A 55,965-nucleotide genomic window follows, 5' to 3' on the forward strand; every position below is an offset into this window, starting at 1 on the left:
ATATTGAACGTATTGGCTATGAAGCAGAGCAGTTAGAAGCCCTCATATCTGAGCTATTAACCCTATCTCGTGTCACCATCAGCAACACTGAAAATAAAGTCCATCTTGAACTGGCTGAATCGCTTAGCCATATTCTTGATGATGCAGAGTTTGAAGCCGAGCAGCAGCAAAAACGCTTAGATATTGAGATCCCTGAAACAATCAGTCTCGACCATTACCCAAAATCCTTATCTCGGGCGATAGAAAACGTGCTGAGAAATGCGATTCGCTATGCCGAATCTGTGATTTCTATTACGGCAGAACAGGTACAAGATCGAGTGGTGATCACCATTGATGATGATGGACAAGGGATTGATGAAGCCGACTTAGAAGAAATCTTTAAGCCGTTTTACCGACCTGATGATGCTCGCGATCGTGAGTCAGGTGGCTGGGGATTAGGTCTGGCCATTACCCAAGCAGCCATTAAGCTCAACCAAGGTAACATTGAGGCAAAAAATATCTCTCCCCATGGCCTAAGTGTTGTCATTAGCCTGCCTAAAACCATGCAGTAACCTAAGGCTACCTTTCTAACTCTCAGATAAGCGTTAGCAGGAGCCATATGCAGAATGTCAGGGAAAACATCATCATCTTGATGATTTCTTTCCCTGGTTATGATGTTTTGAGTATAATTCTCGATTCATTCAATCAAGGTATTTAACATGTTCCATATTGCGCTTTATGAACCAGAAATTGCTCCAAACACGGGTAATATAATTCGTCTGTGTGCCAACAACGGGGCAAAACTTCACTTGATTGAGCCGTTAGGTTTTGATTTAGAAGAGAAAAAGCTTCGTAGAGCTGGCTTAGATTATGCTGATTTAACCAATATCACTCGCCACAAGAATTTTGAAGCCTTCCTTGAGGCGATGCAAGGCAAGCGCATAATGGCGTGCACGACTAAAGGCAGCCGCCCACATAGTGAGCTTGAATTTGCCGCTGATGACGTATTGTTATTTGGTCCTGAGACCCGTGGATTACCTATGGATATCATTGAATCTATTCCCACCAGCCAACGCTTACGCATTCCGATGGCTGCGAGTAATCGCAGTTTAAATCTATCCAACTCTGTGGCGATTATTAGTTATGAGGCTTGGCGTCAGCTTGATTACGCTGGAGCTGAATAGCTAATTTAACTTGTAGCGCTGGCTAATTGGGCTGAACAGTTGTCAGCTCAATCGCGCGGATCAATTGATATTGCTGGCTATCATCATCAAGATAATGCGCACTTTGACGCCACAACCAACTGTCATTATTACCATTATCAATTGGAGCGCTAGTCGTCGATGATAAGGGCTCAAAGCTTAAACGAATCAATGCAGGCCGCTGATTAAGTTGCCCTTTTCCTAAAAAAGTAAAACTATCCCCACGCTGATATAAACTAAAAACTTGCTCTCTATCTGCACCAACACCGTCAGTGTACGTCAGGAGTACATCACCACTATGTGCACGAAACCACCAAACTTCACTATTGGGGTTACTGTCGCCACGGCTCACCGTCAGCATTAGATTCCGTTTATCAGATGAGCAAATTGCAGCAGTTGTCACTTGTTTTGGTCTGGAGCCCGATTTAGCCGCCGAGCCAACCCAGTCACCATCAAGTCGTGGACAAAACTGGCTCAAATCCACTTTCGCAGCGCTCACGCTGGCAGCGGGCAGCATCCCTATAAATCCTAACAAGAGGGCTAAGCTACAGCTTATTTTTGAGATTCCAATATTATAAGACATGGACTAAAAGGCCTTGAAGTAAGCTTAATCAGTGATTAGCTAGCACATTATTTTATTCCATCACGATTTTCAAATAACTAAACTATTTTTGCAAATAACGGCAGTTATTGAACCGACAAATTTGACCAATAAAAAATGCCTTTCTCAAATAAGAAAGGCATTTACGATCAAAAGTAGACGAGATGAATGTTATTGACCGAAGCCCACGTCCGTCATATTAATCTGCGTGACTTCACCATATTCTTTAGCAATATCAGCAACTTTAGCAGCATTACCAATCAACACAAACTGCAAATTCTCTTGAGGGAAATAGGTACTTATTAAACGCTGAGTATCTTCAAGGGTTAAGCCATCGACTTTGGCTTGAAACTCATTGATGAAAGAATCATCAAATTTATAGATATACATATCTGCCATTAGCTCAGCTAACTGACCACCTGTTTCAAATTTAGGCGGGTATTGGCCTTTTACGTAGGCTTTAGCTGAATCTAAGGTTTGCTGATCTATCCCTTGTTCCCATAAACGCGCATAGGTTTTTAACGCTAAGTCCATGGCCTCTTTAGTCGTACTGGTTTTGGTAAAAGTGCTGACTTGGAAAACCCCAGAATCAGAAAAAGGATTAAAGCCAGAACGAGCGCCATAAGTTAATCCAGCGTTGACCCTTAACTCATCGTTTAACCATGAAGTAAAACGGCCACCTAAAATGGTGTTGACTACCGTTAGCCCTACATAATCAGGGTTATCACGGCGAATACCTAAACCACCAAAAACAAATGTTGTTTCAATCGCATCAGGTTTATCAACTAACAATACTCGGCTAGCATTAAGTGACGGTAATCCCTGTGATAAATCAGGTTGGACGGCTTTTTCAGTTCCCTGCCAGCGACCAAAAGCTTGAGTTAACTTTGCCTTCATTTGGGCTGGGTCAAAGTCACCGACAACATTAATGGCCATGTTACTTGGCTGATAATAGCTTTTATGGAAAGCACGTAATTGTGCAATATTAATCTCAGCTAACGAAACGCTGTTACCCGTTGTTGGGTTAGCGTAAGGGTGCTGTCCAAATACCATTTTAGTGTAGTAACGACCAATAACCGCGCGGGGGCTTTCTTTTGCTTGCGATAATCCCACTATTTCACGCTGTCTTAATTTTTCAAATTCAGCGCTATCAAAGTCTGGTGACATCAACACATCTTGCATTATCGCAAGTACGGTATCGAGATCCTTACTCATAAAGTCAGCATCAATTTGCGAGCTTTCACGCCCTGAAGCTGTCTTTAAACTTGCACCAAGAAAATCAATGGTTTGCTCAATTTCCGCCTTCGATTTGCCACCAGCACCTAATAATAAACTCTTAGCAGTCATATATGACACGCCCGAGGTAGTGTCATTAACAGCACCAGCTCTGACAACCGCATTGATGTTAATAATCGGCACTTCAGACTGCACCATAAAGTTCACTTTTAGGCCATTATCTAAGGTCATTGATTCGTATTGCGGCATGCTAAAGCTGCCAGTATCAACCGTTTTACTGGTGCCTGTAGTACTTGCACACCCTGTTAAGGCTAGTGAGCATGCCAGCGCCATGGCTGTAAGCGTACGTTTTGATGTAAATCCTGCTAATGACATCATAGGTCAGCTCCTTCTGTTGCAGCTAACACGCCCACGGTGCGATTGGCCTTACGTAAATAGGTTTGCGCCACACGTTGAATGTCTTCTATTGTGACTTTGTTATATGCCTCTGGGGCACTGAATAGTTTGTCATAACTGCCAAAATACAGCTCGTAACGGCCTAAGGTATTGGCACGACCATTAATGGTTTGCATCGTACGATAGAAATTCATCAGTTTGATATTTTTAACTTTTTCAAGCTCTTGTTGAGTCACCCCTTCAGTGCTAATACGATTAATTTCCGCAATCATGTTGGCTTCAAGTTGCTCCGCATCGACTCCCGCATTTGCCACACCAAGAAAATAAAACAGGTTAGGATCAAATGATAATGGCAGATAAGACACCACGTTTGATGCAACCTGTTTGTCAACTAGCCCTTGATATAAACGAGAGCTATTACCTTCACTAAAAATGGTATTTAGCAAATCAAGTGCATAATAATCTTCATGTTTTGTTGAGGGTACATGATACGCCAACATTACGTTTGGCGTACTCACTGACGCTTTTTCCACAAACACGCGACGCTCGCCTTTTTGAAGTGGCTCTACAGTGCGCACAGCTTGAGGTGGCGTTTGCGCAGGAATGACGCCAAAGTATTGTTTGGCCAGCTTTTTGACTTCAGCAACCTTCACATCCCCAGCAATCACCACGACGGCATTATTGGGTGCATAATAAGTTTTATGGTATTGCTGTAAATCTTCTAAACTCCAAGCTGCGATATCTGACTCATGACCAATCACTGACCAGCTATAAGGATGCGCTCTAAATGCCACACCTTTAACTTCCTCTTGAATGGTGCGCCAGTTAGAGTTCTCTAGGCCAGTGGTTCGCTCAGATTGCACTACGCCACGTTCACTTTCGACCATTTCAGGGTCTATATCTAAGTTGGCGATACGATCGGCTTCTAAGTCGAAAATGGTCTCTAATGCATTGGCAGGAAACCAATCGGTATACACGGTTATATCTTCAGTGGTGTAGGCATTGTTAGCACCACCAGCAGCTTCCATCGTTCGGTCAAACATTTTCGGACCATACTTTTTTGAACCGTTAAACATCATGTGCTCAAAGAAGTGTGAAATACCGGTAATCCCTGGCACTTCATTACGTGAACCGACTTTCCAAAATAGATACATATTGGCATTGGGTATGCTGCTGTCTTCTAGCACCATAATTTTCATGCCATTATCTAACGTAAAAGTATTTACATCTTCTTGAGTGGTAGCTTGCGCTACGCTAACCCAAGCGCTGAGTAATACCAATAACGCGGTCATTCTGCGTTTCATGTTGGTTTCCTTTTAATCATCCGTCACAGCGACGATATCTTTCATGGTCTTTGTTAACTGACACAAGATTGTTACTTGTCAGGTAATTCGTTTTATTACTTAGCGCTTAAGGCCGTTAACGCCAATTGTGTCATGGTTTGCACACCAACTTTTAATGCAGACTCATCCACATAAAACGCCGGTGAATGGTTGCTGGCCACTGTTGCAGGATCTTTGCCTGCTGGGGTGACCCCCAGAAAATAAAACAAACCTGGGGTTTCTAATGCGTAATAAGAAAAGTCTTCAGCGCCAGTAATCAACCCTGGCTCAATTAAGTTATCCTCGCCTACAACACTGCGAATGACAGGGCGCATTTTAGCGACTAATTCAGGGTTATTTACTGTCACAGGATAACCTGCATCAATTTCTGTTGTGGCAGTTGCCCCAAGGGTTTTAGCTGATAATTCTGCAATTTCGGCAAGCTTAACTTTAATATCTGCTCGCATATCTTGATCGAACGTACGTATCGTTCCGATAAGCTCTACCTCATCAGGAATAATGTTTGAGCGAATACCACCATTAATGGCGCCAAAACTCACTACAGCAGGTGCTTTAGTCACATCAACTTGGCGGCTAATTATGGTCTGTACGCTGTTAATAATTTGCGCCGATGCCACAATAGGATCAACTCCGCCCCAAGGACGAGAACCGTGGGTTTGACGACCTTTAACGGTAATAGTGAATGAATCTTCTGATGCCATCGCAGGGCCTGAACGAAGGCCAATAACCCCCGTTGGTAAACTTGAAGTCACATGCATGCCAAACACTTGCTCAGGTTTACGTTTGGCAAATAAACCTTCTTTGAGCATGAGTTCAGCGCCGCCTTCTTCGCCTGCAGGCGCTCCCTCTTCTGCCGGTTGAAAGATAAACATCACGTCACCAGCAAGGCTATCTTTAGCATTAACAAGGTTTTCGGCCACGCCCATTAACATCGCCACATGGGTATCATGACCACATGCATGCATCACGCCTACAGTTTGACCACGATAAGTATCTGTGGCTTTTGAGGCAAAAGGTAAGTCCACCACTTCAGTGACAGGCAATGCGTCCATATCAGCACGAATACCAATTAATGGCCCAGGTTTTGCCCCTTTTAAAATCGCTACAACGCCTGTGTGAGCCACACCAGTTTGTACTTCTAAACCTAATGATTCTAGATGTTGAGTAATCACTTTACTGGTTCTAAATTCTCGATTAGATAGCTCAGGATGCTGATGTAAATCCCGGCGCCACTCAATGACTTTTTGTTCAACATTCGCAGTCAATTTAGCTGCATCAGGGGTATTGGCAAAAACGGCAGGAGCAAACGTGCCTGACAGTGTCGCAACACATAAGGCTAAAGTAGAGAGGCGCATATTATCATCCATGGTTATTATCATTTTTTGTAGCATTCCAATCTACAAGGTCTGACTCGAGTTGTTAAATATTTTGTTAAAGGAGAACCTAAGAAATTGTTTCGATTTGTTTACTTAGTGAACTTCTGTACGATTGACCTGTGCGAATCGTTACCCTTTCGCCAGTGGTTGCAACACAAGGACATTAGCTAATGGATATCAAATTTAATCAATTCACTGCATTGAGTCACTCTCTGACACTGGATATTGCCGATTGGCATATTCACAACCAGTCGTGGGGAGTGTTTAGTGCTCATGGTGATATTGGATCCATACTAGGCGATCTGCTTTGCCAGCAATCCGCTGCATTATTTGATAACAAACTGACTAACCAACCCAAAGATATTGAGGTGTTGTCAGGTGACATGAGTATATCGGCGCATCGCATTGCCCAAGTTTCATTAACCGAGCAGCAAAGGTTATTAGCCTTAGAGCTTGAAAGTGACGACACAGATTTTCAAGATATTGTCGACACAGGCACTAAAGTCATCGAACTGATAAAACAAGCACTGCCCGTAGCGGGTAGCAGACAAACCAATAATCCCGAGCCCATTGATGCACTACTGACAAAGCTAGATCTACATTCACTACAAGAGCAAGGGTTTCGAGAATTATCGACAGGGGAAACACGACGAGTCATGCTGGCAATTGCCATCGCCAGTCAGCCAGACTTTTTAGTGCTTGATAATCCATTTTCAGGGTTAGATATTCAACATCGAGATGCATTATCTGACTATTTAAGCCAATTACCAATCCCGATGTTACTGGTATTTTCAAGAGAAGAAGATCAACCCAAGTGGATAGATAACATTGCTATTTTCAGCCACGGAAAGTTAGACAGAAAGATGAACAAGCACGATTGGGAGCAGCACCCAGTCATCGCCCAAATAACCTCACAAACTCAGGTACAAAGCGAATTAATGTTGGCGACAATGCAACGACATCGCCACCAGAGTCATTTTAACAATCCGGTTTTTGAACTTAAAAATGGCAAAGTTGCCTATAGCGATAAAACGATTTTTACCGATGTGAATTGGCGAATTGATAACGGCCAACACTGGCAAATTAAAGGCCCAAATGGTTGCGGTAAGAGCACCTTGTTAGGGTTAATATTTGGCGACCACCCTCAATGCTATAGCAATGATATTCATATTTTTGGCAAAAAAAGAGGCACCGGTGAAACCATATGGGAAATTAAACAGCATATTGGCATGGTATCTTCAGCACTCCACTTACAATATCGGGTAAATTGCAGCGCGACAGATGTGATTTTATCAGGTTTTTATGACTCGATAGGCTTATATCAGCAAGCCAGTGCTGACCAGAAAGCTGTCGCAAAAGATTGGCTCATCATGCTGCACATGGTTGAGTACGCCAATACACCGATAAAGCAATTAGACTATAGCCAACAACGATTATTACTGATTGCTCGAGCACTCGTTAAACAGCCTACGCTACTGATTTTAGATGAGCCTTATCAAGGCTTAGATTACTTGGGAATACGTTTAGTTAAAAAGACCCTTGAGTTGATCGCCAAAGAGAACCTGAGCCAGTTATTGTTTGTATCCCATTATCATGAAGACAGTATCGATAGTATTGACCACTATTTAACATTTGTGGCCAAAGAAAATGGTGAAGGTTACCGAGCAGTGATTAGTGAGTAATCTGCTAACAGCGCTAACTGCTGGAGGCTATTTCTCTTCAATTTTTCGTTCTTTCGCGGCAGCTTCTTTTGCTTCTCGCAGGTATTTGTCGGCACGAGATTCACGCTCATTAAATTGTGCTTGAGACTTTTTTATCTGCTCTTTTTCCCACTCACCAGACTCTTGACGAGCTAAGACTTCTTGCTCACGATTTTGGGTATCACTTGCTGCTTTACGAGCTTTTTCTAACTGTTCTTGCTCAGTCTTTTTGGAGTCAATTCGCCCTTGATCCGCTTTTTGAGATAATGTCAGCCTAGGCTTTTCACTTGCGCTCACGTGCCATGAACTGATCGCACTCAAGATTGCCATTACCGTGACAGCAATGAAATATGTGTTACCCAATCGCGTTTGATTCAACATGCGGTATATCTTCCTTGTTATTGTTCTTGATCATAACGAGCACGCACAGCTGGCGGCATGGCATCTAGCTTATGTTGCACCATCGCATCAAAGGCTGCAAACATTGGCGCTATATCCAATGTCGGATTAATGGCTTGCAGCATATATGCTGTCGCTTCAAGCGTCGACAAGCTATCACTTCGTTTCGCTTTACGAATGCGATATTGTGACACGCCTTCAAACTCAATATGCAATGCCGGCAAATCAAGTAACCAAGGATTAAGCTGCAGCATTTTGAAGGCTTTTCGCCAAGTGCCATCAATCAATAAAATAATACAATCTTCAGGTGAATTTGACTCTGAAGCACGTTGGCTTGTTTCGCTTGGATAGACTAAATATACAGGCTTGCTGGCTTGTTGCAGATACACTTGCAGCTCAGCAAAGTCTTCTGCTGTTTCCCCTACCACAACTTGAGTCTCTGGTAAGGTTAAGCACAATAACTTAACCGTATTTTTAGCATGCTCAACCTCTGAAGGGTGCTGCAGCACAATCACTTCGGTTTTGACCTGAATAGGAGAAATGCTAGCGCAAATACACGTTGCTGATGGGTAACCACAGCCATTACAGATGATTCTAATAACGCACCTCGAAACATACTTAACACTTAAGCAGTACTGCTTAGTTAGGGGTTATTTTAGCGTTATTCGAGCTATATATGCCAGAAACAACAATGCCGCTAATAATTCATCAGCGGCATTGAGCAACATCTATAAAATAACGAAAAAATTTAATGCTCTGGCTGTACTTGCTCCATATGCAAATGGCTTAAACTTTTTATCGACATGATTAATAGCAATACTAACGATAAACCACCCATTAAGAAGGCTACGGCATAAGGAGCGCTGATGTCAGTCATCTGAATTAAGCCCGCTAACACAGATGCACCACTCATTTGAATACAGCCTAACATGGCTGCTGCAGTACCCGCTCTTTCACCGAAAGCAGATAAAGCCATTGACGTTGCAGGGCCAAGTAATACTGCAAAACCAATGCATAACAACATCATTGGCAACATGAAGGCAAACCCTGCTGCAAGACCGGTTTCAGGTCCAGCTAACTGCATGACGACTTCAATAACAGCAGCTAACAACATCATTGCAAGTGCAGCAATAACTGCTGGGCGATTGCCAATATGCTTAACCAACACTGGCGCGGCAAAACACGCAGCAATATTTACCGCAGCATTTAAGCCAAATAAGCCACTAAACTCAAGTTCACTTACCCCTAACTCGCCAATCAGCCACATAGGTGAATACGATACGTACGTGACAATAGAAGCCATAGCCACCATACAAGTACTCGCATAAAACATAAAATGCGGATCGCTTAGCACTGGCTTATAACGTGCCCAACGATATAAAGGGCCACTGGTATCGGTGTTTTCTGGACGAGTTTCTGGGAATTTAATGAGGACAATAGCGAGTACGATAATGGCGTACAGTGCCATAAAGATAAATGTAGATCGCCAACCAAATTGCAGCGCGAGTAAGCCACCTAGTGTTGGTGCCAAAGCAGGAATAACACAAATAGCGCCATTCAAATAACTGTACATTTTGACGCTTTCTTTGCTGCTATAGCAATCACGTACCGCACTGAATACTACAATTGAGGTTGAACAAGCTGCTAACCCTTGTAAAACTCGAGCTAATTGTAGCACTTCAAACTCTTGTGCCATTGCGCCAATAAGACTGCTAACGCCATAAAGGACGATACCAAATAATGCTATAGGACGGCGCCCAAAACGATCTGCTAAAGGACCAATCAGAATTTGACCTAAGCCCATCGCAAACAAAAACAGCACTAATGTCGACTGAACTTGGCTACCACTCACACCATACTCTATCGCCATCGTTGGCATAGAAGGCAAGTAGATATCGATGGCTAATGGGCTTAGTAGCACCATAAACATCAAGGTGGGTAGCAGGTTACGTCTCATTTGTTCTAGTCTCTTTCTTAATTTCGGGTATTGATTTAGGCGCGCATTTTAGACTACTCATGGTATGAATAGAAATGGTATGATTTCCTAAGTAAATTTCCCTAAAGGAATATCAAATGAATATTGATAATCTGGCTAAAATTGATCTCAACCTATTGGTCATTCTTCAAGTCTTACTTGAAGAACAAAGCGTCACGCGCGCCGCCAGCCGCTTGCACTTAAGCCAGTCAGCATTGAGTAAAAGTCTCAATCGCTTACGTTCAACCTTAGATGATCCATTATTTCAGCGAACCGCACACGGACTTAAACCTACCGCGCATGCCATTCAATTAGGCGAACAATTGCCACAAATATTACAGACATTGCATCAGCTCACCCAACCACCAACTTTTGAGCCTGCAAGCAGTAATCAACATTTTTCATTTTCCATGGTCGAAAGTGCTTACGAAACTTTGCTACCGTATTTTATCGGCACATTGTTACATGATGCCCCTAACGTCAAACTCGACTCGTATGTTTGGACCGAAAAGTCGATGCAAGATCTACAGTTAGGACAAATTGATTTTGGTATTGCAGGTCGTGACACTCACCCTCAAGCCGATTTAAAAATTGAGCAACTACCAGACGGTATCGAGCATCAAACCCTATTTAAAGATAAGCAAGTATGCTTGGTTCGCCAAGATCACCCCATGCTAGCAATAATACAAAGCCCGCAATGGAATTTGGCAAACTACCTCACAATGTCACATGTGCAAGTGCGCTGCGAAGGCAATGATTGGTGGGCGCTAGATTATCACCTAGCAGAACAAAACTTACATCGTCGTATCAGCACCACAGTGCCCGATTTTTATGGCGCTGCCAGTATTTGCGCGTACAGCGATTTAATCTTTACCTTACCATCGAGCTTTGCCCGCCACGCGGTTAAACTCTACCCTTTGGTACAAGTCCCCTTGCCATTTGAATTTATGCCAATGGCTTATGTGTTGTTATGGCATGAACGTAACAGTCAAGCACCTGGACATTTATGGCTACGGAATATTATTTGTGAAAGTGTGGCGAAAGCCGTGAATCAAAGCGATATTTAATTTTCCTAGATTCAAATAAACGATACTGATTAAAACCAATGACTTAATGCTTGCAGTCCCAAACCCGTAACCTTAGCTAACAAACATTAACCAGGTTTAACGTGACGTTAATAGCTGTTCCATTGCATTATTAATATACAAATTCTACGGCTTCGAGTTTAACCAGCCATTCTAGAGACGTTTCCATCGCCTTTTGATTCGTGTCTAGCCAGTATATTGAGGAATATTAATGAATTTTAACCAGTTTATAAATCAAGCCCAACTGAAACAAAAAGTTGGCACCATGAATCCTATTTTTGCACTACTATCGATTATCGCTATTGGCTTGATGTCGATTGTTTTATTGCCATTTTTAATTGTGTTTGCCGTTGTTAGCTTTATCGGGTTAAACCTACTTGGGCGCAAGTACCTAGCCCCAAAGATGCAGCCAATTTTCGGTCAACAAGCACCAGATGAGGTTTATCGAGGCGATCCGAACATCCAACGTGAACGTTCGGTTTACCAATCAGATATGTTTAAGCAAACAGGCAACCACAGGCAACGCAGCGGTCGCACCTTCGACCATCAACCTGATTAATACGTTTGTTAGCTTGTCACACATGAGTCATGACTCAACCAAAAACACCGCCATTTGGCGGTGTTTTTTTTCTTAATTCAAGAAGTTGATAGTTGCGTGTAAAAAATCTCAGATTTTGAAAATTCACTTTACCTGATGACAAATAGAATATGGCTAATAAAACATAACTAAGCCAAGATCCCTTGTGCATGAATCAAAGATTTCAGTTCTTCTTCACTAGGTTTAAGCGCGATCACATTATCAATTTGAATTTGAAGCGATTGCCAAATCGGTTCGATAATCTCAGCTTGTTCATCATTAGCATATTGTTTGGCTAGTTTGAGCAATGACGCCGATTCAACCACATCAATGCGTTTAAATACACCATCAGCAAGCGCGACACTTAGCTCTATCATTGCAGGAACACTGCGGCCATAGTTAATCACATCTCGCAAATATCGCTCTGCTAAACACACATCTGCCCCTAAACCTGAATCATCATTAAGCATATGCTGGGCTCGGGTAAACATGGCGTCTAATTGACCTTGCTCGGCCGCCTCTGCCAGCCAATGTTCACTGGCATTTGGATTTGCTTCACAGCCTTCACCATTAAATAACATCAAGGCAAGATGATATTGAGCATGAGGATAACCCGCTTGAGCCGCTTTATTAATCCATTCAAAAGCCTTATCAAGCTGTTGTTGCTGATAATACAAAACGCCTAGGTTTGACATCGCTTCAGTGTTTTCAGCTAATGCAGCTTGCTCTAACCAATTCGCCGCTACCGCTAAATCCACTGCAAAGTTTTCACTACCAACCAAGAAAAAGAAGCCTAATAGAGCTTTCGCTTCTATGACGCCAGCTTCTGCAGCACGTTCAATAGCTATCTCGCCAGCTAAGGCATTTTTTTCACCACTGTAGCCATGCAGTAAAGCAACGCCATGCTCAAATAAGGCTTGTTGATGCTTGTCTGAAGCCAGCTCAAACCAATTAGCCGCTTGCTTAAATGTGCCAACTGACTCAACTTGATTTTCGGCATCTTGCTCAAGTGATTGCTCTTGCTCTTGTTGCATTAACGCTTTTGATTTAAGCGACATACCCACCAGGTACTGAGCCTGCGGATCGTTGTGCATCACAGCTTGATAGCACAGCTCACGCCCCACATATGAATCAAAGGCTTCAAACTGATACTCAGGCGCTTTTTTACGGTGTACTTTTGGATACAGCAAGGTAATTAACGACAAGATATTCTTGATGGTTTTCTCAGCCAGTGAGACAAGCTGCTCTTGCGTTAAATGATATTTTTCTGGATGAGCACCACGGTTACCGTCGCTGCGTAATCGGTGCAGTGCACGTGTGGTTGGTACATCAATAAAACGCATTCGATTCAATTGCTCGATGCGGTCATATAAGTTTGGGCTATTAAATTTAACGGAATGTTTATCGGCTAATAGCGAGGTGACTTGATGGGTAAAACTACGAACGAACACCAAAGCCTGTGTTGGAATATCTCTAACGTAGCTTTTGGCTTTGGTGTAATCGTCTACGATGTCAGCTGAGAAGCCGCCAATAAATTCAATATCATTTAACACTGGCGTGGCTCCTTAGCATGATTACTCGCATTTAGATTTCTGTGGTATCTGATTCACTATCATCTGTCGTACGGTTAACCATATACAATCTAAATAAGGCAACGTTAACGAAAAGTCCTAAAAATGCGAACAAGGTATCAATAATAATGCGTAGTGGGAAACCACCGAATTCTGTTAACTGCAACACGATACCACCTACCATAGAAAGTGGCAGATATAACATTAAAATAAGCATAGTTTTCAATACGATTGGTGATGAAAACTTAAAGCTACTCTTAATGGCTTCAAGCGGTGATACACGTTCTACGATAACCATAAAGTTGACGTATGCAAGGCGAGCAAACAAGTAGAAACTAATACTTAATCCAATAATCCAAAATGGCCCAAACACGGCAAATAACATAACAGGTGCCAAAATGGCTAAACCAGAGAATACCCCTGCGAGTAGTAATGGTGGCACAAAGGTAAAGCTGTTTTTAAGCACTAAACCAGGGGTCACATCATGACCTCGTGAACGAACCTCTAAATACAAGGTTAGCGCGGCAATCAATAATGAAAAAATTAACAGTAACGCCATCATGGCTGCACCATGAATAGCGCCAAACTGTGGGATTTCTACTTCAGCTTGCGCTGCGAGTTCTGTTCCTAACCACACTTGGATCATTACTTGAATTAACAGTAGTGGCACAGTAAGCGAAGCAAGCTGTGCAATATGGTTACGAAAGAAATTATATGCTTCAGTCAAAATTGCAGACAATGACATGGGATTTCCAATAATCTAAATAAGACAAATATGCTGCTAAGGATACCGAAAAAACAGTGTTTTTGCACAATTGATATTGAAGCTTAATAGAAGTTAATCAAATCAATTGTCACATTTTTGTGAATAACGTTAAAATGGTGACAGAATATCGATACCTCACCTTTAATCATTCAACAAAACCACAGGATGGCCATGATGAAATTAAGCCCTGCAGTAAGTCTTCTAATAGCGATGTTTGCCGTAACTTCACCAGCACAGGCAAGTTGGTTAGACAGTGTATTTGGAAGCGATGAAAAGAAAGTAGAACAAGTAGACACTGCGGCTACTCAATCTACTGACTTAGTTGGTAATGTCATGTCACAACTCGGGTTAAGCCAAGAACAAGCTGAAGGCGGGTTAGGCACGCTTTTAAGCCTAGCGCAATCAAACCTAGGCGGTTCTGATTTCAGCCAGCTATCAAACAGTATTCCTGGAGCCGATGCATTACTCGCAGCAGTACCTGAGCTATCTTCAGATTCTGGTATGTCAGGGTTATTATCCCAGGCGGGTGACTTAGGTCAGTCATTTGAAGGCGCAGCTATGGTTTATGATGCATTTGAACAACTTGGTATCAAAAAAGAATACGTAGCGCCTATGGTCGATATCGCTAAATCATATTTAGAGACTAACGGCAGCGAAGGTACAGTCGATTTGCTGATGAAAGGTGTTAATTCATTGCTATAAGCCAAACAGCATTTAGGATTAACATAATTTAATGCCGAGCAATTCGCTCGGCATTATTGTCTCTGTTAAGCTTAATCAATATAGATTTCCCATTAAATGCGCTCATTAGCTGGCGTGTAGGAGGCAAAATGATCGCGAAACTGAAACAGTTTTTACAATCCCATGCTCAAGCAGTGACCCCTGAAGAGCAAGCGCAACAGCTAAAATTAGCCGCAGTTAGTTTACTGCTTGAAGTCATGTATGCAGATGAGACGCTCGATGAGCAAGAAGTCGCCATGCTCCCAAGCATGATTAGTCACAGCTTAAATATCAGTTCAGCTGAAGCAAATGCATTAATTGACGAGGCCAAATTAGTTCAAGGTAACGCAACGTCATTATTTGAGTTCACCGCCGAAATTAATGCTCAATGCTCAATTGAGCAAAAGCAAAAGCTGCTACTGTGTATGTGGAAGCTAGCATACTCTGATGGCAAATTGTGCCGAAACGAAGATCAAATCATTCGCCGAACTGCAGATTTACTGTATTTAAAGCATAGTGAAGTCATTCAAATGCGTAATATTGCCATGGAGCAACGCTAACTCGGTTTTTGCATAATTTAGTCATAGAAAAACAGCGCATTAAGCGCTGTTTTTTGTTTTGGTAACCTAGGGAATACTACGCCAACTGTTTGCGAGCCTGATGCTTTTTCTGCCAATACATAAACGGAGCTATCACCACCAGTAGAATAAATGAATACAGCATATTTTCAGCTAAGGCGATGCCCACGCCAATACAAAATACACTACCACCAATAATCAATGGCAAATAACGTTTGCTGAGCAATTTCACTGCCGATAGCATGGTCAGCAGATAAATAATCACAAACACACCATTACTCCATGCAATAAGATCTTCAAGCTTTTGCTCTGTCACAAAGGTTAAGGTGATGACCAATGCCATGATGGTCAAAATGGTGTTCAACGCACGTAATGGCACGCCATAGCCATTAAGCTGGCTAAAATAACTTGGCAGCACTCCTTCTTTACTGAAACTCCACAATAATCTCGCTGCACTTGCACAATACACATTAACCGTCGCCAAACCACTGGCAATACCTAATACCCCAATCACTTGTGCACCCATGCCTTGCCAAGTGATATCACCTAATAACACATTGAATGCGTGGATCATGGCTAAGCCTTCTTTATCACTTGGCACCATCAACAGCAATAAAGTACAGATAAGGTAAATCACGCCAACGAGGACAGTGCCTATCATCATAGCCGGTAACATATCCTTTTTAGGATCGTTAAAATCATTGGCTAAATGTGTCATGGCTTCGATGCCCAAAAAGCTCCAAAAGCCGATCCCCATAGCTAACATCACTGTAGAAGCTTCTGGTGAAGCCATACTTGCAAAAGATTCCACTTGGCTGACATTGGTGCCACTCGCACCAAATAGCACAGCAACAACAGCGACAATGGCTAGCGTTAACGCAAATTGCAACTTGGCCGAAACTTGAATCCCGCGATAATTAAGCAGTAACAATACCGCCACAATGGTGAGTTCGGCCGCTAATTGCCCCCAGCCAGTAATAGACACAAGTGCATCCATAAACTGGAAAGTCATTAAAATCGCTGCTGGCGCTCCAATAGGTATCACAAACAAGAAAATTAATCCTATTGTGCGCCCTGCTGTGGTGCCATAAGCTTTCTCAATAAAATAGGCAGGCCCTGCGGCATGTGGGAAGCGACTAGCCAATAACCCAAACACCACCGCAACAGGCAAAATGGCGATGGTTAATATAGCCCACGCCAATAATGCACCACTATTTGCCACCGCAATGGTCATTTGCGGCAAAATAAATACCCCTGTACCTAGCAAAGTGGTGGCCATCAACCCGGCACCTTGCCAGCGCCCTATCGTTCCTGTAATTTGATTCATTGGCTTATTCTGTGGTGAAGTTTGAAAGAATTATAAAATTAAAATGATAAACAAACTGCCGTAAATACCCCACAAGATAATGGATTAAACCACCATATTGACGGGTTTAATGCAAAAAACCGACATTATGGCGGCCCACTTATAACGGTTCAGCCTTTTAAAGCGAGTAAGACTTCACATGGACAAATTCGACCAACTCATCATTAATGCACTACGTGCCAATGCCCGCCAAAGTATTTCTCATATCGCTGAGACAGTCAGCTTATCACGTAGTGCTGTAACCGAGCGGATTAAAAAGCTCGAGCAATCAGGGATCATTCGTGGCTATCAAGTGTTATTAAGCGAGTCACAAAAAGAAGGCGTTTCCGCTTATTTTGAAATTCAGCATGAACGGGCTAATTGCGCCGATGTTGTCCATGTTTTCCACGCCATTCCAGAGGTAATCACATGCCAAGGAATCACCGGAGAAATGGATTTATTGGTGTATGTCAATGCGGCATCCATGAAGCGATTACATGAAATCCGAGAGTATATTGATGCGCAAGCCGATATTGTCAAAATTAAAACTCATGTTGTAATGAGCGAATGGATTAACAATCAAGCGTAACGCACATTTTATAATTAATTTATTGGTTATACTGATGAAAATAGCCAACATTTATTAAGCCAGTGACTCACATTCTGTAAGGTTTGTGGTTAACACTTAGCGTAAACAACCATGTTGAAACCTTAGGTTTCAGGCACTTTTAATTGGGTATTTATTACTATGCAAACACAACCTACGTCTGACATTAACTTACTATGGGGTGCGTTAATCCTAGAAGAGCTAGCTCGGCTTGGCGTAAAACATGTTTGCATGGCTCCAGGCTCACGCTCAACGCCTTTAACCCTAGCTGCGGCGGCGCAACATAAACTTGAGCGCCATATGCATTTTGATGAGCGAGGACTTGGTTTTATGGCGCTAGGCCTTGCCAAATCCAGCAATAGTCCAGTTGCAATAGTGACAACATCAGGCACAGCTGTTGCTAATTTATACCCTGCCATCGTTGAAGCATGGTTAACTCAAGTTCCATTAATTGTATTAAGTGGAGACAGGCCACCTGAGCTTATTGGCTGCGGTGCCAATCAAGCCATTATCCAACCTGCTATTTTTGCTGATTATGCCAAGCAAGTGAATTTGCCAACGCCAGATCTCGCTATCAGTCCAAACACACTCTTAACAACAATTGACGAAGCCGTGGCTAACCTTCAACAACCTGTGCATTTTAATTGCATGTATCGTGAGCCACTTTACCCAAGCGAGTTGGAGAGTTTACCAGCACTGATAGCATCATCAGCATCTTATACTCAACCGATCTCAGAATGGGCAAATCATAGCCACCCTTATACCGACTATGGCCAGGTTTCCTGTAATAACCTGCCCTCAGAAGACACCATGATGCGTTTTGTCCATGGCAAAGGCATCATTGTAGTGGGTACGCTTTCGCCTCATGATAATCCATCACTCATCATTGAATTATCACAAAAGTTAGGCTGGCCAGTCGTCACAGATGCGCAGTCACAATTACGACAACACCCAAGTGTTATCGGCCATATTGATCAATTGATGCTACACCCCAAAGCAACCAAATTTGTAGAGCAAGCAGATAGATTATTGGTATTTGGCGGCCGATTTATCTCAAAAAGGCTTATTAGCTTTATTGCACAACATCAATGGCACAGTTATTGGCAAGTACTTCCTAATCAGCAACGACTCGATCCTAACCATCAATCTAAACGTATTTGGCAAGCCAGTGTTTCAGCCATATGTAACGCGCCTTGGCCCCGTTCATCTTCAGCAAATTGGGCTTTACCTTTAATTGAAATGAACCAGCAACTAGAGGCGCTGTTCACACAGCACATAGATCAAAGTAGTTTTGGTGAGCCGCAAGTTGTACGTCAACTTGCTAAAGCGCAGACCTCAAACCACCAGTGGTTTATTGGAAATAGTTTACCGGTGCGCTTATACGACATGTTTTCTCCTATAACCTGTGAAACACCGCATATTTATACCAATCGTGGTGCATCTGGTATTGATGGATTAATTGCAACATCCTGCGGTATGGCCCTTGCTACGCAACAACCTAGTACTTTGTTAATTGGTGATATATCCAGTTTACATGACCTTAATTCGCTGGCTATCTGCAAACAAATCACAAACCCATTTGTGATCGTGGTGCTCAACAATGATGGCGGCAATATTTTTAATTTATTACCTGTGCCAAATGAAGCGGTCAGAGATGAATTCTACCGTTTAAGTCACGGGCTGGAGTTTGGTTATGCCGCTGCCATGTTTGGCTTGCCTTATAACCAAGTAGATTGTTTATCTAGCTTTAATGAGGCTTATACTGATGCGATGGCTTATGCAGGGACTTCTGTAATTGAAGTCAATGTTGGCCCCAATCAGGCAAGCGATCAAATAAAGCTCATTGCACAATGGGTGAAACAACACTAATGCCAACCATTAAACGTTACGGTGACACAGCATTACCTGCACTGGTTTTATTACATGGTTTTTTAGGTTCAAAAGAAGACTGGCAAGCCAGCTTGCCCATTTTAAGCCAGTACTTTCATTGTATCTGTATCGATTTACCAGGCCATGGTGAAAACGATCAAATATTACCTTCTCCTGGTTTTGAAGTATTAGCTCAAACCATTGTCGATAAAGTGATCAAGCTAGGTTACCCGCAGTTTCATTTACTGGGTTACTCTCTTGGTGGGCGCATTGCTTTGCACATTGCGAAGTTCCACCCACAAGCATTGCTAAGTTTAATGCTAGAATCCGCCCATTTAGGCTTATGTTCCACTCGAGATAAACAAGCTCGTTTGAAACATGACCAAAAGTGGGCAGATAAACTCGATAATATGCCGATAACTGACTTTTTAGCCCAATGGTATCAGCAGCCTGTATTTGCAGATCTACAAGACAGCGCGCGTGAGCAGCTGATTAGTATACGCAGTAAAAATGATCCGCAAGCGCTACTCCATTGCTTTAGAAGCACTTCATTGGGTTTACAAGATAATGGCCAAAAAGTGTTGAAACAATTACACTGCCCAAGATACATGTTGGTGGGTGAGCAAGACTGCAAGTTTTCTAAGCTGGCGCTTAAGTGGCAAGAAAAAATCGATATGTCGGTGATCAGTATTCCGAATTCTGGCCACAATACCCATAAAGCCCAACCACAGATGTTTGCCGCAAGGATAGTACAACTTTTATATCCTTAGCTAACCTTTAACGGTAAATGAAATTTAGCCACCTTAACCGAGGTGGCCATCGCTTTATAGGATATTTGCTTTATGCACTTTGATGCCCCACAACTTTTAAGCCATTCATGCTCTACTCAAATTGGCGAAACGACTGACAATGTGGCGCAAGCAAGCATCCGAGATCTGAGCATACATCAATATAAAATTGACCTTGAACCGGCTCTGCCCGTCGCCAGTCAGCGAATTAATCAACGTTTAGGGCTAATCATCAGTGCCACATTTGATAACTGCGCCCCAGAGTTTGTTGAAATAGCCCCTTTGTCAGGTGTTGATATTCAAGGTGAACCGCTAACTGGATTTAGTCCTGAATCATTATCACAGGTCATTGAATACCTTGAACAACAATTACCTTCTCTGATAGGGCAACCTATCAAGGCACTGAATGAACTTGCCAATCAAGCGCCCTTTGCATCTATAGGTTTAGGGTTAAGTTTGCTCGGATTTAAATCGTCATCACAATTTCAATATGCCCATGTTGATGAACGTAAAGTTGGCCTATTTTATTATAAAGACGACACCAGTATTGAGACCTTAACGCAGCAAGTTAATGCGTTACCCATAGGGACTTATTCCATTAAAGTTAAAGTCGCTCAGGCAAGTATCGAGCAAGAAATTGCATTTATTCATCAAATTTTAGCTATTAATCCAAAACTGAAATTACGCCTTGATGCCAATCAAGGTTTTAGCGTTGAGCAAGCTATTGAGTTCTTAGCTTGCCTACCGAAACAAGCTATAGAGTACATCGAAGAGCCTTGTAAAACGCCCGAGCAAAGCCAACTTGTATACCAAAGCCTACATATCCCCTTTGCACTTGATGAAACCTTAAATGATGGTCATTACCAGTTTGAAATGCTTGAAGGACTAGCAGCCTTGATAATCAAACCTATGGTACTCGGTAATATTGATAAATTAGTTCAGCTGATTAACCTTGCTACTAGCCATGGCGTGCGGTGTATTTTAAGTTCAAGTTTAGAGGCCAATCTTGGGATTGGGGATCTTGCGAAACTTGCTGCAGTGTTAACACCAGACGAAATTCCTGGGCTTGACACACTTGCCAGTTTTACTCAGCCATTAATGAACTCAGACAATCAACTTAACCTTGAGGTATGTCAACTGCTTCAACACTACCAAGGTTAATTCTGGTCGCTATTGAGCAAAAGTAGGCAGCATAAAATAGGTATGAAGATGATTTCTCCATTGCATCAAACAGCCCTTAATCAACCGAATGCTATCGCCATCAAGCAAGCATCAAGTTCAGTGGCTTCGTTAACCTATCAGCAACTCAGTGCCATGGTTTGCCACCTAGTTAAGACGTTGCAAACTCAGGGTATTAAACAACATAGCCGACTCGCTTGTGTCAGCAAAAATAACCTCGAAATGGTTTGCTTATATTGGGCTTGTGTTGACTTGGGTGCCGTGTTGTTACCCATTTCCCCACGCTTTCCTGCACAGCAAATTAACCAATTATGTCAACGCTTTAACATTGATGCGATATGGCTTGAACCTTCATTTATGGATGAATCAAGCATTAAGCACAATAACAAAGCGGACAATAATCGCGTCGTAAACAAGCAACAACTTACCATCTCGCTATCTAACACTGCTTTAGGTGGCGCGATACCTAAAATAAATCCCCAGCAACCGTTAAATATCATTTTGACCTCAGGCTCTAGCGGTGCGCCAAAAGCCGTTGTACATTGCTTGGAAAACCACATTGCTAGTGCAGTAGGTTCTGCTAACAACATCGCGTTAGCACAGGGTGATAACTGGTTATTATCCTTGCCGTTATTTCATATTGGTGGCTTAGCCATCATTAATCGATGCGCTCTTGCTGGTGCAGCAGTGGTGTTAAATGATAGCCAAGCTTTGTGGCAACAGATCATTGCAAGCAAGGTGACTCACGTTTCGCTGGTTGCGGCGCAATTAAGTAAGCTACTTGCACAACATCCCCACTCATTAGATAGTGTCAAAGCCTTATTATTAGGTGGTGGCGCTATAGAACCTCATTTAGTCTCAGCGCTTGCTGACAAACAAGTTAATGCTTATTGCAGTTACGGTATGTCTGAGATGAGTTCGCAAATCACCACGGCAGCTATCAATCCACAGGGGCATCTCGGCCAAGTATTATTGCATCGCCAACTTAACATCGTCGATAACACCATTTGGGTTAAAGGTGATTGCCTGTTCTTGGGTTATTTGGCTGACTCAGATAAAAATGAGTCATCACACGCAGCAATCACCCAAGCATCACTAACATTGCCACTGGACTCACAAGGTTGGTTCAATACTCAAGACCGAGCAAAGCAGGACGAAAGAGGCAATTTATACTTGCTTGGACGCACTGATAATATGTTTATCTGTGGCGGCGAAAATATTCACCCAGAGGAGATTGAAGCTGCGCTAAAGTCGCACCCTCTAGTTAATGATGCAGTGGTATTTGCTCAAGCTGACCCGCAGTTTAGCTTATTACCCGCTGCCATTATCCAGTTAACAGATAAACACTTGTCCCTTACAGCAAAGATAATCGAATCGTTACAGCAACATGTCCTGGCGAAAGTGGCACGCTTTAAACGTCCTCGCCAGTATTATTCATGGCCTGAAAATGTCATCACTACGAGCCTTAAAGTTCCTCGAAAAGCGATCATTGCTGCGGTTAAAGCCAACTTGAATGAAGTAAACAACTAAAGACATACTCAGTCTTTTCAAGGCATAAAAAAACCTGCCGGAGCAGGTTTTAATCATCTTGGTCGCATCACTAATTAACTTAGATTTCCATACAAGATTTCAATTTGTTCATTGCATTCTTTTCAAGCTGTCTGATACGTTCAGCCGATACTTGATAAGTGGCTGCAAGTTCTTGCAATGTGGTTTTATCGTCATCTAACCAGCGAGAACGAAGAATATGCTGGCTTCGCTCATCAAGGGTTTTAATCGCTGAGAATAAACGAGCTTGTGAATCCGATTCCCAGTTTTCATTTTCAACTTCTAATGCCACATCAGAAGAGTGATCTTCTAGGTAATGAACAGGAGCAAAATCAGCGCTGCTGTCATCGTCATTGTCGTTGGTTAAGTCAAATGCAGGATCTTGCGCCGCCATTCGCGACTCCATTTCGGTAACGTCTTTTTTAGACACACCAAGATTCTCTGCAACCATGCCAACTTCTTCATCACTAAACCAGCCTAAACGCTTTTTAGTTTTACGAATATTGAAGAACAATTTACGTTGCGCTTTAGTGGTTGCAACTTTCACGATACGCCAGTTTTTAAGCACGTACTCATGAATTTCCGCTTTAATCCAATGCACAGCAAAAGACACCAAACGCACACCAACATCAGGATCAAAGCGTTTTACTGCTTTCATCAAACCAATGTTGCCTTCTTGGATAAGGTCCGCTTGCGGCAAACCATATCCAGAATAACCTTTCGCCACATGCACAACAAAGCGCAAGTGAGACATAATTAATTTCTTCGCAGCTTGTAGATCACCAGTTTCTTGCAAACGTTTAGCTAACTCATGCTCTTCCTCTGCCCCAAGCATCTCGATGCCTGTGACTGATTGCATGTATGCTTCTAAGCTGCTACTTCCTCTAGGGACAGTGAGTGACATAGATTGCGATTGAAAGGCCATTAAAGCTCCTACTAGTTACTGCGTTTTTAACACTTTTTTTACTTAAAAGATTTTAAGTAAGTGGTGAACTATCTATTATAAGACAAGATATGTCAACAGTGGTTCAACACCGAAATGCACATAAAATATGCGCTAAATGATAGTCGTCTGAAACATAAGAAAATGCAAGTGAACAAATGTTCATTTTTTCGATAGTCTTAATCTAGCATGCCTATACGACAGAATTATTAAGACGGTTCAATTGCACGAAGATGTTGCCTAACAGACAAATATGAACCCAACCACCCCAAGAACGAAGCTAGCAGTACTAGCTTAACTAACTCAGCCACACTCAAAGATTGGATCTGCAACTGACTACCATACAAACCCAATAGCTCAGCAAGTGCAGAATCGAGGTACCAAACCAGTAAATTGATAATAATCCACGCCAAAACGCCACCGATTACACCATACCAAATACCTGTATAAAGGAAGGGACGCTGGATAAACGCTTCTGTCGCACCGACAAGTTTCATCACTTCAATTTCAGTGCGGCGATTCATAATAGCCAGGCGAATCGTATTACCAATAACCAATACCACAGCCAAAACCAATAAGGCCGCTATGGCTAGAACAGTACGCTCTATTAATCTAACCATGGCTTGCAAACGCTCTAGCCATTCAATATCTAAGCGGCCAAAGCTCACTTCAGGCTCTTGCTCAAGCTTAGCCAGCAACTGCCTTGCCCCTTCTGGGCTAGAATGGCGCGCTAAAGGTGTGACCACCACCACGGCAGGTAACGGGTTTGAATCTAAATAAGATAATGCTTCGCCAAAACCAGATAAACGTTGAAACTCTTCTAGTGCTTGGTCTCGGTTAATATAATCAACCACATCCACTTCGGCGTAAACTTTTATACGGGAAATTAGGCTTTGAATGGACTGCTCACTTCGGCCTTCATTAATAAATAATGAAATTTCTGCAGCGTTATTCCACGACTGGGTAATATTCTCTGCATTTTTTACTAAGACTTGCAGCGCCGCAGGTAAGCTCAAACTGACCCCTAATACTGCCATGGTCATCACTGACGAAATAGGATTTCGCCACAACTCACCAATACTCGCCATCGCTTGTTGAATATGACGAACGAAAAACATCACTAATCGACCAGTAAACGGTAGTTTGCTTGCGGTAATGCTCACCTTATTTGTCATTACGCCTGTCCCTGAGTATCTGTCGTGTAAATCTCATCACCACCTAGCATCTTGCCTTGGCGTAGGGTTAAGGTGCGATATTTCATCCGAGCAATTAAGCCCAAGTCATGGGTTGCGATAAGCACACTTGTTCCCGCATCATGAAAGGTCTCAAATAACCGCAAAATATCCATCGATAACTTAGGATCTAAGTTACCCGTTGGTTCATCGGCAAGTAATAAAGGCGGTTTATTAACAATCGCCCGGGCAATGCCGACACGTTGTTGCTCACCGCCTGATAACATGACCGGTAGATGGCGCTCTTTACCGTATAAACCAACCATATCTAAAGCACCAGCAACTCGCTTACGAATTTCACCATGAGAAAAGCCTTCAATAACAAGAGGCAAAGCCACGTTATCAAATACGCTTTTATCCATTAATAGGTGATGGTTTTGAAATATCATACCGATATTACGGCGAAGATATGGCACATGTTTTTTGCCTAACTTAGCAATATCATGGCCATTAATTGAGACTTTACCTGCACTAGCACGTTCAATCACAGTGATCAATTTGAGCAAGGTACTTTTACCAGCGCCAGAATGTCCGGTTAAAAACGCCATTTCACCTTGATGCAGGCGAAAATTGACTTCTGACAAGGCTTTTTGGCCACCTGGATAAATTTTACTGACTTGCTCAAAATGGATCATATATGACTATTCTGCCTTGTCTTGACTAAATAATGCTTCGATAAAATCGTTTGAATTAAAGGTACGTAAATCATCAATTTGCTCACCCACACCGATATGACGGATTGGGATAGTAAACTTATCAGCAATGGCAAAAATAACCCCGCCTTTTGCTGTACCGTCTAACTTACTGATGGTAATACCCGTTACACCAACCGCTTCTTGGAATAATTGCGCTTGGCTAATGGCATTTTGTCCTGTACTTGCATCTAGCGTTAACATCACTTCATGCGGTGCATTAGGGTCTAATTTTTTCATGACACGAACAACTTTTTTCAGTTCTTCCATCAAGTGACCTTTGTTTTGTAAACGTCCTGCGGTATCTGCAATTAATACATCAACGTTTCGTGCTTTAGCCGCTTGCAATGCATCAAATAACACGGATGCGCTGTCTGCACCAGTATGTTGCGCAACAACCGGAATATCATTACGCTGACCCCATACTTGTAATTGCTCAACAGCTGCTGCACGGAATGTATCGCCCGCAGCTAACATGACAGATTTGCCTTGTTTTTGATACTGTTTTGCCAATTTACCTATGGTGGTTGTCTTACCAACACCATTCACACCAACCATTAAAATAACATAAGGGCCGTCACTGTTTTCAGGTACAAGAGGGATAGCAACAGGATCGAGAATTTTTTGCATTTCATCACGCATCAGCTCATATAAAGCTTCAGCATCTTTTAACTGTTTACGTGATGCACTCTCTGTCAAACTATCGATTAGGCGAGTCGTGGTTTCAACGCCCACATCTGCAATCAGTAGTTGCTCTTCGAGTTCTTCAAATAACTCGTCATCAATTTTTTTCCCGCGGAAAATACCCATAAATCCGCTACCAATGTTTTCACTGGTGCGTAATAGGCCACGCTTTAGTCGTGCAAATAAGCCTTCTTTAGCAGGTTTTGCTTGCGGCTCATCAATGAGTTCAGCATCAGTTTGCTGCGCTTCTTCGGCTAAACGTTCTTCTTCAGCAATACGTGCCGCCTCTTGTTCGGCTGCTTCTTGCTCTGCTGCAAGTTGCTCCTCAGCTAAACGTTCTTGCTCAAGGCGCTCTTGTTGAAGACGTTCTTGCTCAACGCGTTCGGCTTCTAGACGTGCTTGTTCCTGCTTGGCTTGCTCAAGGGCGGCTTGTTCACGTTCTTGTTGCTGACGCTGTTCTTCAGCAACACGAGCAGCTTCTTGTTCCGTAGCAAGTTGTTCCGCAGCTAAACGTTCTTGTTCAAGACGTTCTTGCTCAAGGCGCTCTTGTTGAAGGCGTTCTTGCTCAACGCGTTCGGCTTCTAGACGCGCTTGTTCCTGCTTGGCTTGCTCATGTTCTTGTTGCAGACGCTGTTCTTCAGCAATGCGTGCTGCTTCCTGTTCTTGCGCTTGCTGATCAGCATGACTGGTATCAATTTGCTCTTGTGCGCTCTCGGTTGTTACTTTCTCTTGTTCTTTGGTTTTGTCTTTACGAAACCACGAAAAAAAACCTTTCTTTGCCATGTCTACTACCAGTGCTTATTGAGCTAAAAAATTCGGAAAAATAGTCTCGATAGCCCATTCATCATAATGTACAAAGGATTGCTCACCCTTACACTTCAGTTTGGTATAAAATATCGAGTATTCTAATTGGTTGCATAGTCTACCACTTTCTTTGTTCAGGCAAAATCACGAGGGCAAAATGTCCAAAAATAACTCGGCAAGCGGCCAAGTCAGAATCATTTCAGGGCAATGGCGTTCACGTAAGCTCCCTATTCATAACCTTGAAGGTTTACGTCCAACCACTGACAGAGTACGAGAAACCCTGTTTAACTGGCTTTCAAGTGATGTTCGTGGTGCACGAGTATTAGATTGCTTTGCAGGCAGCGGAGCATTAAGTCTTGAATCGCTTTCTCGTTACGCCAGTTATGCACGCATTTTTGAATTACAAACCAGCGCAGCCAAACAGCTAACTCAAAATTTGCAAACCTTACAGTGCGACAATGCTGACGTCATTAATGGCGACAGCTTGGCTATACTTGAAAAAGGACCAATGGATAAGCAAGGCTTTGATATCGTGTTTGTCGACCCACCGTTTCGAAAAAACTTAGCGAACAAGACCATTGCTTTACTGGATGAAAAGCAATGGCTCAACGAGAATGCACAGATTTATGTCGAGACGGAATCTGAACTTGATGTCCTTGAGCTACCCAATACTTGGGTGGAGCTAAAACAGAAAAAGGCAGGTCAAGTGATCTACCGTTTATTCCAATATCAAATCGATTAAAGGTCAATAATGAAGTTTTTTATTACTGCAGGTAAAAGCTTTACCCTACTCACTTGGTTAGTGATGTTTTATAACCTGTTTATTCCTTTTGAAGGGCAAGTCAGTATTATTTTAAATATCTTGTTGCTGATTACAGTGATGATGCATTTCTTCCAGCTACTGATATTTCATACGATGTTTAGCAGCTTACTTAAACTTAAACTCATTGATTATATTAAGGTATATTTTTTCGGTGTCTTTGGGTTATTAGTCTACCGCCAAAAGGTATTAGACCTACCACCAGCAGAAAAATAATCATATTTCTGCTTTGACATAAGCCTCACAAATGTGGGGCTTTTTTAATTGCCTACCTTGTCATTACCTACCTTGTCATTACCTACCTTGTTATTACCTACATTATGGCTCGCAACAAACTCTGCTACCCAGCTCATTTAATATGAGGATACAAACTTTGAGTGTCGGCGATATGGTAATTGGTATCGTTTTTTAACTGGTCATATTGTTAAATTCGAAATAACGGCCGGCTTATTGATTTCCTTTTCTGTTTATTCGTTTCTTCTATTCTTAAGAGGTGATTCCAAATTTAAGCCATAAAAAAACCTCGCTATTGCGAGGTTTTTTAATCGGTAGTCTCTCAAGTCATCACTCCCAATGAACTACCCTTGTATAGGTCTACTTACTTTTTAGGGTAAGGGTGAGCAACACCTTTATGACAATCTACACAAGTCTTTCTCTTATCGCCTTCTTGCTTGGCGTTGCGTTCATGCATTCTTTTAGCCATTTTCTTCATTGTTTCAGGCTGGTCTTCGTAGATGCGAGTATGACAATGTTGACAGTTAGCTGAGTCCGTTGCGCGGAAGTACTCAAGTGCTAAGTCAGCTTGTTCTTTACGGTTTTCATCTAACCAAGCTTGCGTGTTGAAGTCTTTGATAGTCACAAAACCATATAGATCTTTCGATACAATGATTTTCTTGATCAAGTAATCAACTGGACCGTGTGGAAGGTGACAATCTTGACACTGAACTGTCACACCAGCACTACCGCCGCCGTGAGCTGAAGCAAGGACTTCATCTTTCAGTGAATGGTTACTATGACAAGTCATACAGAATTCATCTGTACTGGTTGCATGTAAAGTTTGTTGAGTAGCGAAGTAGCCCACTACACCCATAACCACACCGACAATAATCAGTGCAATAATTGAATATTTTGCGCTAGGTTTAAAAAGTGCACGCCAGTTCATCACTCATCTCCAATATAGAATATTTAATTTATAATTTTTGAACTCTAAAATATAATTTTTAAATTCTAAAAATAATAATTATATTCTAGGTTGTTTTAACCTTAAAAAAATGATTTAAGGACATGTTTTAATTAATAAGTTGCCAAATTATGCTCAAAATGAGAGCCAGATCTAAATAACCACATAAATAGTGACTCAATACAACTTACTTAAACCTAATACAAGCTGAGCATATTCGCAAAGATTCTTTAACTTGATACAATACTCCTCATATCAAGCATGCCATATTAACGCATTGAACTATCTTGGTTTTAATGGGTCTAGATGAAAAGTTAGGCTTTTTATGACACTTTGATTGCTGGCAAGTTGTTAACAAGCTATATTTGGCACTTGTATCATTGCTTGCCTCAAATGTTCATCACTTATTTGTTTGTTGGCACCGATTGGAGAACCATGAAGCTTTCATTATCGCATCACATCATGACTTTCCTCGCTTTGTTCGCTTTACTCGGACAAGGTTTGGTGACTAATGGCTATGCGATGGTTATGCCGAGCATGACACATGACGCTTACGAACTCGCCTCTAATACAAATGTTAAGCACCACATGGGCAGTGCAATGACATCTTCAGCAGATGAAGAAGATCATTCATGTTGTGACACCATGCCTGAAATGGTGCAAATGACATCAAGTGCCTGTTGTGATTCAGTGTCTGGATGCAGCATCGACTGTGGACATTGCTTAACAATCTCAATGACCGGTCACTTGCAAAGCCTGGATATCACCTTAGCGACACCTATTAATATCAAAGCAGAAGCCACAGCTCTGCCGCATTTCTTTTTTCATCAAACTTTACCCGCATTCAAACCTCCCATCGTATAACAACCTTTGCTATATCAGCCGCTTTACTTGTGCCAAAGCATAGGTACAGAAGGCATGAGCACAACGGTAGGTATACACTGAGATACATCACAGAGTAATACCGCTTGTTCATACTGAAAGTCAGCTGTTATAGCTTCACGTAATTTAAATGCTTTACTGACAAGATATTTAGGCGAATTTGTGCGTCACAGCGACGAATATAAGCGCCATTTGAGGTTTTTATGAAACACATAAACTGTATATTGATTGCGATTTCTGTTGGGTTCTCGCTTGTTTCGATGCCATCTCAGGCACAACAGCATAGTCAAATACATCAAGTGACTGAGCAGAGTTATGTTTGCCCAATGCACCCAGAAGAAACTAGCCATGAAAAAGGCCGTTGCCCTCAGTGCAACATGTTTTTAGTTCACCAGTCGACAGAACAAGTATCCGGCTCTCATGCTGCCAAAGACATCACTCAAGAAGAGACTAAAAATACCTCTACTTATGTTTGCCCAATGCATCCTGAAGAAACCAGCCACGAAAAAGGCCGTTGCCCTCAGTGCAATATGTTTTTAGTGAAAGAAGAAGAGGAGGAATTTTCCGCAGATGAACATGCCGGACATGCCCATGCAATGGCGTCCACAGTCGTCGATACTCCTACCCAAACGCAAGCAGACAATATCCTAAGCCAACCTAAACCCACGCTAACACCTGCTAACAAGCAAGCACAAACGAGTCATATTAAATACGTTTGCCCTATGCACCCTCACGTGGTTTCAGATGAACCTGGCAGCTGTCCTATTTGTGGTATGGATTTAGAAAAAGTCACCATGGGCGATGCAAGTTCTAGTGAGATACTTGTCGGCGTATCAGGCGGTATGCAACAAGCTTTAGGTATGCGCAGTGAACAAGTTACAAGCGGAACCTTATGGAAATTAGTACGTACAATCGGAACCGTTGAATACAATGAAAACCGAATTGGTCATGCCCATACTCGTGTTGATGGCTGGCTGGAAACGTTAATGGTCCACAATGTCGGCCAGAAAGTGAAAAAAGGTCAACTGCTTTATGAACTCTATTCGCCAGAGTTGATTACAGCACAAGATGATTACATGCAAGCCATTGATTACCTTAAACAAGATAAAGCACGCGGCGCAAGCTTACTGCGCAAAGCGCGTATGCGTTTAGAGCTATTAGGAGTGAGTGATAGCACCATCAAACAACTTGAACGCACAGGTGAAACCATTTACCGCGTACCTTACTACGCAGACCAAGATGGGTTTGTCAGCAAACTGTCGGTAAGGCATGGCATGTTTGTTGAACCTGGCACAACATTATTTGAAATCGTTGATTTAAAAAGTGTTTGGGTGATTGCTGATGTATTTGAAAACGAGCAAAGCTGGCTTGAGATTGGTCGCCCCGTTGAAGTGTCTTCTGCGGCTCAAGGGATTTTCGATTTAGAATCGACCATTGACTACATATACCCAGAGCTCGATCCCGTCTCAAAAGCAATGCGTGTGCGCATCAAGCTGGATAACCCAGGTAAGCAATTAAAACCCGGCACTCTGGTCGATGTAAAATTGTTTGGTGGGCCAAAACGTAATGTGCTTTCCATTCCAACCGAAGCGCTCATTCTTACTGGACGAGAAAATCGCGTTGTTGTGCAGCGTGACAATAACAGCTTTGCCTCAGTTCCCGTAAAAGTTGGCATGATTGCTCAAGGTAAAGCCGAGATTATTGATGGTTTAGATGAAGGTGAAAAAGTCATTGTTTCCGGTCAATTCTTGTTAGATTCCGAAGCAAGCATTCAAGGCAGTTTACAACGTCTAAGTGGCAGTAATGCAGACAACACCACTGACACATCAGATGCGCATGCGCATCATTAATCGGAGACTGTCATGTTAGCAAAAATAATCAGTACTTCGATTAAGCAGCGAGCAATGGTGTTACTACTGACCCTTGTTGTTGCATTAGTTGGCTATCAAGCGATGCGAACAACACCGCTGGATGCTTTGCCTGACTTGTCTGACGTACAAGTGATTGTTAAAACATCGTATCCTGGGCAAGCACCACAGCTTGTGGAAGATCAAATTACCTACCCGTTATCAACAGCCATGCTTGCTGTACCTGGCGCAAAAACGGTGCGTGGTTTTTCCATGTTTGGCGACTCGTATGTCTACATCATCTTCGAAGATGGCACCGATATTTATTGGGCTCGTTCAAGAGTATTGGAATACCTTTCGCAAACCCAAACCCAGCTACCTGATAATGTCACCCCAACATTAGGGCCTGATGCCTCTGGGGTTGGTTGGGTATTTCAGTACGCGTTAGTTGACCGCAAAGGCCAGCATGATTTAGCCCAACTTCGTTCACTGCAAGACTGGTTTTTAAAGCTTGAATTACAAAGTGTGGCTGGCGTTTCAGAAGTCGCAACGATTGGCGGTATGGAGCAGTCTTATCAAATCATTGTCGATCCGCATAAGCTGGCCTTATATCAAATTGATTTGATGACGGTTAAAAATGCGCTCGATAACTCCAACAGTTCTACCGGCGGGTCAGTCATCGAAATGGCTGAAGCCGAATACATGATTACCTCAACCGGTTATCGCCAAACCTTGGCTGATTTTAACGAAATTCCATTAGGCATTGTTTCTGATTCAGGTATTCCTGTATTGATGAAAGATGTCGCCCAACTGCGCACAGGCCCAAGCGCAAGACGTGGTATCGCAGAATTAGACGGTGAAGGTGAAGTGGTCGGTGGCATTGTTGTCATGCGCTACGGCGAAAACGCTTTATCCACTATAAACAATGTTAAGCAAAAGCTGACAGAAATCGAAAACGGCTTACCCGATGGGGTGGAGTTAGTCATCACTTATGACCGTTCACAGCTCATCCTTAATTCAGTGGATAACCTTAAAAACAAAGTCTTAGAAGAGATGTTGGTTGTTGGCATCATTTGTCTGATTTTCTTACTTCATGCCCGCTCAACATTGGTAGCGATTATTTCACTGCCTATCTCAATTTTAATCAGCTTTATTGCGATGAACTTGATTGGCGTTAATGCCAATATCATGAGTTTAGGCGGCATTGCCATTGCCATTGGAGCGGTAGTGGATGCAGCCATTGTCATGGTGGAAAATACCCACAAACATCTTGAACATTACCGACAGCAACATCAAGGCCAAGCGCCCACAGGAGAAGCGCATTGGGAGCTGGTACGCAAAGCCTCTATCGAAGTCGGTCCGGCGCTTTTCTTTAGTCTGTTGATTATCACCTTAAGCTTTATTCCAGTGTTTGCTCTTGAAGCTCAAGAAGGACGTTTATTTCATCCGTTAGCATTCACTAAAACATTTGCGATGGCAGCCAGTGCTTTGCTGGCTATCACCCTTATCCCTGTATTAATGGGATATTTTGTTCGAGGCAAGATCCCTGACGAGAAAAAGAACCCACTCAGCCGCTTGCTCATTGCGATGTATGAGCCCTTACTCAGATTGGTATTACGCTTTCCCAAGTTCACCATTTTATTAGCGATAGTCGCCCTAGGTAGTGCGGTTTATCCTATGACGAAAATGGGCAGTGAGTTCATGCCTGAACTCGAAGAAGGCGATTTGCTTTATATGCCAACAACCTTACCTGGCGTTAGCGCTGGTAAAGCCGCTGAAATTTTGCAGCAAACAGACCGATTAATTAAGACTGTACCTGAAGTTAAGCGGGTGTTTGGTAAAGTCGGACGCGCCATGACCGCAACAGATCCTGCACCGTTAACCATGCTAGAAACCACAATCATGTTAGCGCCTCGTGATACATGGCGTGAAGGTATGACACTTGAAGGGATCATTGCAGAGTTACAGCAAACGGTCAGAATCCCCGGTATGACCAACGCATGGGTTCAACCCATTAAAACCCGTATTGATATGCTCTCCACGGGGGTGCGTACCCCCGTTGGCATCAAGATTTCAGGCGCCAATATTGATGAGTTACAGCGTATTGGTACTGAGATTGAAGCTGTCGTCAGTTCACTACCTGGCACTAAGTCAGCTTTTGCCCAACGAACCAGCGGCGGACGTTATATTGATATTGAGCCAAATCTTAAAAACGCTGCTCGATATGGTATGACATTGAAAGACATACAAGATGTAGTACAAATGGCCATTGGCGGTATGCAAGTCGGGCAATCGATTCAAGGGCAAGAGCGTTATCCCATTAATATTCGATACCCAAGAGAGTTGCGTGACAGCATAGAAAAACTTACCGCATTACCTGTCCTGACAAAAACAGGGAAATATTTGCCATTAGGCAATTTAGCCAGCATTACGATTAGCGATGGGGCTCCCATGTTGGCCAGTGAAAACGGCAGGTTAATCAGTTGGGTATTTGTCGATTTAGACAATATATCTATCGGTGAGTACATCGAGACAGCTCGAGCAGCATTAGATGAACAGATCCAATTACCAGCACGATATAGCTATACCTTCGCTGGGCAATATGAGTATATGCAGCGAGTCGAAGCCAAAATGGAGTTAGTCATTCCTTTAATGATTGCGGTGATATTTATGCTGCTAATGATGACGTTTGGTTCATTCACTCAAGCTTCAGTGATTATGCTGAGTTTGCCATTTTCATTAGTAGGAAGTGCTTGGCTATTGTATTTACTGGACTTCAATTTCTCGGTTGCAGTCTCTGTTGGCATGATTGCGCTGGCTGGCGTGGCTGCTGAATTTGGGGTCGTCATGCAAGTCTATTTAAATAACAGTATTAAAGATAGAAAAAGCCAAGGCCAATACCAACAACGCAGCGACTTAACCGAAGCATTAATTCATGGAGCGGTGATGCGAATTCGTCCGAAAGCGATGACGGTTGCGACCATTTTCTTCGGCTTACTACCAATCATGTGGGGCAGTGGTACTGGTAATGAGGTGATGCAAAAAATTGCCGCCCCTATGGTCGGTGGCATGGTCACTGCGCCGTTATTATCCTTGTTTGTTATACCTGCTATTTACTTGTTGATTTACGGAAGAAAGCTTCCAAAAACAATCAACTAAACTTAGTTAACACCTAGTAATAACACATTAAAAAAGGCGCAAATAGCGCCTTTTTTTGTAAAAATAATCACATTATTTAAGAATCATCGTGTTCTATTTGCTGTTTGATACGAGCAAGCCGAAACATACTGACTAAACCCCAAAACATGATACTCGCACCGACGGCCATCATAACGTAAAGCACATTGGGGTTATCTAACATTGGCAAAGCCTCAAGCCTGTAGCCAACAACTATCCCATATAGACCTACCGCTAATAGCAATGTCCCAGGTAAATCAATTATTGCCACCAGCATCATTTTCTTTTGAATTTCAGCGAGTTTGTGTTCTTTCGTTTGCTGCATGCTGCTTCCTTGAGCTCTGTTGATTTCCGTGAAGGCTTTGCTAAACCATCAGCAAAGCATCATTAAGCTATCAAACCAAAAGCCTAAGTTAAAGCAGATTATCCGTTAGCAATAGGTAAGCTTAATTTGATAATAGAAAACGTCCCACCTTGAGGGTCATCTATCACTGCAAAGCGGCCAACATCTGGAATATCAGTAGGAGGGACGCAAACTTTACCGCCCAATTCTTCTGCCTTTTGCGCCATCATGTCACAATCATCGACACTAAAATACAACATCCAATGCGATGGCATATCACCAAACTCTTCGGTCATCTCCATCATGCCGCCAACAGCTTGCTTAGCAACAAGCCACTGCACATATTCAGCAACACCCACTTCTGACATATCCACTGACTCAGTATCAAAACCCAAAACCTGACAATAAAAATTCTTCGACACGCCAACATTGCGGCACATGTACTCGACCCAACATAAGGTGTTTGGCTCAAAAGTCCGCTTGATACCTATATGTTCTATCGCCTGCCAAATTGAAAAACGAGCACCTTCAGGGTCGCGACAGACGGCCATTTTTCCAGAATCACCCACAGCATGTGGCCCTGCGATAATTTCTCCACCAGCATGCTGAATAGCTTTAACGGTTTCAGCGACATCATCAACCGCAAAGTACAACTCCCAATGCGTGGGAAGGCTGGCCATTTCTTTGGGCATTTGATACATAGCGGCAATATCATCTCCGTCTATTTGTAGCATAGTGTAATGCCCTTCTGGCATAGGCATATCATCAGGATGCCATTGAAATAACGCTTGATAAAATCCTTTTGCGGAATACCAATCATGAGTGGCCAGTTCCACCCAGCAAGGCTGACCTTGCATGTAGTGAGTCACATTCATAAACCTATCCTTGAAATGTATATTTGCTCAGTGCGATTAACGGCAAAGTTATCTGATATTCACTATCAAGACTAAAACTGACACTGCAAATATTTTGGAAATCATGTCTATAGTTAAGACCGTTTTAGTTAGCCTGTCGAGGGAATAATCAGTTTAATTTGCACCATAAAAAAACGCCCTCTTGCGAGAGCGTTTTTAACGCGATATACCATTCAAACTTTGGTTGTATAACCCGAGGTTATATTGACCAGATGTAGTATATTTGCGACTTCATTCTGATAATAATTCCACGTATCACATCTAAAAATGCGAGGAACTCAACAGGTTTAGCCGCCGATACCCATGCTAAGCCAACAGAGCCTACTGGAATATCAAAGCCTTCAGCCTCATGCAACTTTAAGCGCACAAAGTGATGCTTGTTATTAATGTTCTGCCCCGTTGTTTGTCTAACATTGTCATCTCGAGCCAACAAACTACCTTGGGCTTCACCTGTTGCTTCAATAATCCCTTCAACTTCTGCATTGAAAATTTTGCTAGGATATACTGCTGAAGCAAACTCTGCCATTTGGCCAACTTTCACATTACGAATCGCTTGATGATTCACCCGCATAAGCACGTACTTTTCATCGGTATACATTTGGATACGAGGTGCGACCCCCACATACTGCCCTTCACGCATGATGAAGTTCGTTAAATAACCATCTGCAGGTGCAAAAACCTTGGTATTGTCCAAGTTCCATTGCGCCTGAGCCACATTTTCAAGTTCACTGTCTAAATCAGACTGACGGCTTTTTACTGTTAAGTGTGCTTTTTGAATATCTAACTTTGCTTTTTGTACTTGCGTATTCGATTTGGCAATTTGTGTCACATACGAATCCACTTTCGCTTGCGCTAAATCGACAGCCGTTTGTTGCTCATCTAGCTGACTTTCAGTAATGGTGTCAGCCACTTTACTGTTTTGTTCAACATAACGATTCATGGTGGTTTGCTTCCACACCAAGTCTTTTTTACTCGCATGCAGTTGGTTTTGATTAATCGCAACATCAGACTGCGCAGCGTGTAAAACTTTTTCAGCGATACCTATATCTTCTTTAGCAAGTGACAATGCAACCTTAGCTGTTTGTTGCTGCACTTTAGCCTTATTCAGCGCTATTTGATAAGGCTCATCATCTATCTCGTAGATTAATTGCCCTGCTGTTACTCTTTGATTAGGTTCGACATAGATACCTTTTACATTACCTTTAATTTGTGTCGAAGCTGGACGCAATTGAATATGCGGAGATTGCACAACAGAGCCACCTGTAATATCCATAGGCGCATAGTTTAATAGTCCTACCCATACAAACAGTAACCAGCCAGCACCGCCTAAGTATGAAAAAGCTTTTGTGCCTTTATTCCAAGGCATACCTATCAAGCGTAAAATATAGATGAACAACGCCCAAACTGCTAAACCTTCAATCATGAGCTAATCTCCTCTTTTGCTGGAGTGGCGGTAACAGGCTCTTCCCGTTCATTCTCTCGCCAAATATCTCTGATCCTTCTTAATGCTTTACCACTATCAATAAACGCGACCATGACTGCTAACACCCAAACCCAATGCCAGATAAACCCTATCCATGTGAGCGCAGTAATCAGTCCTATTTGTTGATGTTTTTCTTTGTGAGCTTTATGAATCGGCAACTCGTGAACTTTCCAAAAACCGAATCCTGCGGCAGCGACAGCCCCGACCAATACAACTAAAGCCACACCATGAAGTGCAACATCAACTCCAGAATCGACGAATGGCATACTGAATAAACTCATAGTGATTGCACCTCTTGTTAACTTAGATGCTGCGTAGTGTGCACCCAAACGACAAAACCACAACACAAAGTAACCATACGTATCAATTATCAATGTTTTTTGATATATATAGTTACTTAAATATCATCTACCGATCCTAAGCACTTAACGAGAAATTGACATGGCATTTGAAGTTTCATTTATTCGAGTTTGCTGTATTTTACCCGTGCTAAAAGGGGTTGAAGCCCACTATGGCATCACAGCAAAGGATCTATCGATCCCTCAAAGCTTGTTGAATGAGCCCATGACATTAATCCCTTTCTCGGAAGTATCAATGTGGCTGAGTAAGATTGAGCAATTATCGAATGTTCAAGATTATATGTTGACGCTCCAACACTACTTAACCGTCAACCAATTTAATATGCCTAACAACTGGTTCTTGGCGACTCCAGACTTGGCAATTACCTTTCGGCGCATTAACTATGCCATGGCTTGTTTTCATTCAGGTGCAAGTTACTACGGTGCTCAGTCGAATAAGATTATTAAATGGTGCTATCGCAATAACTATGTCAGCGGCAAAGCCAAATCCCATGACTCGCTCCGCATAGCCTTAACACTGCTAAATACCTGCAAGCACTTTTTAGGCAAAGACTTCACCCCGATTAAAGTGATGCTCAGTGGCCCCGCCATTAACCAACAGGAGAGCGAAGCAGTATTTGGAACCAAAGTGACCTGGAATGCGCCGCAAACCGAGATATGGCTTGATGTCGACTCCTTGATTAGCTCTGAACAACACTTTTTAGCTTCGCTATCCACCTCCCAACATATTCAGCGCAATAACAAAAGTAGTATTAGCCTCAATCAACTCGACTCATATTTAAATATGCCTCAACCCCATGACACGCCTAAAGTGCTTTATGAGCTGGTGAATTACATACGTTTTTATGGTTTACCCACATTAGATTCCCTTTCGGAATTATGTGGTTTTTCGAAACAACAATTACAGCGACGATTGCAGCGTAATGGCTTTAGTTTTACAGAGTTAATGCGCTATATCTTAGGAAATTTAGCAGTGAAATATATGCTTGAAGGCAAAGAGGTTAAAGAGATTTCGCAGCTACTTGGCTATGCCAGTGTTCGCAGCTTCAGTAAAAGTTTTAGGCGATTACATCATCAATCACCGACTCAGTACGTTGAAAAATTGCATCAAAAAAGCCCTCAATAGAGGGCTTTTTTAGATTATCAATATTGCGTATAGCTTATCGATAAACAGGTAATAAATCAGCCATTGCCAATAAGTGACAAGCTGCTGTTAGCACACCAAAAAGAATCACTACAACCACTAGCGGCGTACCACCAGGAACTCTAAAGCTATTCTCATCAGGGAACATTTTACGTGACTTATACGCCATCATCGCTGGCACAATAGCAGCCCAAATTGTCGCGGCAAGAGCGGCAAAACCAATAGCGATTAAAAAACCATCTGGGAATAATAAGCCTAAGATGGTTGGCGGTATAAAGGTCACTGCAGCGGTCTTGATTCGGCCATTAGCCGATTCATCAAAATCAAATAAGTCTGCTAAATAATCAAACAAGCCTAAGGTCACCCCTAAGAAAGATGACGCAACGGCCAAATTAGCAAACAAAGTTAACATGGTATTTAGCCAAGCACTGGACATCACATCTGACAATGCCGCAACCAATACGCCCATATTCCCACCTTGAGCGATAATATCGCTAAAATGACTACGAGGAATATTGCCCATGGTGGCAATTAACCAGCACGTGTAAATCACTAACGCGATAAAGGTACCGATACAAATCGCCTTGATAATCACATTAGGCTGCTTGCCATAATACTTAACTAAGCTTGGCACATTGCCGTGATAACCAAAGCTTGTCAGACCAAAAGGAATGGCAGCTAAAATATATGGAGCAAAACTCGCCTGTCCGTCAGGGACTAACAAGTTCACGGTTTCCACATCAATCAGCAAATTACCGACGGCTAAAAAGAAAGTAATGATCATCCCGCCAAGCATTACTGTCGTAATACGGTCGACCACTTTAGTGCTAATCATCACAATCGCAGCAAGCACAAGGGCAAAAACTAAGCCTGCAATACTTTGTGGTAAATGAATGCCCATACCTGACAAGGTGTGGTTCACAATAGAGCCACCACCACTGATATAAGCGTAAGTCAGAATATATAATACGAAGGTAATGGAAAGCCCATTAACTATCCGCCAGAATTGGCCTAATGTCACTTTGGTTAACGTGTCGAAACTGTCGCCAGGTTTAAAATGCAAGTTGGTTTCAAGTAGCATTAAGCCTGACACCAACATACAAAACCAAATACCGATTAGCATGGCAATGGAATAGCCAAACCACATACCAGCACTGACAACAGGAAGGGAAAACATACCGGCACCGACTGTGGTACCGGCAATAATCATAGCACCGCCTAATAATGATTTATTGTGCGGTTGTGATTGTGTTGAACTCATAAAGTTAGTGGTTACCCATGTTCCATAGTGACGCTATCTACTATGGTTTTACGAACAGATAAACGCAACATACCATTGGCATGGTCGCGAATTCGGATGACAGCAAACTGATTGTCATTACCCGACAAGTGCCCTAATTCTTTTAATTTTACACTCAAATTATTGTAGAGTTTTTTATCATAAAACTCTGGCGCAGTAATTCCGTGTAAAGCACCTAAACGCTGAGCTAATAAGTGGCTCGCGCTTTCTAGATCTGAACGTTCAATATCCGGTTTATAAGCCAATAAATTAAAGATAATCGCGTAACGTTGTAATGTCTCACTGACAGTTTCAGACAATAACATTAACTGGGTAATATTACTTTGATTGAGTTCAAACTCGTCTGTACCCGAAATAAGCTTTTGCTCAACAAATAAGTTTAATACGCTATCAATGTAAGCGGGTAAGTCTTCAATCCCCATAAACAACTCAGCTTTGAGTAGCGGGTAGAAGTCATTAACGATTTCATGAATTTTTTGACGATTAAACTCTTCGTATTGCACCAAGCAACTCGCAATTAACGAAGGAACTGCCATTAAATGGATGATGTTATTTCGGTAGTAGCTCATCGCAATTGCTGAAGACTCTTCAATCGCAATAATTTCACCAATTTGATCAGTGTGCGAAGTAAACTTTTTCAGTGATAGACATTGATCAACTAATTCACTAGCACTGCCTTGAGCTACTGAGGTGTAATCAGTGTAAGGTACTTCTTTCATCAATTTAAGATATAAATCTAGCTGACGTTCCAGCTCTGTGCGCTCTAATGCATTTTGTTCAGCGGCTAATAACACCATACTGGTTAACGTAACAGAGCTCGCAGCTGCTGCACTGTTAATGTTGGTCATCACTTTATTGGCTAATTGATTAACCGCAGGCGTTAACCACGTTGGTTTTTGCTCAGGATCTTTAGCCACTTCTTCACGCCAATCTGGCGACTGCTGATTTAAGAACTGCTGTACGTTAATTGGCTCACCAAAGTTAACGTAACCTTGTCCAAAGTTACCCAACTTACGCAATGCACCAAATACTTGCCATACAGATTCTTTTTGCTTTTTCTTACCGCTTAATTCTTTATGATAAGTCGACACTTCCATGACATGATCGTAGCCAAGATACACTGGCACTAAGGTCACAGGACGCTCGATACCCCGCAATACGCTGTTTACCGTCATGGCTAGCATGCCCGTTTTAGGAGCAAGTAGACGACCAGTACGTGAACGACCACCCTCAGTGAAATACTCAACTGAATAGCCTTTAGCAAATAGTTGATCTAAATACTCTCTGAATACTGCGGTATAAAGCTTATTACCGTTAAAACTACGACGGATAAAGAAGGCACCACCACGGCGGAACATTGGACCTGCCGGCCAAAAGTTAAGATTAATCCCTGCCGCAATATGCGGTGGAACCATGCCTTGATAATAAAGAATATATGACAGTAATAAGTAATCCATATGGCTTCGATGACACGGCACATAAACGATTTCATGACCATCATGATGCAGTTTACGAACTTGCTCCGCACTCTTGATGCTAATACCACTGTATAACTTGTTCCAAAGCCAAGTTAAGAAACGCTCAGCAATACGAATCAAGTTATCCGAATAGTCTGCTGCGATTTCATCAAGGTACTCAATGGCTTTTTCACGTGCCTTTTCTTCGGGAATTTTTTTGTTAACGGCTTCTTCTTGAATGGCACGCTTGATGGATTCTGACTTTAACAGCGAATTGAACATCGCTTGACGATTAGGAAGCTGAGGCCCCGTCATCACTTTACGTTGACGGCGAAAATGCACACGAGCCACACGGATAAGCTTATGCGCAATACTGACATCTGTACCGTGTTCATCAGCCATATAACGCAGCGACATGGCATTAGAAAATTGAATGAAATTATGGCGACCTAAAAATAGAATCATTAACCATTTACGTAACCATGTTGGGTTTTCACGCTCAAAAACAGCAGCGGTCATGGTGTCATCTTCTTTACCTGGGATACGACCCCAATATAGGCTTACAGGCACAAGCTGGATGTCGAGTTCTTTGTTCTTTTGGTGTAATTCGAGCAACTTAGTAAAGTTTGCTACAAATTTATCGCTACTATGGCGCTTACCAAACAAGGGTTTACGCCCTTCCACACACACAATTCTAGGGGTATTGAAACCATCAACATCTAACCGTTCATACGGACTTGGCAAGTTATATTTAGCTGTCATTTCATGTAAGGCAGCAATATCACTCAGCGACTCCGTTTTCATCACATAGACCACTGGTTTGTCAGGATCTAAGTTAAGGTCAGCGAACGGATCCTCAGGCACAACAACACTGTGTACCATTAATTTCTGAATCCAACGTAATGATTTAGCAATGATAGAATCTGGTTTTAGCATGGGTCTTCGCATTATCAACAACGATTTATTGCGCATAGGATACCAGAATATCATTCAGTTACACTAACCTCGGTAAATCTAGTTAACATTTAAGTAGCAAGTTTTGTTGGTTCTAACATCAAGTATCAATCACTTAGTAAGTAGCAAAACATTTAGGTACAGTACTGTATAAATAGACGGTATCCAGTACTTTTTGGCTTATTCACTTGAGTCATCAATAATAAAACACACTAATTTACCGACGACCCACAAAAACAATAAACCACTGATTTTATTATCTTTAAATAACTAAAAACTTCGATAAAAATTCATATCTATTGCTTTATCAGCAAAAAATGTTGGTTAATACTTGCGCGACCAAAGATACTGTATATAATGACAGTCACTGTATAAAAAAACAGGAATCAACATGAGACCTTTAACGCCACGACAAGCTGAAATTCTAGAATTAATTAAATGCAATATTGCCGAGACAGGTATGCCACCAACTCGTGCAGAAATTGCCACTAGATTAGGCTTTAAAAGTGCTAATGCTGCAGAAGAACATTTAAAAGCACTCGCTAAAAAAGGTTGCATTGAAATTATTCCAGGTACCTCTCGCGGTATTCGTATGGTCCAAGAAGAAGAGGAAGTCGAAGAAGGCTTACCACTGATTGGTCAGGTTGCGGCTGGTGAACCAATTTTGGCGTTAGAACATGTTGAACAATACTTTCAAGTTGATCCTGAAATGTTTAAACCCAATGCTAATTTCTTACTACGTGTTCGTGGCGACAGTATGAAGGATATTGGCATTATTGAAGGTGACTTATTAGCGGTTCACAAAATGCAGCAAGCTAAAAATGGTCAAGTCGTTGTTGCCCGTGTTGATGATGATGTCACCGTGAAGCGTTTTGAAAAGAAAGGCAACGTTGTTTATCTGCATGCAGAAAACGAGCAGTACTCGCCGATAAAAGTCGATTTAACATGCCAAAGCCTTACGATTGAAGGGCTCGCTGTTGGCGTTATCCGTAATGGAGGTTGGTTATGAACACATTAATAGGTAATGCACCACGTCACCCAGGTTTATGGATGGACATGGCATCAGCAGCTGCGCCAGTAAAGCAAGGTATCGAAACCAAACAAACAGCTAACCAAGGGTTAACTGAATTAACTCAGCTATGCGGCCAGTTAGCCGTATTAAGTCAACAAGGGCGATGGATTGTACTGATTAATCCACCTCACATTGGTTACAAACAAATTCTAGCGAACGCCAATGTCAGAATGGACCGTGTATTACTGGTTCACACTAAAGATGAAGTCGAAACACTGTGGGCAATGGAAAAAGCACTCACAAGTGGTACATCCAGCGCAGTGATTACATGGACAACCCCATTAGATGCTCGTGATAATCGTCGCATTCAATTAGTCGCTAAAAGCGCCTTAGCGCAAGGTGTCATTATTGAAGATGTAAATACTCACTTACGTGATGACCAATTAAACGCCAGTAATCCTGTGACTGCAACTCAATTGAATTTATCTGCATTTCACTAAAGTCTATTTGCTAAAAAAGCCCTTCATTTCGGTGACGGGCTTTTTTTTGCGCCTTTTTTCAGCAAATTAGATGATAAAGTGATCTTGATCAATATTTAATCTCCAAGTAATGTAGTTAACAAGGGAGTAACATTTATTGACCTCTCTTAGTGGTAAAAATGAACATAAGTGATAAAACGCTGTAAAGATTGTGCTGGTACCATGCGGTATAGAAAGCCTTGAATAAAAAGCGTCAATTTAAGAATTGAAAAGTTCAGTATTAGGTACAAGTGTGGCCACCAAAACCCAATAGAATAATCGAGTATTAATACTCACTGCCACCGTGTACTTTGAAGTGATCAAACTTTTTCGGGAATAGAAAAGTTTGCATAGAGCAGAGTATTACTGTGTGACTTTTCCTTGTTGTTATTGCAAATCGCAATTGGCAGAGGAGTAGTCTTGTGAAGCGATTGTTGTATGGATTAATGGTGCTGTTTTTTGCAGTGCCACTTGCAGCGGCTGATATGCCGCTTAACATGACCCAAGGGGTAACAGAGATCAGTGGTAAGGTTTACGACCTCCATATGATCATTCTTTATATCTGTTGTGCTATTGGTGTTGTGGTATTTGGAATCATGATTTACTCCATGATTTATCATAGAAAATCAAAGGGTGCAGTACCTGCTGATTTCCATGATAGTACCAAAGTGGAAATAGCATGGACTGTCGTGCCGTTTCTTATCCTCATTGGTATGGCAATTCCTGCCACAAAAACCCTCATTGCTATGGAAGACCCAAGTGATGCGGAGTTAACTATTAAAGTAACCGGCTCTCAATGGAAATGGCATTACAGCTATTTTAATGAAGACGTCGAGTTTTACAGTTTACTTTCCACCCCTGCCGATCAAATTACTGGGACAGAAACGAAAACTGAAACTTACCTACTTGAAGTCGATAAGCCCCTCGTTCTGCCAATCAATCGTAAAGTACGCTTTTTAATGACTTCAGATGATGTGATTCACTCTTGGTGGGTTCCTGCATTTGCGGTGAAAAAAGATGCTAACCCAGGTTTTATTAATGAAGCTTGGACCAAGATTGATAAGGTTGGTACCTACCGAGGTCAATGTGCTGAGTTGTGTGGTAAAGACCACGGATTCATGCCGGTGGTAGTTGAAGCCGTTTCTGAAGCAGACTTTGAGCAATGGCTAAAAGATCAAAAACAACTAACTGCTGATGCAAAAGCCGCGGCCGAAGCGTCACTGTCGCAAACCCTGACCTTTGATGAGTTGATGGCTCAAGGTGAACAAGTTTACATGGGCCGATGCGCCGCTTGTCACCAACCAAATGGTGCAGGACTACCTGGTGTATTCCCGTCTCTTATCGGCAGCCCAATCATTAAAGGGTCAGTTGCTGGCCACATTGATATTGTCGTCAACGGCCAGCCTGGTACTGCCATGCAAGCCTTCGCGAAACAGCTTACTGCAACAGAAATTGCAGCTGTTGTGACCTACGAGCGAAACGCTTGGGGTAATGATTCTGGTGATGTGGTTCAAGCTGCAGATGTGAACTCTGGTGGGGCACCTAGCGATGCAAGTGATAAGCCAACGCCTGTTACTTTGCCTGCTGAGTTACCAGCGACACAACCTGAGGTAGAACAAGTGGTTGCTGACGTCGTTGAAGAAGCAACGCCTGACGTTGTTATGGATGACTTATCTATGGATGAGCTGATGGCAATGGGTGAGCAAGTTTACCTCAGCAGCTGTGCTGCATGTCACCAAGCCGCTGGTACAGGTTTACCTGGCGCATTCCCTGCGTTAGTGGGCAGTCCGTTAGTCATGGGCCCTGTTGAAGGACACCTTGAAGTGGTTATCAATGGCCAACCTGGTACAGCAATGCAAGGATTTAGCTCCATACTCTCACCTCAGCAACTCGCAGCTGTTGTGACGTATGAGCGAAATGCTTGGGGAAATAATACTGGTGATGCTGTTCAAGCCACCGATGTTGTTGGTCATGGAAAGTAAGGGATACAGATGAGCACAATTACACAAGATACTACCCCAGCTCATGATGAACATTCTCATGACGGCCATGATGATCACCATCATGGCGCGCCAAAAGGCATCATGCGCTGGATATTAACCACTAACCATAAAGACATTGGTTCTATGTATTTATGGTTCAGTTTTATTATGTTCCTCACTGGTGGTGCGATGGCAATGGTCATTCGCGCAGAGCTATTTCAGCCAGGCTTACAGTTAGTTGACCCTAACTTCTTTAACCAAATGACCACAGTACATGGTCTTATTATGGTATTTGGTGCCGTCATGCCCGCCTTCACAGGGTTAGCCAACTGGCTGATCCCAATGATGATTGGTGCACCTGATATGGCACTGCCTCGAATGAATAACTGGAGCTTTTGGATCTTACCATTTGCCTTCGCGATTCTGTTGAGTTCGCTGTTTATGGAAGGCGGCGGCCCTAACTTTGGCTGGACTTTCTATGCACCGCTATCAACTACCTATAGCCCTGATAGCACTGCACTATTTGTTTTCTCGGTGCATATCATGGGGATCAGTTCGATTATGGGCGCAATTAACGTGGTCGTGACCATTGTTAATATGCGTGCACCAGGCATGACTTGGATGAAGTTGCCATTATTTGTATGGACATGGCTAATTACTGCATTCTTGCTGATTGCAGTGATGCCCGTACTTGCAGGTGCGGTTACCATGGTATTAACCGATAAATACTTTGGTACCAGTTTCTTTGATGCCGCAGGTGGCGGTGATCCCGTCATGTTCCAGCATATTTTCTGGTTCTTCGGTCACCCTGAAGTCTACATCATGATTTTGCCATCGTTCGGGATTATCTCGGCCATTATTCCCACCTTTAGTCGTAAAAAGTTGTTTGGTTACGCTTCGATGGTTTACGCCACGTCCAGTATTGCGATTTTATCCTTCTTGGTTTGGGCGCATCACATGTTTACCACAGGGATGCCAGTATTTGCTGAACTGTTTTTCATGTACTGCACCATGTTAATTGCGGTGCCGACAGGGGTAAAAGTATTTAACTGGGTAGCAACGATGTGGCGTGGTTCAATCACGTTCGAAACCCCTATGTTATTTGCGATTGCCTTTATTATTCTCTTTACCATTGGTGGTTTTTCAGGATTGATGCTGGCGATAACACCTGCTGATTTCCAATACCATGATACTTATTTCGTGGTGGCGCATTTCCACTATGTACTGGTGACTGGAGCGGTGTTCTCTATTATGGCTGCTGCCTATTATTGGTTACCAAAATGGACTGGCCATATGTATAGCGAAACCCTAGGGCGCTGGCATTTTTGGTGTAGCGTGATTTCAGTCAATGTGCTGTTTTTCCCGATGCACTTTTTAGGATTAGCAGGCATGCCTCGCCGAATTCCAGATTACGCCATTCAATTTGCTGATATTAATCAAATTGTCTCAATCGGCGGGTTCGCATTTGGCTTATCACAGCTAATTTTCTTAGCCGTAGTGATTAAATGTGTCAAAGGTGGCGAGAAAGCGGCTGATAAACCTTGGGAAGGCGCTGAAGGACTGGAGTGGACCATTGCCAGTCCAGCACCTTACCACTCATTCACCACACCACCAGAGGTGAAGTGATATGAGCCAGCCAACAAAATCAAACCGTAACTTACTTATAGGTCTGGTATTAGGATCAATAGGTATGTTCGGCTTTGGTTTTGCGCTGGTACCGCTTTATGACGTGCTTTGCGAGACCTTAGGCATTAACGGAAAGCCTCAAGGTACAGCAAGTCGTTATGAAGCGGTGGTCGTTGATAAAGAACGCACCATTACTATTGAATTTATCGCCCAAGTGCAAGGCAGTATGCCATGGGAGTTTGGCCCCAAAGTGAACCGAATACAGGTTCATCCAGGAGAGCTAACTCGCACTGCATTTTTAGCAAAAAACCTTTCTGCTAAACCTCTTGTAGGCCAAGCGATACCCTCGGTATCGCCTGGCCAAGGCGCTGCATATTTCAATAAAACGGAATGCTTCTGTTTTAATCAACAGCCCCTAGCTGCAAAGGCTAATGCTGAACTGCCATTAATCTTTTATGTGGATCCTGACTTACCCGATTCCATTAAAACTTTGACTCTCTCTTATACCCTCTATGACATCACAGACAAACAAACTGCGGCCATAGAGCAAGGAGCAGCAAGATGACAACAAAACATGAAACTTATTACGTGCCAGCGCAAAGTGCCTGGCCCATCATTGGCGCTATTGGGTTATTCCTAATTGCTTTTGGCGCAGGTTCGTACGTACAACAACTCGCCACCGAAGAAACATCGGGCGGCTATATCCTCGTGGCTGGTATCGCAGTCATCATTTTTATGCTGTTTGGTTGGTTTAAAAACGTCATTGATGAATCAATGTCTGGCTTATATTCAGCGCAAATGGATCGTTCTTTTAGACAAGGAATGAGCTGGTTTATTTTCTCTGAAATTATGTTCTTCGGCGCCTTCTTTGGCGCACTATTTTACGCACGAATGGTCGCTATTCCGTGGTTAGGTGGTGCTTCAAACAATGCCATGACCCATGAAGTGCTTTGGCCGACTTTTGAGGCCATGTGGCCACTCACTAAAACACCTGATGGCACTACGACTGAAGCGATGCCTTGGACAGGGTTACCCCTATACAACACCCTGATATTACTCGCATCGTCAGTCACTTTACACTTTGCCCATGTGTCTCTTGAAAAGTCTAAGCGTGGGGCATTAAAAGTCTGGTTAGGACTAACCATCTTATTGGGTATTGGCTTCTTATTTTTACAAGTTGAAGAATATATTCATGCCTATCAAGAAATGGGATTGACACTATCATCAGGGATCTACGGTAACACTTTCTTCTTACTGACGGGTTTTCACGGTATGCACGTCACATTGGGGACTGTGTTCTTGATTATTCTGTTCTTTAGGGTGCTCAAAGGCCACTTTACCCCTGAGAGTCATTTTGCCTTCCAGTCTGGTAGTTGGTACTGGCATTTTGTCGACGTAGTCTGGTTATGCTTATTTATTTTTGTCTACGTCATTTAAGAGTATGGCTCACCTCTACAGAGGCGAGCTAATACGGCCTAGGGTTAGGTGTTACCCAGCCTAATCCTAGGGCCAGCAACAATAACAACATCACCACAGCTGAAAAGATAACGCGTCGCCCCAAATATTGACTCATTGGCTGTTTGTTTTCAGCTTTAACCATAATAAACAAGGCTCTAGCTAAATTAAATAATATGAATACAAGCAGTAGTACTAATACAAGCTTGAAAATAACTAAGGTATCTAACGCTGCCATGGGCTCTCCTTTGCGAGTCTGGCGACTATCTACTGGGTTATTGCTGCTTGTTACTGTGAGTGTGTTTTCTATTTTGGTCAAGTTAGGTTTATGGCAACTCGATAGAGCGGAGTACAAACAAGCATGGCAAACCACGCTAGCTGAACGACAAGCCGCCAGCGCATTGGATTACCAAAGTTTACTTAATTTAGCTAACAATGACCCTGTGACAGGTTACCGATTAACTGTCGATACCATCGCAGTCAGCGAACAAATTTTATTACTTGATAATCAAGTTCATAACGGTCAAGTGGGTTATCTCGCATATCAATTGGTCAAGGTGTCTGAGTCACAACCTTGGTTAATGGTTGAACTAGGGTTTGTTGGCGCCAATAAAGACAGACGTATTCTGCCAGCACTGACTCCCATGCCTAATCAGCCATATGAGTTAACAGGGCGGGTCTATCAAAAGCAAACAAACCCATTAAGCGAAGCGCTATATGCCGAAACATTTTCAATGAATAACCATGAAGTGATTCGGTTTCAAAATTTAAACCTTGTGGCCTTAGCAGAGAAAGTAGGCCACGAACTGGCACCGGCAGTATTGCAGCCAGATGTGACTCCAACAATGACATTAGCAAAACCTTGGACACCCATTCCCTTATCAGCACAGAAACACCAAGGGTATGCATTGCAATGGTTCACCATGGCAGCGGTTTTTTTAGGGCTCATGCTATGGATTGGTTTTAAAACGTTGAAGAAATCACCACACCCTATAACAAAATAAGTCGTAACAAGAGGAGCAAGTATGAACTCCCCAGCAAAACCAAAGAGCAACAAGACGCTTTATATACTGCTGTTGGTATTTATTCTACCCGTAGCTATGGCCAAACTCGTGCTCAGTATGGATCTTTATAATGGTGCAGCGACCAATAAAGGCCAACTGATTTCGCCTTCAATAAGCTATCAGAGCTTATCAATGGACAACCCTCAGCCTCAGTCGTGGCAGTTACTTTATCTACTGCCAAAACAATGCCTTGAGCAATGCCAACAACGTTTATACGTTTTGCATCAAAGTCATGTGGCATTGGGTAAACATCAAGATCGTGTCAGCCCTATTGTTTTGTTACAAGACGGCAGTGACACCCAAATTTTAGCCAGTTTAAATGTGCCTTTTGCAACCGCTCAAGCCAGCCCACAGCTAACTTCAATGATGGAAAAGCAACAGCTTATTATTGTTGATCCCCTCGGTAGCTTAGTCATGCAATATCCAGGTATTGCTGGCGAAGAAGAGAATATTGCGCAAGGTAAATCCATGATCAGCGACTTGCGCAAAATGCTCAAATTGTCGAGGGTCGGTTAATGAACATCAAAACCTTACTCAAATTCACTTTGGTGTTTACCTTTGCCGTGATCTTAATGGGCGCTTATACCCGTTTATCTGATGCCGGCTTAGGTTGCCCTGACTGGCCCGGCTGTTATGGCCATATTGGCGTACCAAGTGACTCCGCCGCATTAGCCAAAGTCGAAGAAAATTTCCCTAACCAAACCGTCGAGCCTAAAAAAGCATGGCTCGAAATGATTCACCGCTATATTGCAGGAGCCCTAGGACTTTTAGTATTAACCATTTTAATTGTGTGCTTGAAGCGTGCAGATGCACCTAAAAAACTGCCGATATTTATTTCAGCCTTAATACTATTTCAAGCCGCACTCGGGATGTGGACTGTTACCATGAAGCTAATGCCCATTATCGTAATGGGTCATTTAATTGGTGGATTCAGTTTATTTTCGTTACTGCTATTACTCTATCTTAGAACCAAACCTTTGCGGATCCCAGGTGGTGATGCCTACGCCAGAAAGCTTGCACCGCTTGCTATGGTCAGCATGCTAGTACTGATATTACAAATCATACTGGGTGGCTGGACCTCATCAAACTACGCCGCATTAGCCTGCACAACTTTACCGATATGTGAAGGCAATTGGATGGATAACTTAGCGTTTGCCAAAGCATTTTCGCCATTTCAAGGCGATCACCCTAGCTTTGAATTTGGCGTATTAGAATACCCCGCCCGCATGACTATTCATGTAACCCATCGAATTTGGGGCATTATCACTGCCGCTTGTTTATGTTGGCTGGCCTTTAAATTACTAAAAGCACAGTCATCAGTGATGCGTAAAAGTGCTTGGTTGTTGTTCGCACTCGTCGTAATCCAAGTGGGATTAGGCATTAGCAATATTGTTATGCACCTGCCGCTTGGTATTGCGGTTTCACATAATGGCGGCGCAGCATTATTACTGCTAACCGTTATTTTCATTAACTATGCGCTGTGGCGTAAAGCTTAAGCAAGGATTCTATTATGGCTAAATCACTTTCACTGTCCGCAAGCGCAACGAAAACCAACACTAGCCCACTACAGTGGCGCGCTTATTTTGAAATGACCAAACCCAAGGTGGTCGCACTGATGCTGCTAACAGTGCTGGTCGGTATGTGTCTTGCGCTCCCCGGCGCTGTTCCACTTCAACCGCTTATTTTTGGCATGATTGGCATCGCCATGATGGCAGGTGCTGCAGCGGCCTATAACCACCTTATCGATCGCCGTATTGATGGCTTAATGGCGCGTACCTACAACCGCCCTTTACCTAAAGGCAAAGTATCAGCAATCAAAGCCATGACCTTCGCCACTTCAATCGGCTTAGGTGGGTTCATTATTCTGTATGCGTTGGTTAACCCGCTAACCGCATGGCTAACATTCGCCAGTTTAATTGGTTACGCAGTGGTCTACACCGCATATTTAAAGCGTGCCACACCGCAAAATATCGTCATTGGCGGATTAGCTGGCGCCATGCCACCATTACTAGGCTGGACAGCGGTCACCAACGAGTTACATGGTAATGCCCTGCTTTTAGTGATCATCATCTTCACTTGGACACCACCACACTTCTGGGCGTTAGCGATTCACCGTAAAAAAGAATACGCCAAAGTCGACGTGCCGATGTTGCCCGTCACCCATGGTGTAGAGTTCACTAAAACTTGCATATTGCTTTACACCTTATTACTGGCCATCGCATGTTTATTACCTGTGTTAGTGGGCATGTGTGGACCTGTTTATTTAGTCGGTTCAACTTTATTAAGTTGTGGGTTTATCTATAAAGCTTGGCAATTAAAGTTCCATGACAAACCAGGTCTGGCAATGGATGTATTCAAGTTCTCTATTTACCACTTAATGATTTTATTCTTAGTGCTATTAGTTGATCACTACTTGTGGGTCTAAGTTATGGGCTTAAGTTATGCACATAGCAATAACCAATGCTGTAATGAATAAACGGGGAGTGACCGATTGAAAAAAATCCTTTTATTAGCCGTCATCATGTTGGGCTTAGGCGTTGCGGTTGCAGCGCTATTCCCTCGCCAATCAGCAAATACGGCTTTGATGACTCAGGTGCCTGACTTATCCCTTCAAAGTAGTTATCTTTTTGATAACCCAAGACCACTGGCACCGTTTACCCTGCATGATCAGTTGGGCAATGAGTTTGGCAATCAACAATTACTCGGTAAGTGGAGTTTACTGTTTGTCGGTTTTACCTCTTGCCCAGATGTGTGCCCAACAACGTTGAATAAACTCAATGCCGCTTATGCTGAACTGCAATCAGTATCAGAAGATATTCAGGTGGTGTTTGTATCAGTTGATCCAGACAGAGACACGCAAACAAAGCGCTTAGATTACATCAATTTTTTTAATCGAGACTTTAAAGCTGTCACAGCTGACCACACTCAACTGTTCCCGTTCACCCGTGATTTAGGTTTCGCCTATGCCATGGTAGGTGACGGCGCTGATTATCAGGTAGACCACAGTGCCAGCTATGTTTTAGTGTCGCCTAAAGGGGAAAAGTTTGCGGTGTTTAAACCCAAACAACAACCAGGAAAGATCCCACAGATTTTGAATAAAGAGCTGGTTGCTGATTTGAAATTGATTATTGAAAGTGCATAGTGTTTTTTGATTAGAAATTGAATTATGACAAAGCCTCAATAAGAAAATATTGAGGCTTTTTAATGATCGAGAGTTGGCGCTGTGTAGGTAATTAAACAAGTAAGTTAAAATAGCCTTTTCTTAAATTTATTCTGACCAGACCATACTTATTCACTTTGGCTTATTAAATGCTAACCAGCTTTTTTTGATGCGAGCCTGTTGACCATATCAACTAAATTAGTAGGTCCTGCATCCTCTTTTACCATGCCGCTAGTGCTAGGGCGAAAAAGTGTTTGTAAAATTAGTTGTTTATCTTCATCTTTCGGACCATGACCTTTGCGACTTAATGCTAAGTATGTATGCATCATGGTGCGTCTCTCTTGTGCATCAGTTGAAAGGTGCATATGAGACATAAAAATATTCGCTAGTATTTTAACGATCCAAATTCCAAAGGTAGTAAGCACAGCCACGGTAACGAGTTTACTAATCTTAATATCAGCAAAGCTTTGGTCTAATACATTGTTTGAAAAAATTACTAACCCTATAACAACAAACAGAACAGCTATTACCAAGGTAATACCAAAGACTTTCATTTTTCCTTCGTGCTGTTTTTGTTGAATTCCCCAGTATTTTACTGAAGCGTGCAACGCCAATTTATCATCATATGTGCTAGTTAACCTTTCAAGATCATTTCTTGCTTCATCATATGTTTTCACAAGCTTTTCTTTAAATTGTTTTTTTGACTCTTCAAGCTCAACTGTTTGCTCAATTACATTCTTCTCCCACCTTTCAACTAACTCATTAGCCTTTACATTTAATTGATTAGCAGTTTTCACTTCATTATTGAAATCTTTTAGCCACTTATCTTTACATTCATGTAATTCATTATCCCATCGGCCGATGACTGAAGATAGCTTCATTGATTCATCTTCGTCCCTTTGAGTATTTCCATTCAAATAATCTTGAGCTTGGGAAATCCCCTCTATTGCATAACTATCAATGTTCGTAATATTTCGATCGAAGAATATTGCTACAGCAACAACGGCCAGTTCAGGTCTTTTATTAGCCTGCCTCGTTAAAAACTCAGCGAATGGGGCGTCTGTTGTAAACAACACATTATTAGCTAGTTGATTTTGAAATTGTGTAACCCAATCCTCTACACGCTTATTGTAGTTGGAAGGCACATTTTGAAATCTTTGAAGTCCATTAGTTATTTGTTGCTTCAATGAATTCCAAGATTGTTCAAATTGCTGAAATATTTGCTGTAAACCATATCGGTGACTTACATTTGAATGAAAGCTATACAAGGCACGTTGCTGCTGTACCCATTGTAATAATTTTGCAGGATCATCAAACCACCTAGTACCGGACTCTGTTTTAAGTTGAATTCGTTTCAATTTTTCTACTTCTTTTTCAGACATCATGCATTCCTTGAATTAATGACCAATACTCGAGTCTCTGGCAAACGAACAAGCAAATTTAACAAACTTGCAGCTTAAGCTAAAGTAAAGCTATTGATTTATAAGCACTCTAGCAGAGTCATGATGAATAAACGAGCACAAGAAAATAGGTAGGTGAACATTAGTATTTTATATGTCACTTATTCTAACTCAAGGAATCACTTTAATAATTTCCAAACTTCGTTTGAATGAGGATCAAGGTCGTGGCGCTTCGCCCACACCAGACCAAAAGGGAGTGAACGGCAACTCCCTCTTGGAACACCCACCCGCCCCTACGAAATTTTCTGAAAAGCGAAAAATTTCAATGGGGACTTTCATAGCGTTTAACTTTATCTGTAGCCCGCTTCGACAAGCTGCAAAAATCACTAACGCTTCCGATGGGGCGTCCCTTCCCCTCGAAAGCTAGCTAGCCATCCATGGCTAGACTCACGCGATTTTCTTGCTTACCTCAATTCAAATTGAACATTCGAAGAAGATCAAAAGCAGTGCGATTGTTATTACAGCGAATGCTTAAGCAGCAAACGAACCTTCGGGCACAATGATCCCCATTGAAATTGCTGAAATGCGTTGAAGAAAATGGCGTAAGCCTGACAGGACGTCAGGCTAGCTTTAGTTGGCCATGGATGGCCTATCTAAAGCGTTAGCTATTTTCGAATAAGCATGAAGCTTGCT

At 42.5% G+C, this 55,965-nt stretch carries 52 protein-coding genes (1 of these 52 cut by a window edge); 29 read left to right on the top strand and 23 right to left on the bottom strand.

Annotation, left to right across the window (positions count from 1 at the left end):
* Together AN944_RS14530 and trmL are read left to right on the top strand one after the other, a co-directional pair.
* Nucleotides 1-551, top strand: partial view of an ATP-binding protein gene (locus AN944_RS14530; RefSeq protein WP_055025360.1) — the end only. 826 nt of this gene lie to the left of the window's left edge; only the last 551 of its 1,377 coding nucleotides appear in the window; its start codon lies beyond the left edge, outside the window; it ends in the stop codon at nt 549-551.
* A 147-nt stretch (nt 552-698) separates the two neighbouring features.
* Entirely contained in the window at nt 699-1,163 is a 465-nt protein-coding gene (trmL, locus tag AN944_RS14535; protein WP_055025361.1) for a tRNA (uridine(34)/cytosine(34)/5-carboxymethylaminomethyluridine(34)-2'-O)-methyltransferase TrmL, read from the top strand.
* 22 nt (nt 1,164-1,185) lie between these two features.
* Here trmL and AN944_RS14540 read toward each other — a convergent pair whose 3' ends face one another.
* The 4 genes from AN944_RS14540 to AN944_RS14555 all read right to left on the bottom strand — a co-directional run bounded on the left by AN944_RS14540 (nt 1,186) and on the right by AN944_RS14555 (nt 6,124).
* Entirely contained in the window at nt 1,186-1,698 is a 513-nt protein-coding gene (locus AN944_RS14540; protein WP_225442147.1) for a hypothetical protein, read from the bottom strand.
* Nucleotides 1,699-1,953: 255 nt separating this feature from the next.
* The gene (locus AN944_RS14545) at nt 1,954-3,396 is read right to left on the bottom strand and encodes a pitrilysin family protein (protein WP_055025363.1); all 1,443 of its coding nucleotides are present in this window, start codon (nt 3,394-3,396) and stop codon (nt 1,954-1,956) included.
* A complete protein-coding gene (locus tag AN944_RS14550; RefSeq protein WP_055025364.1) occupies nt 3,393-4,718 on the bottom strand; it encodes a pitrilysin family protein in 1,326 nt (441 codons plus the stop codon). The genes AN944_RS14545 and AN944_RS14550 overlap by 4 nt, the downstream gene beginning before the upstream one ends.
* A 95-nt stretch (nt 4,719-4,813) precedes the next feature.
* Nucleotides 4,814-6,124, bottom strand: a complete 1,311-nt coding sequence (locus AN944_RS14555; protein ID WP_235530927.1) for an amidohydrolase — start codon at nt 6,122-6,124, stop codon at nt 4,814-4,816.
* A 179-nt stretch (nt 6,125-6,303) separates the two neighbouring features.
* Here AN944_RS14555 and AN944_RS14560 point away from each other — a divergent pair, with 179 nt between their 5' ends.
* Nucleotides 6,304-7,815 carry an ATP-binding cassette domain-containing protein gene (locus AN944_RS14560; protein ID WP_055025366.1) on the top strand — a complete coding sequence of 504 codons (1,512 nt, stop codon included), beginning with the start codon at nt 6,304-6,306 and terminating at the stop codon, nt 7,813-7,815.
* A 27-nt stretch (nt 7,816-7,842) separates the two neighbouring features.
* On the opposite strand, the gene AN944_RS14565 is transcribed toward AN944_RS14560, so the two are convergent.
* The 3 genes from AN944_RS14565 to AN944_RS14575 all read right to left on the bottom strand — a co-directional run bounded on the left by AN944_RS14565 (nt 7,843) and on the right by AN944_RS14575 (nt 10,189).
* Complete coding sequence (locus AN944_RS14565; protein ID WP_174567616.1) at nt 7,843-8,163, bottom strand: hypothetical protein; 321 nt, start codon at nt 8,161-8,163, stop codon at nt 7,843-7,845.
* A gap of 68 nt (nt 8,164-8,231) precedes the next feature.
* The gene (locus tag AN944_RS14570; protein ID WP_082420025.1) at nt 8,232-8,831 is read right to left on the bottom strand and encodes a tRNA-uridine aminocarboxypropyltransferase; all 600 of its coding nucleotides are present in this window, start codon (nt 8,829-8,831) and stop codon (nt 8,232-8,234) included.
* A 149-nt stretch (nt 8,832-8,980) separates the two neighbouring features.
* Nucleotides 8,981-10,189 (bottom strand): multidrug effflux MFS transporter, encoded by a 1,209-nt coding sequence (locus AN944_RS14575; RefSeq protein ID WP_055025369.1) that lies wholly within the window; start codon nt 10,187-10,189, stop codon nt 8,981-8,983.
* 116 nt (nt 10,190-10,305) lie between these two features.
* On the opposite strand from AN944_RS14575, the gene AN944_RS14580 reads away from it, so the two are divergent.
* Complete coding sequence (locus AN944_RS14580; protein WP_055025370.1) at nt 10,306-11,274, top strand: LysR family transcriptional regulator; 969 nt, start codon at nt 10,306-10,308, stop codon at nt 11,272-11,274.
* A 229-nt stretch (nt 11,275-11,503) separates the two neighbouring features.
* Entirely contained in the window at nt 11,504-11,851 is a 348-nt protein-coding gene (locus AN944_RS14585) for an NfeD family protein (protein ID WP_055025371.1), read from the top strand.
* 167 nt (nt 11,852-12,018) lie between these two features.
* Here AN944_RS14585 and AN944_RS14590 read toward each other — a convergent pair whose 3' ends face one another.
* Complete coding sequence (locus AN944_RS14590) at nt 12,019-13,422, bottom strand: tetratricopeptide repeat protein (protein WP_055025372.1); 1,404 nt, start codon at nt 13,420-13,422, stop codon at nt 12,019-12,021.
* Between the two features lie 31 nt (nt 13,423-13,453).
* On the bottom strand, nt 13,454-14,185 hold the full coding sequence (locus tag AN944_RS14595) for a hypothetical protein (protein ID WP_055025373.1): 732 nt from the start codon (nt 14,183-14,185) through the stop codon (nt 13,454-13,456).
* A gap of 195 nt (nt 14,186-14,380) precedes the next feature.
* Here AN944_RS14595 and AN944_RS14600 point away from each other — a divergent pair, with 195 nt between their 5' ends.
* Entirely contained in the window at nt 14,381-14,908 is a 528-nt protein-coding gene (locus AN944_RS14600; RefSeq protein WP_055025374.1) for a DUF2780 domain-containing protein, read from the top strand.
* Between the two features lie 128 nt (nt 14,909-15,036).
* Nucleotides 15,037-15,486 carry a TerB family tellurite resistance protein gene (locus AN944_RS14605; protein ID WP_055025375.1) on the top strand — a complete coding sequence of 150 codons (450 nt, stop codon included), beginning with the start codon at nt 15,037-15,039 and terminating at the stop codon, nt 15,484-15,486.
* A 76-nt stretch (nt 15,487-15,562) separates the two neighbouring features.
* Here the strand turns inward: AN944_RS14605 and yjeH are convergent, their stop codons facing one another.
* A complete protein-coding gene (gene yjeH / locus AN944_RS14610) occupies nt 15,563-16,831 on the bottom strand; it encodes an L-methionine/branched-chain amino acid transporter (protein WP_055025376.1) in 1,269 nt (422 codons plus the stop codon).
* A 178-nt stretch (nt 16,832-17,009) separates the two neighbouring features.
* Here yjeH and AN944_RS14615 point away from each other — a divergent pair, with 178 nt between their 5' ends.
* From AN944_RS14615 to menE, 5 genes are all read left to right on the top strand, one after another.
* Nucleotides 17,010-17,438 (top strand): Lrp/AsnC family transcriptional regulator, encoded by a 429-nt coding sequence (locus AN944_RS14615; RefSeq protein WP_055025377.1) that lies wholly within the window; start codon nt 17,010-17,012, stop codon nt 17,436-17,438.
* 159 nt (nt 17,439-17,597) lie between these two features.
* Nucleotides 17,598-19,325, top strand: a complete 1,728-nt coding sequence (gene menD / locus AN944_RS14620) for a 2-succinyl-5-enolpyruvyl-6-hydroxy-3-cyclohexene-1-carboxylic-acid synthase (protein ID WP_055025378.1) — start codon at nt 17,598-17,600, stop codon at nt 19,323-19,325.
* Complete coding sequence (menH, locus tag AN944_RS14625; protein ID WP_055025413.1) at nt 19,325-20,095, top strand: 2-succinyl-6-hydroxy-2,4-cyclohexadiene-1-carboxylate synthase; 771 nt, start codon at nt 19,325-19,327, stop codon at nt 20,093-20,095. Before menD ends, menH begins: the two co-directional genes overlap by 1 nt.
* A 72-nt stretch (nt 20,096-20,167) precedes the next feature.
* On the top strand, nt 20,168-21,274 hold the full coding sequence (gene menC / locus AN944_RS14630) for an o-succinylbenzoate synthase (RefSeq protein ID WP_082420026.1): 1,107 nt from the start codon (nt 20,168-20,170) through the stop codon (nt 21,272-21,274).
* Between the two features lie 48 nt (nt 21,275-21,322).
* On the top strand, nt 21,323-22,822 hold the full coding sequence (gene menE / locus AN944_RS14635) for an o-succinylbenzoate--CoA ligase (protein WP_235530929.1): 1,500 nt from the start codon (nt 21,323-21,325) through the stop codon (nt 22,820-22,822).
* A 79-nt stretch (nt 22,823-22,901) separates the two neighbouring features.
* On the opposite strand, the gene rpoH is transcribed toward menE, so the two are convergent.
* The 4 genes from rpoH to ftsY all read right to left on the bottom strand — a co-directional run bounded on the left by rpoH (nt 22,902) and on the right by ftsY (nt 27,174).
* The gene (gene rpoH / locus AN944_RS14640) at nt 22,902-23,765 is read right to left on the bottom strand and encodes an RNA polymerase sigma factor RpoH (RefSeq protein ID WP_055025380.1); all 864 of its coding nucleotides are present in this window, start codon (nt 23,763-23,765) and stop codon (nt 22,902-22,904) included.
* A gap of 227 nt (nt 23,766-23,992) precedes the next feature.
* Entirely contained in the window at nt 23,993-24,958 is a 966-nt protein-coding gene (gene ftsX / locus AN944_RS14645) for a permease-like cell division protein FtsX (RefSeq protein ID WP_055025381.1), read from the bottom strand.
* Complete coding sequence (gene ftsE, locus AN944_RS14650; RefSeq protein WP_055025382.1) at nt 24,958-25,650, bottom strand: cell division ATP-binding protein FtsE; 693 nt, start codon at nt 25,648-25,650, stop codon at nt 24,958-24,960. Before ftsE ends, ftsX begins: the two co-directional genes overlap by 1 nt.
* A gap of 6 nt (nt 25,651-25,656) precedes the next feature.
* A complete protein-coding gene (gene ftsY, locus AN944_RS14655) occupies nt 25,657-27,174 on the bottom strand; it encodes a signal recognition particle-docking protein FtsY (RefSeq protein WP_055025383.1) in 1,518 nt (505 codons plus the stop codon).
* A gap of 178 nt (nt 27,175-27,352) precedes the next feature.
* Between ftsY and rsmD the strand changes: the two genes are divergently transcribed.
* Nucleotides 27,353-27,937 (top strand): 16S rRNA (guanine(966)-N(2))-methyltransferase RsmD, encoded by a 585-nt coding sequence (gene rsmD, locus AN944_RS14660; protein WP_055025384.1) that lies wholly within the window; start codon nt 27,353-27,355, stop codon nt 27,935-27,937.
* 9 nt (nt 27,938-27,946) lie between these two features.
* Nucleotides 27,947-28,231, top strand: a complete 285-nt coding sequence (locus tag AN944_RS14665) for a DUF1145 domain-containing protein (RefSeq protein ID WP_055025385.1) — start codon at nt 27,947-27,949, stop codon at nt 28,229-28,231.
* Between the two features lie 382 nt (nt 28,232-28,613).
* On the opposite strand, the gene AN944_RS14670 is transcribed toward AN944_RS14665, so the two are convergent.
* Nucleotides 28,614-29,177 (bottom strand): NapC/NirT family cytochrome c, encoded by a 564-nt coding sequence (locus tag AN944_RS14670; RefSeq protein ID WP_055025386.1) that lies wholly within the window; start codon nt 29,175-29,177, stop codon nt 28,614-28,616.
* Nucleotides 29,178-29,630: 453 nt separating this feature from the next.
* On the opposite strand from AN944_RS14670, the gene AN944_RS14675 reads away from it, so the two are divergent.
* The 3 genes from AN944_RS14675 to AN944_RS14685 all read left to right on the top strand — a co-directional run bounded on the left by AN944_RS14675 (nt 29,631) and on the right by AN944_RS14685 (nt 35,083).
* Nucleotides 29,631-30,059, top strand: coding sequence for a hypothetical protein (locus tag AN944_RS14675; RefSeq protein ID WP_144430199.1), 429 nt, complete (start codon nt 29,631-29,633; stop codon nt 30,057-30,059).
* A gap of 221 nt (nt 30,060-30,280) precedes the next feature.
* Nucleotides 30,281-31,927: an efflux RND transporter periplasmic adaptor subunit gene (locus AN944_RS14680; RefSeq protein ID WP_082420027.1), complete on the top strand. Its 1,647-nt coding sequence runs from the start codon at nt 30,281-30,283 to the stop codon at nt 31,925-31,927.
* A gap of 12 nt (nt 31,928-31,939) precedes the next feature.
* A complete protein-coding gene (locus AN944_RS14685) occupies nt 31,940-35,083 on the top strand; it encodes an efflux RND transporter permease subunit (RefSeq protein ID WP_055025388.1) in 3,144 nt (1,047 codons plus the stop codon).
* A gap of 76 nt (nt 35,084-35,159) precedes the next feature.
* On the opposite strand, the gene AN944_RS14690 is transcribed toward AN944_RS14685, so the two are convergent.
* The 4 genes from AN944_RS14690 to AN944_RS14705 form a co-directional block, all read right to left on the bottom strand.
* The gene (locus tag AN944_RS14690) at nt 35,160-35,426 is read right to left on the bottom strand and encodes a tetraspanin family protein (RefSeq protein ID WP_055025389.1); all 267 of its coding nucleotides are present in this window, start codon (nt 35,424-35,426) and stop codon (nt 35,160-35,162) included.
* Between the two features lie 98 nt (nt 35,427-35,524).
* Entirely contained in the window at nt 35,525-36,319 is a 795-nt protein-coding gene (locus AN944_RS14695) for a VOC family protein (RefSeq protein WP_055025390.1), read from the bottom strand.
* 238 nt (nt 36,320-36,557) lie between these two features.
* A complete protein-coding gene (locus AN944_RS14700; RefSeq protein ID WP_055025391.1) occupies nt 36,558-37,781 on the bottom strand; it encodes an HlyD family secretion protein in 1,224 nt (407 codons plus the stop codon).
* On the bottom strand, nt 37,778-38,122 hold the full coding sequence (locus AN944_RS14705) for a hypothetical protein (protein ID WP_055025415.1): 345 nt from the start codon (nt 38,120-38,122) through the stop codon (nt 37,778-37,780). The genes AN944_RS14700 and AN944_RS14705 overlap by 4 nt, the downstream gene beginning before the upstream one ends.
* A gap of 160 nt (nt 38,123-38,282) precedes the next feature.
* On the opposite strand from AN944_RS14705, the gene AN944_RS14710 reads away from it, so the two are divergent.
* Entirely contained in the window at nt 38,283-39,326 is a 1,044-nt protein-coding gene (locus AN944_RS14710) for a helix-turn-helix domain-containing protein (RefSeq protein WP_055025392.1), read from the top strand.
* A gap of 34 nt (nt 39,327-39,360) precedes the next feature.
* On the opposite strand, the gene mtr is transcribed toward AN944_RS14710, so the two are convergent.
* Both mtr and plsB read right to left on the bottom strand, forming a co-directional pair.
* Entirely contained in the window at nt 39,361-40,605 is a 1,245-nt protein-coding gene (gene mtr, locus AN944_RS14715; protein WP_055025393.1) for a tryptophan permease, read from the bottom strand.
* An 11-nt stretch (nt 40,606-40,616) separates the two neighbouring features.
* Nucleotides 40,617-43,037, bottom strand: a complete 2,421-nt coding sequence (gene plsB / locus AN944_RS14720) for a glycerol-3-phosphate 1-O-acyltransferase PlsB (protein ID WP_055025394.1) — start codon at nt 43,035-43,037, stop codon at nt 40,617-40,619.
* Nucleotides 43,038-43,446: 409 nt separating this feature from the next.
* On the opposite strand from plsB, the gene lexA reads away from it, so the two are divergent.
* The 6 genes from lexA to AN944_RS14750 all read left to right on the top strand — a co-directional run bounded on the left by lexA (nt 43,447) and on the right by AN944_RS14750 (nt 49,630).
* Nucleotides 43,447-44,064 (top strand): transcriptional repressor LexA, encoded by a 618-nt coding sequence (lexA, locus tag AN944_RS14725; protein WP_055025395.1) that lies wholly within the window; start codon nt 43,447-43,449, stop codon nt 44,062-44,064.
* The gene (locus AN944_RS14730; protein WP_055025396.1) at nt 44,061-44,567 is read left to right on the top strand and encodes a cell division inhibitor SulA; all 507 of its coding nucleotides are present in this window, start codon (nt 44,061-44,063) and stop codon (nt 44,565-44,567) included. Before lexA ends, AN944_RS14730 begins: the two co-directional genes overlap by 4 nt.
* A 440-nt stretch (nt 44,568-45,007) precedes the next feature.
* Nucleotides 45,008-46,567, top strand: coding sequence for a cytochrome c oxidase subunit II (gene coxB, locus AN944_RS14735; RefSeq protein WP_055025397.1), 1,560 nt, complete (start codon nt 45,008-45,010; stop codon nt 46,565-46,567).
* A gap of 9 nt (nt 46,568-46,576) precedes the next feature.
* On the top strand, nt 46,577-48,193 hold the full coding sequence (gene ctaD, locus AN944_RS14740) for a cytochrome c oxidase subunit I (RefSeq protein ID WP_055025398.1): 1,617 nt from the start codon (nt 46,577-46,579) through the stop codon (nt 48,191-48,193).
* Nucleotide 48,194: 1 nt separating this feature from the next.
* The gene (locus AN944_RS14745; protein ID WP_055025399.1) at nt 48,195-48,758 is read left to right on the top strand and encodes a cytochrome c oxidase assembly protein; all 564 of its coding nucleotides are present in this window, start codon (nt 48,195-48,197) and stop codon (nt 48,756-48,758) included.
* The gene (locus tag AN944_RS14750; RefSeq protein WP_055025400.1) at nt 48,755-49,630 is read left to right on the top strand and encodes a cytochrome c oxidase subunit 3; all 876 of its coding nucleotides are present in this window, start codon (nt 48,755-48,757) and stop codon (nt 49,628-49,630) included. Before AN944_RS14745 ends, AN944_RS14750 begins: the two co-directional genes overlap by 4 nt.
* Before the next feature lie 28 nt (nt 49,631-49,658).
* Here AN944_RS14750 and AN944_RS14755 read toward each other — a convergent pair whose 3' ends face one another.
* Complete coding sequence (locus AN944_RS14755) at nt 49,659-49,886, bottom strand: DUF2909 family protein (RefSeq protein ID WP_055025401.1); 228 nt, start codon at nt 49,884-49,886, stop codon at nt 49,659-49,661.
* On the opposite strand from AN944_RS14755, the gene AN944_RS14760 reads away from it, so the two are divergent.
* From AN944_RS14760 to AN944_RS14780, 5 genes are all read left to right on the top strand, one after another.
* Entirely contained in the window at nt 49,885-50,652 is a 768-nt protein-coding gene (locus tag AN944_RS14760) for an SURF1 family protein (protein ID WP_055025402.1), read from the top strand. The genes AN944_RS14755 and AN944_RS14760 overlap by 2 nt on opposite strands.
* A gap of 21 nt (nt 50,653-50,673) precedes the next feature.
* Nucleotides 50,674-51,228 (top strand): hypothetical protein, encoded by a 555-nt coding sequence (locus tag AN944_RS14765; RefSeq protein ID WP_055025403.1) that lies wholly within the window; start codon nt 50,674-50,676, stop codon nt 51,226-51,228.
* Entirely contained in the window at nt 51,228-52,208 is a 981-nt protein-coding gene (locus AN944_RS14770) for a heme A synthase (RefSeq protein WP_055025404.1), read from the top strand. The genes AN944_RS14765 and AN944_RS14770 overlap by 1 nt, the downstream gene beginning before the upstream one ends.
* Before the next feature lie 14 nt (nt 52,209-52,222).
* A complete protein-coding gene (gene cyoE, locus AN944_RS14775; protein WP_055025405.1) occupies nt 52,223-53,137 on the top strand; it encodes a heme o synthase in 915 nt (304 codons plus the stop codon).
* Nucleotides 53,138-53,233: 96 nt separating this feature from the next.
* The gene (locus AN944_RS14780) at nt 53,234-53,854 is read left to right on the top strand and encodes an SCO family protein (protein WP_055025416.1); all 621 of its coding nucleotides are present in this window, start codon (nt 53,234-53,236) and stop codon (nt 53,852-53,854) included.
* Between the two features lie 170 nt (nt 53,855-54,024).
* Here the strand turns inward: AN944_RS14780 and AN944_RS14785 are convergent, their stop codons facing one another.
* On the bottom strand, nt 54,025-55,254 hold the full coding sequence (locus tag AN944_RS14785; protein WP_055025406.1) for a DUF6161 domain-containing protein: 1,230 nt from the start codon (nt 55,252-55,254) through the stop codon (nt 54,025-54,027).
* Between the last annotated feature and the right edge of the window lie 711 nt (nt 55,255-55,965).

This window comes from Shewanella sp. P1-14-1 (assembly GCF_001401775.1).
GTDB classification, from domain to species: domain Bacteria; phylum Pseudomonadota; class Gammaproteobacteria; order Enterobacterales; family Shewanellaceae; genus Shewanella; species Shewanella japonica.

What these genes read in the sequence shown, in the direction of transcription:
- trmL (WP_055025361.1), top strand. Translation starts at nt 699, where the DNA reads ATGTTCCATATTGCGCTTTATGAACCAGAAATTGCTCCAAACACGGGT.
- AN944_RS14540 (WP_225442147.1), bottom strand. Translation starts at nt 1,698, where the DNA reads ATGCTGCCCGCTGCCAGCGTGAGCGCTGCGAAAGTGGATTTGAGCCAG.
- AN944_RS14545 (WP_055025363.1), bottom strand. Translation starts at nt 3,396, where the DNA reads ATGATGTCATTAGCAGGATTTACATCAAAACGTACGCTTACAGCCATG.
- AN944_RS14550 (WP_055025364.1), bottom strand. Translation starts at nt 4,718, where the DNA reads ATGAAACGCAGAATGACCGCGTTATTGGTATTACTCAGCGCTTGGGTT.
- AN944_RS14555 (WP_235530927.1), bottom strand. Translation starts at nt 6,124, where the DNA reads ATGGATGATAATATGCGCCTCTCTACTTTAGCCTTATGTGTTGCGACA.
- AN944_RS14560 (WP_055025366.1), top strand. Translation starts at nt 6,304, where the DNA reads ATGGATATCAAATTTAATCAATTCACTGCATTGAGTCACTCTCTGACA.
- AN944_RS14565 (WP_174567616.1), bottom strand. Translation starts at nt 8,163, where the DNA reads ATGGCAATCTTGAGTGCGATCAGTTCATGGCACGTGAGCGCAAGTGAA.
- AN944_RS14575 (WP_055025369.1), bottom strand. Translation starts at nt 10,189, where the DNA reads ATGAGACGTAACCTGCTACCCACCTTGATGTTTATGGTGCTACTAAGC.
- AN944_RS14580 (WP_055025370.1), top strand. Translation starts at nt 10,306, where the DNA reads ATGAATATTGATAATCTGGCTAAAATTGATCTCAACCTATTGGTCATT.
- AN944_RS14585 (WP_055025371.1), top strand. Translation starts at nt 11,504, where the DNA reads ATGAATTTTAACCAGTTTATAAATCAAGCCCAACTGAAACAAAAAGTT.
- AN944_RS14595 (WP_055025373.1), bottom strand. Translation starts at nt 14,185, where the DNA reads ATGTCATTGTCTGCAATTTTGACTGAAGCATATAATTTCTTTCGTAAC.
- AN944_RS14600 (WP_055025374.1), top strand. Translation starts at nt 14,381, where the DNA reads ATGAAATTAAGCCCTGCAGTAAGTCTTCTAATAGCGATGTTTGCCGTA.
- AN944_RS14605 (WP_055025375.1), top strand. Translation starts at nt 15,037, where the DNA reads ATGATCGCGAAACTGAAACAGTTTTTACAATCCCATGCTCAAGCAGTG.
- yjeH (WP_055025376.1), bottom strand. Translation starts at nt 16,831, where the DNA reads ATGAATCAAATTACAGGAACGATAGGGCGCTGGCAAGGTGCCGGGTTG.
- AN944_RS14615 (WP_055025377.1), top strand. Translation starts at nt 17,010, where the DNA reads ATGGACAAATTCGACCAACTCATCATTAATGCACTACGTGCCAATGCC.
- menD (WP_055025378.1), top strand. Translation starts at nt 17,598, where the DNA reads ATGCAAACACAACCTACGTCTGACATTAACTTACTATGGGGTGCGTTA.
- menH (WP_055025413.1), top strand. Translation starts at nt 19,325, where the DNA reads ATGCCAACCATTAAACGTTACGGTGACACAGCATTACCTGCACTGGTT.
- menC (WP_082420026.1), top strand. Translation starts at nt 20,168, where the DNA reads ATGCACTTTGATGCCCCACAACTTTTAAGCCATTCATGCTCTACTCAA.
- menE (WP_235530929.1), top strand. Translation starts at nt 21,323, where the DNA reads ATGATTTCTCCATTGCATCAAACAGCCCTTAATCAACCGAATGCTATC.
- rpoH (WP_055025380.1), bottom strand. Translation starts at nt 23,765, where the DNA reads ATGGCCTTTCAATCGCAATCTATGTCACTCACTGTCCCTAGAGGAAGT.
- ftsX (WP_055025381.1), bottom strand. Translation starts at nt 24,958, where the DNA reads ATGACAAATAAGGTGAGCATTACCGCAAGCAAACTACCGTTTACTGGT.
- ftsE (WP_055025382.1), bottom strand. Translation starts at nt 25,650, where the DNA reads ATGATCCATTTTGAGCAAGTCAGTAAAATTTATCCAGGTGGCCAAAAA.
- ftsY (WP_055025383.1), bottom strand. Translation starts at nt 27,174, where the DNA reads ATGGCAAAGAAAGGTTTTTTTTCGTGGTTTCGTAAAGACAAAACCAAA.
- rsmD (WP_055025384.1), top strand. Translation starts at nt 27,353, where the DNA reads ATGTCCAAAAATAACTCGGCAAGCGGCCAAGTCAGAATCATTTCAGGG.
- AN944_RS14665 (WP_055025385.1), top strand. Translation starts at nt 27,947, where the DNA reads ATGAAGTTTTTTATTACTGCAGGTAAAAGCTTTACCCTACTCACTTGG.
- AN944_RS14670 (WP_055025386.1), bottom strand. Translation starts at nt 29,177, where the DNA reads ATGAACTGGCGTGCACTTTTTAAACCTAGCGCAAAATATTCAATTATT.
- AN944_RS14675 (WP_144430199.1), top strand. Translation starts at nt 29,631, where the DNA reads ATGAAGCTTTCATTATCGCATCACATCATGACTTTCCTCGCTTTGTTC.
- AN944_RS14680 (WP_082420027.1), top strand. Translation starts at nt 30,281, where the DNA reads ATGAAACACATAAACTGTATATTGATTGCGATTTCTGTTGGGTTCTCG.
- AN944_RS14685 (WP_055025388.1), top strand. Translation starts at nt 31,940, where the DNA reads ATGTTAGCAAAAATAATCAGTACTTCGATTAAGCAGCGAGCAATGGTG.
- AN944_RS14690 (WP_055025389.1), bottom strand. Translation starts at nt 35,426, where the DNA reads ATGCAGCAAACGAAAGAACACAAACTCGCTGAAATTCAAAAGAAAATG.
- AN944_RS14695 (WP_055025390.1), bottom strand. Translation starts at nt 36,319, where the DNA reads ATGAATGTGACTCACTACATGCAAGGTCAGCCTTGCTGGGTGGAACTG.
- AN944_RS14700 (WP_055025391.1), bottom strand. Translation starts at nt 37,781, where the DNA reads ATGATTGAAGGTTTAGCAGTTTGGGCGTTGTTCATCTATATTTTACGC.
- AN944_RS14705 (WP_055025415.1), bottom strand. Translation starts at nt 38,122, where the DNA reads ATGAGTTTATTCAGTATGCCATTCGTCGATTCTGGAGTTGATGTTGCA.
- AN944_RS14710 (WP_055025392.1), top strand. Translation starts at nt 38,283, where the DNA reads ATGGCATTTGAAGTTTCATTTATTCGAGTTTGCTGTATTTTACCCGTG.
- mtr (WP_055025393.1), bottom strand. Translation starts at nt 40,605, where the DNA reads ATGAGTTCAACACAATCACAACCGCACAATAAATCATTATTAGGCGGT.
- plsB (WP_055025394.1), bottom strand. Translation starts at nt 43,037, where the DNA reads ATGCTAAAACCAGATTCTATCATTGCTAAATCATTACGTTGGATTCAG.
- lexA (WP_055025395.1), top strand. Translation starts at nt 43,447, where the DNA reads ATGAGACCTTTAACGCCACGACAAGCTGAAATTCTAGAATTAATTAAA.
- AN944_RS14730 (WP_055025396.1), top strand. Translation starts at nt 44,061, where the DNA reads ATGAACACATTAATAGGTAATGCACCACGTCACCCAGGTTTATGGATG.
- ctaD (WP_055025398.1), top strand. Translation starts at nt 46,577, where the DNA reads ATGAGCACAATTACACAAGATACTACCCCAGCTCATGATGAACATTCT.
- AN944_RS14745 (WP_055025399.1), top strand. Translation starts at nt 48,195, where the DNA reads ATGAGCCAGCCAACAAAATCAAACCGTAACTTACTTATAGGTCTGGTA.
- AN944_RS14750 (WP_055025400.1), top strand. Translation starts at nt 48,755, where the DNA reads ATGACAACAAAACATGAAACTTATTACGTGCCAGCGCAAAGTGCCTGG.
- AN944_RS14760 (WP_055025402.1), top strand. Translation starts at nt 49,885, where the DNA reads ATGGGCTCTCCTTTGCGAGTCTGGCGACTATCTACTGGGTTATTGCTG.
- AN944_RS14755 (WP_055025401.1), bottom strand. Translation starts at nt 49,886, where the DNA reads ATGGCAGCGTTAGATACCTTAGTTATTTTCAAGCTTGTATTAGTACTA.
- AN944_RS14765 (WP_055025403.1), top strand. Translation starts at nt 50,674, where the DNA reads ATGAACTCCCCAGCAAAACCAAAGAGCAACAAGACGCTTTATATACTG.
- AN944_RS14770 (WP_055025404.1), top strand. Translation starts at nt 51,228, where the DNA reads ATGAACATCAAAACCTTACTCAAATTCACTTTGGTGTTTACCTTTGCC.
- cyoE (WP_055025405.1), top strand. Translation starts at nt 52,223, where the DNA reads ATGGCTAAATCACTTTCACTGTCCGCAAGCGCAACGAAAACCAACACT.
- AN944_RS14780 (WP_055025416.1), top strand. Translation starts at nt 53,234, where the DNA reads ATGTTGGGCTTAGGCGTTGCGGTTGCAGCGCTATTCCCTCGCCAATCA.
- AN944_RS14785 (WP_055025406.1), bottom strand. Translation starts at nt 55,254, where the DNA reads ATGTCTGAAAAAGAAGTAGAAAAATTGAAACGAATTCAACTTAAAACA.